Here is a 40500-nt window from a genome sequence, read left to right on the forward strand (position 1 = left end):
GATTTGGCGCTTCACGTTATGGCGAGATACGCCAATTTTGAGCTGGCTAAACAGGTCGCAGATTTTTGCCTGTTAGATTTTAAAGGTCGGATGCAGGCGTACTACCAGAGGTTTATTCCTGATCTTACCCATGGTGATGTTGTAGTGCTCAAAGCGCAGCAGTTTTGTGACGCGAACTTTAGTGAAGATATAGCGGTGGCAGATATTGCACAGCACTGTCACTTGAGCGAGCGAAGCCTGCTACGTCGATTTAAGAGTGCGACGGGCTACACACCAAAGCAATACATCATTCAACTTAGGGTTGAACGCGCCAAACAATTGATAGAACTGGAAAATATTACTATTGAAGCGGCGGGAGCTGCGGTAGGGTATATAGACGTCAGTAATTTTACCAAGCTGTTTAAAAAAACAACGGGCATTACTCCCGCAGAGTTTAAACAGCGCGTAGGTTAGCTTCATGACGGTAAGGAGTAAAAATGAAAGGCTTTGCAACTTTTGCAATAGTCAGCAACACACTAGTGCTCGCGCTCATCGTGATTCTGGAATATTCGACTGGTTTTTTCGGTCTTCAATATTGGACGGACTACGCGTTTTTCAATCTTTTGGTCTTATGGGGAATAGCCATGGTGCTATTCAAGTTTCCTCCGTTGACTAATGATTTCTCTGATGCAGATAACAGACCAGCAGATGCGGCAGGATCTCTTGTAGATACTGAAGTTGCTGATGAGATTGATGAAGAACGTTTTGAAGAGAATGTAGTGCTTTACCAGAAGTTTTTTGTTTCCGGTGTTCCAGCGCTATTGGTGTGTATAGCAAGTCAGTTTATTTGAGGTTAATAATGATAAGAAAATTTACCCAGTCAGATATCGATGCGGTACTGGATATTTGGCTGACAGCTTCCATAGACGCACACAATTTTGTTGAAGCTGATTTTTGGCGAAATCAGATAAGTAATATGCGAGACGTGTACATTCCAGCGTCGGAAGTTTACGTATTTGAACTAAACGGTGACGTCGTCGGCTTTTATGCGTTGTACGAAGACAGCTTAGCGGCGATTTTTGTCTACCCCGACTTTCAGGGGCAAGGGTTAGGGAAAAAACTCATTACGCATGCAAAGTCACGTCGTGATTCCCTGACCTTATCGGTTTATAAAGACAATCAGGCAAGTTACCAGTTCTATCTTTCACAAGGGTTTAAAGTGATCAGTGAACAAACGGACGAGCACACTGGCTATCCAGAGTACACCATGACTAATTAAGGTCAGTCGATTTGCTGTTGTTAAAGTAGACCTAAAACAGTTCTAAGGAATTTAAATGGAATTCATTCCTTTCAAACCTAAACACGCAGAAACCATCACTACATGGTTTAGAACCAGAGATGAATTTTTGGCTTGGGGTGGGCGCGTGTTTCACTGGCCACTAACGGCAGAATCAATTTGCCAACGATCGAAAGAAGAAAATCTTAAATTCTATGTTTTGATTGATGATGAAGCTCCGGTCGGGTTTATCGAAATCAATCGTGTGTCTACAACTGAATCCCGCCTTTGCCGAGTTGCCGTCAATCCGGATATTCGAGGCAAAGGGGTAGGCAGGAAACTGGTTGAATTTTCAATGCAGCAAATCAGGCAAGATCCTGCGGTAGAAGAAGTGTCATTGGCGGTATTTCACAGTAACACGTCAGCAAAACGCTGTTATGATTCGGTGGGTTTTGAGGTCGTGGATAAAGCGCCGTACTTTAAAGTGTTTAATGGAGTCGAGTGGCCCATCTACCAGATGAGTTATAAATTTATAGCCAAGTGACTTCCAGAGACCACTTAGGTATAGATAAAACCGGGCTGTGATTCGCCCGGTTTTCGCTTTTTTAAGTTCTGAATGATTTTGGGTTTAACGTGAATCAGCTGTCACGGGATTCGTACTGATAATCCACATCGACTACCGCACGGTATTGCACTTCTCCACGTTTTTTCGAGAACGCTTCGATATGCATTTCAATGTCTTTCACTTCGACGCTGTTGTAAGAGACAGTGTAGGCGGTTATCGGCAGCTTCTTGGCTAGCTCACTCGACGTCATTTGGTTGATTTCATCCATGAGAGTATATCCGGCGTTCATTGCCTGCTCCTGCGTGGCAAAGCCTTCTGTTGTTATCGAAGTGGCACTGTTGTTCAACTGAGTTGAAGCGAATGCCGTAGAACTTAGTAACAGGGCGGTAGCTAACACGGTTACTTTCTTCATAACAATACTCCTTAAAAGATTCTTGGGGTAAACCAGCCTGATAGCTATCCGAGACTCGCCGAGAGGCTAGTGAGCGATTAGCTCTGTTGCTATCAAGCTGGTAACACTCATATTACTGATTACTTTGTAAAGAGTCCGTCAGGCTAGGTAAAACTCCGTCTAGATGTTTGTAAAGTTTCCATCAGCAAATTGACTTTTAAATCGGCTACTCTTCAAAATCTTTTAAGTAACCTTTTGGAGGAGGAGTCCAGCTTCGCTCAGACACATCGTGTTTGCCGCGTCGGTCACTGTGTAAAGACGCTTTCAGCGTTTCCTCTAACTGCATAAAGAGCTTGAGATAATTGTTATCAAAACGCTGTTCTCCGTCTGACTCTTCTACCCAGGCTTGATACAGAACTTCAGAACCTTCTTTTTCTACATCGACATAGGCGGCTTTTTGCTGTTCCACCTGGAATGGATGCGTGCCCAGGCTTCTCAGAGCTTGTGCTCCAACCTCCAGTGCACTGTGGAATGTTTCCTTTTCGATAAAGTCAGCGCCAGCCTGGCGAAGGGCGTGCTCATGAACTCTGTCGTAAGCGCGTGCAAGGATGGTCACTTTCGGGTAGGTGTGTTTCACGTACTGCACCAGTTCAACCGCACTTTCTCGGGCATCCATCGCCACAACCAAAAGCTTGGATTCTTCAATGCCTGCCGTGTGTAGCAAATCTGGACGAGTGGCGTCACCAAAGTAAGCCTTAGTGTTAATCTTGCGCAGGTTATCTACCTGAGAAGCCTCGCAGTCCAGAACCACGGTAGGGATGTGATTGCTCACCAGCAGTCGGTTGACTATCTGACCAAACCGACCGACACCTGCAATAATGACCTTGCCCGTTTCCTCAATATCGTCCTCGGCACGGCTGTTTTCATTGTCGATGTATTTCGGCACGATCACTTTATCAAACAGAATGAACAGCCCCGGTGTTAGGAACATAGACAGGGCAACAACCATGGATAAAGTTTGCGCCAGTTCGGTTGGCAATACATGGCTTTGCACCGTGAAACTCAGCAGAACAAAACCGAATTCACCTGCCTGAGCCAGACTGAGTGAGAACAGCCAGCGGTCGCTGGCGCGAATCCCGAAGAATAAACTCAGAACCAATAGCACTAAGGCTTTGAGTAACATAACTCCGATGGTCATTCCTATAATGGCAAAGAACTGGTTACCCAGAATATCGAAGTTAATGCCAGCACCAACGGTGATGAAGAAAAGACCTAACAACAGCCCCTTAAACGGATCGATATTGGATTCGAGCTCATGTCGAAACTCACTGTTTGCCAACACCACACCTGCGAGGAATGTACCAAGCGCGGGGGAGAGCCCGACCAAGCTCATTAGCGCGGCAATTCCGACGACCAGCATCAGCGCGGTAGCGGTGAATATTTCACGCAGCCCGGAACTTGCCACAAACCGGAACAGCGGTCGGCTGGCAAAGTGACCGCCGACGACCAAGGCAACAATAGTAACGATGATCACCAGCCCGTAAGCCCAGCCCGGTAAACCCGCCACCAGACTCATTTCTTCGTGATGGTCAGCTGCCGCTTGCGCTGCACTTTGCGCTTTTTCAACCAGTTCCGGCAGCGCTAGTAACGGAATAAACGCCAGCATTGGGATAACGGCGATATCTTGGAAAAGTAATACCGAGAAGGCATTACGTCCGCCTTCGGTTTTAGACAAACCTTTCTCATTGAAAGTTTGCAGAACAATAGCGGTAGAAGAGAGCGCGAAAATGAGGCCGATACTGAGTGCAATAGTCCAAGGTTGATCAAGCCAAAGGGCAATGCCCATAACGGCAGCCGTAGTTAAACCGACTTGCAGACCACCCAATCCGATCAGCCTGTTTTTCATCGACCAGAGCATTTTGGGTTCCAGCTCTAAGCCAACTAAAAACAGCATCATGACAACACCGAACTCTGCAAAATGCTGAATCGTCGTTGTCTCTTCACCAACTAATCCAATAACCGGACCAATGATGACGCCTGCAATAAGGTACCCCAACACGCTGCCTAAGCCGAGCCTTTTGGCGATAGGAACCATGACCACCGCGGCAATCAGGTAGATAAAGGCTTGAAGAAAATAACTGGTCATTGCGCCTTCTCCTTAAGCAGCGGTGATAAGTCGTTGGTAATTTTGGATGCGATCGCCGCTTTATCCATATCAATCTCGTCTTCCACCAGAGCGGTAAGCAGTTCCTGATATCGTTTGGTGTGCCCTTCGATCCTTCCTTCTTCCGCTGCGGTGCGCGAACCAAACAGAACGAACGGAGCTAAGTAGTTCATTCCGGTAAGAGACGACATCTGCTCCAGAGGCTGGAGTAACTCGCCAATGGTGAAGTGGTTGTATCCGTCGGTACAGTAAGCGCTTTCTGTGCCACCAGCAGTGATGGCGCACATAAAGTATTTTCCATGAAGAGCTTTACCTTCAGAGCCGTAGGCAAAGCCGTATTCCAGCACCAGATCCTGCCACTCTTTAAGAATGGCAGGGGTCGAGTACCAATACAGAGGAAACTGAAATATCACAATGTCATGATCTCGAAGCCTTTGTTGTTCCCGGTCGATATTGATGTTGAAGCGAGGGTACTCGTGATAAAGGTCGACCAAAGTGACGCCTTCAACGTGTTGAGCCGCTCGGAACAGCGGGATGTTCACTTCAGATTTTTTATGAGACGGATGTGCAAAAAGCACCAGAACTTTCTTTTGGGGCATAGATCTTCCCTGAAATTTTTTGGTTGTTTACGAATACCATACAGTTTGTATCAGGTGTGTAACAAGGTCATTTATTTGATTATGTTGAGCAGAATTCTTGAGCAACCCCGCGATTTTTTGATTGTGTATGAGCCGCGAATAACTTTTTTCTGAATATGCGCTATCGATTATTTAAAAACAGAGGGCTTAGAGAGCTTTCTAGGTGCCTTAAATTGGCGATTTTGAGGATTTTTAAGTTCTTGTTTTTTAAGGTTTTAAAATGTTTGTTTTTCAAAGGGTTAGAGTGGTAGTTTAGCGACACATTCAGTTTTTGAGAGAGCCCTAATGGAATTTATCGAACAGCATTTCACTGAAGAGTCTTTTGCCCGAAACGAAATGATGGAGTATCGATTTTTCAGGTGCACCTTTGAAAGGTGTGACTTTTCACGTGCCGACTTAACTGACGCACTTTTTGAAGATTGCCAGTTCTTTCAGGCAGGGGCGCATGAAGGGTGTCAGTTTCAGTATGCCAATTTGAAAGACGCCAGTTTTAAAAACTGTCAGCTGGCATTGGCGCAGTTTACAGGTGCCAACTGTCTCGGTACCGAATTTCGTCAATGCGACATGAAAGGCGCGAATTTTCTGAAGGTCAATTTCGCAAACCGTGTGAGTCATCAGGTTTACTTCTGCTCTGTTTACATAACGGGTTGCAACCTCTCTTACGTGAACTTTGAAAATGCCTGTATCGAGAAGTGCGACCTGTTTGAAAATCGCTGGACAGGTGCCAACCTCAATGGGGCTTCTTTTAAAGGTTCGGATCTGTCTCGAGGAGAATTCTCAGAAGATGCGTGGTCGCAATTCCGTTTTGAGCATTGTGATCTCACTCATACGGAGCTTTATGGTCTGGATCCGAGGCGTATTTCCTTAAATGGTGTGAAAATCTGCGAGTGGCAACAAGAACAACTCCTTGAACCTTTGGGTGTGATTGTTCTTCCGTAGTTAGCATCAAAAAAAAGCCCGGCGAAACCGGGCAAACCCTGGGGATGAGCCGCCTGAAACAGGCAAAATAATCGCTAATTGGAAATCAGGAATCCGTTTATCGGTACTCTATCGGGCTTGCCAGCCGCCATCGACAGTGAGTACCGCTCCATTAACATAATCAGAAGCTGAAGAGGCTAAGAAAATAGCGGCACCTTGCATGTCTTCAGGCTCTCCCCATCTTCCCGCTGGAATTCGATTCAGAATCTCGGAATTTCTATTGGAATCTTCTCTTAACGCTTGAGTGTTATCCGTTGCCATGTAGCCCGGCGCAATGGCGTTAACGTTAATGCCATATTTTGCCCATTCACATGCGCCGATTCGGGTTAAGCCCAATACGCCGGTTTTGCTTGCCGTATAGGATGGGACGCGTATCCCTCCCTGAAACGACAACATGGAAGCAATGTTAATGATTTTCCCGGTACGGTTTTGCGCCACCCACTGTTTAACCGCTGCCTGACTCAGGAAGAACAGAGATTTCAGGTTTATGTCCATCACGCTGTCCCAGTCGTCTTCTGAAAAATTAATGCTGTCTTCTCTTCTTATGATTCCGGCATTGTTGACCAAAATATCTGGTGTGGAATCGAGAACGGCGAGCGTCTGAATGATGCTATCAATGGCGTCTCTTCTTCCTAAATCCGTTTCAATGCCGATAAATTTTCTGCCCTGACGCTCAACGCCTGCCTGTGTTTGCTCTGTAGATGAACGGGCAACACCAACGATATCGGCTCCTGCTTTCGCCAGAGCAATACTCATCGCCTGTCCCAAACCTTTAGATGCGCCAGTCACTAACGCCACTTTTCCCTCTAGATTGAATAATTCCATAACGACCTCTTAACGCATTTCCTGTGGAGCGACAAAATCCATGTCATCGAATTCTTGGTTTTCGCCCGCCATTGCCCAGATAAAACTGTATGGAGAAGTACCGACGCCGCTGTGAATTGACCAGCTCGGCGAGATCACCGCTTGCTCATTGGAGATAACGATGTGTCGGGTTTCATCAGGTTTACCCATAAAGTGAAACACCTGCGCGTCTTCCAGTTCTGAAAAATAGAAGTAAGCCTCCATCCGGCGAGCGTGGGTATGACAGGGCATGGTGTTCCAGTTGGAGGTGTTGATGAGTTCCGTCAGCCCCATAACAAGTTGAGAGCTTTCACACACATTGGGATGAATGTACTGGTTGATGATTCTTTCGTTTGAAGCTTTTGGGTCGCCTAGACGAATTTGCTTCGCTTCCGAACGTCTTATCAGGGTGGTGGAATATGAATAATGACTTGGCGAGCTGCACAGATAAAAACGTGCTGGCTGGTCAGGATCAACACTTTCGAAAGTCACGGTATGTGGTCCCTGACCAATATACAAAGCATCTTTGTGACCTAAAGAGAAAGTCTCATTGCCAACTTTTACCCGACCTTCACCACCTAAATTGATGGTAGCCGCTTCACGGCGTTCAAAGAAACTCAGCCCTCCAAGCTCTTTACCTTCGGCAAGCATCAGTGGCGAATGATCTGGGCAAATCCCGGCAATGATGAGCCTGTCATCGTGGCAATAATATTGTTGAACATGTCCGAGTTTAAATACCGATTCAATCAGATACCTGTCTCGCAAAGTTTGTGTGTCGTAGCTTCTGTAATCATCAGAATGCGTTGAGTAATAGCTCTTCATATTATGATTCCGTTAAATTTGAAACGAGCGAACCCAACCCATGGATGCATGATGGGTTCGCGTAGAGTTTTGTTGGTTATCGGTTTACGGGTAAAGCAGGTTAGGTAGCCACATAACCAGACCCGGCATAAAGGTGACGATCAGTAACACGACGACAAGGGGCACCAGAAACGGCATTGTGGCCACGACACAGCGTTCGAAGCTCAGTTTTGAAATACTGGATAAAACGTAAAGCACCACTCCGACTGGGGGAGTCAGCAGGCTGATCATCAGAGTCAGCACCATGATGACACCAAAGTGAACTGGGTCGACTCCAAGCTGAGTAACCGTGGGCAGCATAACCGGGACAAGAATCGTCATGGCGGCAATGGTTTCCATAAAACAACCAATAACCAGCAAAAGGAGCAGAATAATACTGAGGATGACGTACTTATTCTCCGAGAGTGTCATTAGTCCATCAGCCATCGCAGTGGCGATATTGTGGTTGGTGAGTAGCCAGGCAAATATGGAAGCCGCTGCCACAACAAACAGCACCACCGCTGTTGTTTCGATGGATTTGAGTGATACAACCGCCAGACGTTTCAGGTTTAACGTCCTGTAGACACAAGAACCCAAGAACAGCGCCCATGCAACGGCAGCAATCGCGGCTTCTGTGGGTGTCAGGACTCCGGTAGTGATGCCCCCGACAACGATAATGGGAGTCAGCAGAGACAAAAATGCGCCTTTACTGCTTGATGCCACCCTTTTAAAAGAAAATGCACTGTCTACTGGGTAATTTCTGCGTTTTGCATACCAGGCGATCATCAGCATTAGCGCCACAGCCATCATCAGCCCCGGAATGAGCCCTGCGGCGAACAGCTTACCAATGGATGCTGACGCCAGAACGCCGTAAATCACCATAGGTAAGGACGGGGGAATAATAGGTCCGATTGTGGAAGACGCAGCGGTAATACCAACAGAAAACTCGGTGTCGTAACCCGCTTCGCGCATTGCTTTCAGCTCAATAGCTCCAAGCCCGCCAGCGTCTGCAACCGCAGCGCCGGACATGCCCGCAAACACCACGCTTCCGCCGACATTGACATGACCTAAACCACCCGGCAACCAGCCAACAATGGACTTCGCAAAATCAAAGATACGATTGGTTATTCCAGCCGAATTCATCAGGTTTCCAGCAAGAATAAAGAAGGGCACCGCCAACAGCGGGAAGCTATCAACACCACTGACCATACGATGGAGCACCACCATGCTCGGCAGGCTGTCGTCGACCAAAATAAACAGCAAGGATGCGCCTGCCAGTGATACCGCCACAGGCAAACCAATAAAGATAAAGACCGCTGCGGCAATAAAGAGAACGGCAATCATGACTGACCTCCTGGTGAACGATCTTCGTTGCTTTTAAGCCGTTTTAGCGACTGGTAAAGCTCAATGATGAGCATGGCAACGAAAGACAGAGCGACCGCCCGGTAGATAACACTTCTGGATAAATCGATAGCCATCAGCTTCTGGAATTTCATCGCTTCCGCGACCGTTAGACAGAGGTAAACCGCAAAGGCGAAAAACACTGACTGCAATATCGAGCTAATCCAGACCATCTTTTTCTGATGAGAGACAGCAAGCTTGGAAACAAAAAACTGGACACTGATGTGTGCCTGCCTTTTAAGGGCGAGTGCAGAACCAAAGAATGTAAGAATAATCAGAATATTTCTTGCGATTTCCTCCGTCCAGACAGCCGAGTCATTGAGAAAATATCGGGTAAAAAACTGGTAAAACACTACAAACGCCAAGACCCAGAAGGCGAATATACAAAACCACTCCAGTATTCCTATATCTCGCCACGCGAAGTTCTTATCTTCGTCTTCGATAAACCCGCTTTTTTCCTCTGCTTGCTGAATGCCGGGCTGTTGTTCACCTGCTGTAGCTTTTGAACTCATTTCTTCGTTACCTGACCGGTAAGTTTGAGAGGCGACCGCATCCTTTACTTCTAACATTTCACCCTCCTATGGGTTACAGAAAGGTTCGCGTGTAAACTCCACGGGCGAACCAGACTGAAATTGATATTAAAGTTCCTGGAATCGCTTGTAGACATCTTCTGACCATGAAGCATGTTTACCGTTATGAACGGTCATCGCTGCTTTACGGAATGCCTTGCGGTCAATTTCTGTATTGATGTTTACGCCCTGAGCAACAAACCAGGCGACAAGTTCTTTTTCCGATTTCTGGATGTCGTTACTTGCCCCTGCCGCAGCTTCTACAAACACTTCTTTAAACATGGCTCGGTCGCTGTCAGACAGCTTGTTCCAGGTAGGTCCACCAACCACCGTTACCAGGCTGTCGATAATGTGCCCCGTCAGATTGATGTACTTTTGCACCTCATAGAACTTTTTGGCTTTGATGGTTGGGAGTGGGTTTTCCTGTCCGTCAACAACGCCTTGTGACAGCGCCAAGTAAACTTCAGAAAACGCAATAGGCGTGGCATTTGCCTCCACTGAATCCGTAAACATTTGGAAAAGCGGAGCGGGTGGAACGCGCAACTTCATGTCCTTCATGTCTGCGGGTTTATAAACAGGTTTATTGGAAGTCACCATCCGCTGACCGTAATAAGTTAGTGATTGAATGTTGTGACCAGTGACCGACCGATAACCATCACTCAGCTCGGAAAAAAGCGGGCTGCTGGCATAAGCATTGAAGTGATCAAAGTCGCGCAGCATAAATGGAGCGCTGGGGATCGCAAGCGGACCATATGACCGGCCCACAAACGTCGAGCCAGTATAAATAATATCAATGGTGCCCAAGCTCAATGATTCGTTGATCTCATTTTCTTTCCCTAAAGACGCAGCAGGAAAAACCTGAACCTCGTATTTTCCGTTACTTCGTTTCCCGATTTGCTCCGCTGCCCATTCAGCCCATTTGTGATAGGGAGTAGACGTTTCATATACGTGTGCCCATTTGAGCTTTTCGCCTGAAATCGCTACTGGAGAAAACAAACCAGATAGTGCGAAAGATGCAACTGTGAAGCTTACTGCTGCGCGTTTGAGCCAATTCCTTCTGTCCATTGTACGCTCCTTGGATTAGGTGTTTTTTGGTTGCTTTTTGATTTGAATGTATATGCGTTGTCATTCTTTCGGTTAAAAATTAACACATGTATGTCATCATACAAGTTGTTTTTTTAACCAACTTTTGCCATGCTTTATATGAGTAAAGTTGCTTATTTTGGAATGTTTTCGAGAATCAACCTTATGAAAATTATGGTTTTGTGGGGTCGAGATAAATTGATAATCAGGGCATAAAATTCAGAAATTGATTTTTTGTATTGTGCGCAATGTCAATAATTATTATTTTTGAGACATAGAGAGATGGGAAATTTATCTCTTTTAATAGACGAGTACGCTCATATTGGTTTTTAATCGAAGTTGTTTATTTCTATGAAATTGAATTAGGATGATATTGCCAGATGCGTATAAAAAAGATTTAAAAGAGTGTCATACAGCCTTAAATGGAACAATTAATGTCGGTGTAGACGGTTCAGAAATATGTTAGGAAAAAGAAAAACACTAGCGTCTCAACTTATTGAGAAAATAAAGAAAAATATTATTGATGGTGTTCTGTCTCCCGGAGATAAATTGCCATCAGAACAGAGCCTGATTAATCAATATGGTGTCAGTCGAACGGTTGTGCGTGAAGCGATTGCCGGATTAAGAGCCGATGGAATGGTGGTGACACGTCAGGGCATTGGTGCATTCGTTACAGAAAACCCAGTGAGTAAGCTGGAGCTTTTTAATCCTAAGACATTGAAAGACATACTTCATGTGCTTGATCTTCGGTTGTGTCTGGAAACAAAAGCCGCTCAACTTGCTGCCGAGTATCGCACCGAATCTCAGTTAGAAAAAATCGCAGATGCGTTGGATGCGTTTAAAAATGCAGAATACGATTACAGCGAAGTTTCCATTGCTGATTTTCAATTTCACATCGCCATTGCTGAAGCCTCTGGCAACCCTTATTTCCTTAAATTGCTAGAGCATCTGGGACCCCAGATTATTCCTCATTCGAGGATAGATCTTTATCAATTACCTGATGACGAAGCGGACTTTCTTGATCGCGTATATCTGGAACATAAAGCAATGTATGAATGTATTGCACAAAGGGATATAGAAAATGCAGGTAAAACAATGGCTGCCCATTTAGAAAAAGGAATTTCCAGATATAAAAAACTGGATTCTGAATCCAGTCGCTAGTTAAGCAACTTTACTCATTTAATAAAATATTACTCTTCTATCTCGTTTCTCAGACTTATTATTTTTGATGTGATTAATATCTCAAAAAGGATGGTTTTTACACTGGTTTATATTGACAATATGATCATTTAGTAATTTAAAATTGTCCTGCGTTGTTCATTCTTTGTCGACAACTTTAATGCTTTTTTTAGTTGTTTAAGTGGTAATCGACAAAGAAGAATAGTTATTTTTAGCTGCTTTATTGTCGGTTACTTTTCGATATTTCTTTGGTTCAGTTTATTAACTGGATCAATTGATTGAGAGGTAACAACAATGCTCACCTCAACATGGCAAGTAAGCTATACCAGGTTTACAGCAGGCGCGTTATGTTCCGCCTGTCTGGTGTTTGCCAATGCACTTAATGCATCCCCAGTATCAAACGACTACGATTTTGTCGTCACGGAAGACGGCACATACATCTGGTTTATTGATGAACGAGCTCGAATTAACAATGGGGTTCTGTATACGTCCTATGTGAAGATTGATGGCTACACGGGTATGTCCACGCTGGATCTGGAGTCAGGTTCCAGGATCGGTGACGACATCGATCTCAGTAGCTTTCAGCAAGCTGACGACCACAATAATGGCGCCATTCTTCCATTACAAAATGGGAAAATGATGTCGCTTTACACTCTTCATGATGCAAGGCGAACACAATACTATCGGGTTTCTAACACTTCTCTGCCACTGACCCTTGAAGATTGGGGAGACGAGAAAACCTATCCCATTCCGGGTTCTGCAACCTACAACAATGCGTATCAGCTCTCTGCTGAAAACGGCAAAATCTATAACTTCTTTCGAGTAGGTGCGCGCGACCCTTATTACGTCACCTTCGACGCTAATGGTGACAACCCCACTGAAGCGAAACATTTTATTCAGAACGGCAACCAATGGTGGGACAGAGCTTACGCAAAATATGCGTCGAATGGCGTTGATCGCATCGATTTTTTCTTTACGGACGGTCACCCAACCCAAAAACGGACCAGCCTATACCACCTCTACATTAAAAACGGAAAAACCTACAAAACCGATGGCACTCTGATCGGAAATCTGGTCGATGCACCATTTGTGGTGTCTGACGGAACGGTCGTGTATCAGCAAGGTGAAGACGGTACCAACCGCTCTCCGTGGAACCACGAAGTTCGCTACGACGCATCCGGAAATCCGGTACTTCTTTACAGCCATCAGCAAGACAAAAATACCATCGATTACTACATGGCGGTTTGGGACGACACTGCGAATCAGTGGAACAAGATATGGGTGGCAGACGCGGGAGATTCACTAATCCCTCAGGCGATGACTGCGCCAGATGGAACGCGATTTGGCGGTTCTCAGATTGACTATGCCGGGGGCATCACGCTTAACCCATATAATTCTTCTGAACTTTTTATTTCCACCAATGTGAACCCAACAACGGGTTTAGATACAAGCAAGTTTGAAATCTACAAAGGATCGTTCAATGGGTCTGGCTTCACATGGGAAGCACTGACTTCGGATTCTCCAGACAATAACTACCGACCGTTTGTCCCCTTTGGTGCCTCAAATTCCAGCGAACAGGTAGTGATCTGGTTTACCGGAAAGTATGAGTCTTTCGTGAACGGCTATAAGAACCTACAGAGCACGGGCGAACGTTATTATTTCAAAGGCTACGATTCGAAAATTGTCGGTAAATACATTAGCAGACAAGGTTCATACATCGCGGGCACATGCCGTGCGGTAGAAGTAAGCCCGTCGAACTCAAATACAACTTCATATGGTGGCAGTCAGGATCAGGGAAGTGCAACATTCAGCGGTAATGGCATAACCCTAACAGGGAACAGCTGGAAGGCGATTGATATCGACTACCGGGTAACACCAAACACCACAGTTTCCTTTGAATTTAAATCGGATACTCAGGGTGAAGAGCACGCCATTGGGTTTGATAATAACCTGTCGGTCAGCAATCACCTGCGAGCACGTTTATATGGCACACAAAAAGACGCCAATATTGAAGGCAGGTTCGATACCTATCACACCAGTGGAGCGTTTGCCCGTTACATAGCGCCGCTCGGAAAAGCCATCGCCAATCAGCCATTTAATGCCAATTATCTGGTATTAAACGCAGACGACGACGCGAACGCTCAGGGCGATTCTACCTTCCGAAATATCACTCTGTTTGAAGACTACAGCGACATCTATTTCAGTCGCAATCAAGTTGATGTTTACGACCCGAATCAGGGAGATGGTGGAACATTCACGGTTTCTCCTGACGGCAGCACATTGTCAATCAGCGACAACGGCTGGCGGGTAGTTGAACTCCCTTATGACATCACACCAAATACCGTTATCACATTTGAGTTCAAGAGTGCTCAGCAAGGCGAGTTTCATGGCATTGCGATGGACAGAGATTTAGTCCTGAACAATGGTGAAACCCGGTTTTCTCTCTACGGAACTCAAGCCGATCCGAGTTCAAACGAATCCTACAAAAACTACGACGGCAGCGGAGAGTTCCAGCACTTCACGATTCCTGTCGGTCAACATGCTTCGGCTGAAAACACCAAGTACTTAGTTCTGATTGCTGACCATGACAATGGTGAAAAGAACGGCGAGTCGGTTTTCCGCAATGTACGTGTGTTTGACGATGCAAACGGAAACCAGATTGATGACCGATGCGACCCGGCACTATAGGTCAAAGCGTAAGGTTTAATCATCATCCTTTTTAACTAAGGACAGTTAAAATGAACAAGTTATCAATGATAAAGTTGTCGCTATTAGGCGCAATGTTAGCGAGCGCAACTGCTTCCGGGGCTTACAAATTTACCCCAAACGACATGCTAAATACCTCAAAACTGGTACACGATTACTGGGTAGATAATGGCTTCTACAACAGCCAGTACACTCCAGACACAAACTGGATTTATGGGGCATACCACATCGGTGAGTTTGAATATTTCAAACTGGTTGGAAACGGAAAAGCGTGGGACAACACACTAAGTTGGGCGAGAGATTTTTCTTATGAACCACACGGTTCATGTTCAACAACTCATGCGGATCATCAGGCGGCAGGGCAGGTTTTCTTTGAACTGGCACCACTGGCGAATGAACCTGACACCATTCTGGATTGCTTAAAAGAAAGTGTCATGGGGGTGGTGAATTCTTCTTACCCCCGTTACTGGTCATGGGCAGATGCCCTATATATGGCACCAGCAGTCTGGCCGCTGATGGCTGATACTCTCTCTGATGAATCAGAAAAAGAAACGGTTTATCAGTCGCTGTATACCCAATATAGATCCACTTACGATCAGCTCTGGAATGAAGAGTACGATCTCTGGGCACGAGATTCACGGTACGTTTATCCCAGAAACCCTAGCCCAGACGGTAGCCCGATGTTCTGGTCTCGGGGGAATGGTTGGGTGTTCGCTGGCATCGCTAGGCTATTGGATCGTTTACCGGCCGATGCTCCCCACTATGATGAATACGTGACTAACTTTGTCAAAGTGGCGGCAGCACTCAAAAATGCTCAGCAGGACGATGGATTCTGGGGAGCCGATCTGATTGAACCTCATCATATCAATGCCCCTGAATCGAGTGGCACGACCTTCTTTGTTTATGGCATGGCAATTGGTGTGCGACTGGGATTATTAGATGCAGACACTTATATGCCAGTGATCGAGAAAGGGTGGCTGGCGCTGGCGAACACTGCGCTGCAGGATTCTGGCCGATTAGGTTGGGCACAAGGTGTGGCTCATGAACCCTACATGGCATACGCCAGAGCGGGTTCCAGTCAGCCTTATACCGTAGGTTCTTATCTGGCGGCATCGGGTGAGATATACCACCTTCTGGCTGACTCAAACATCGCAAAAAATAAATCAGTGACATGTTCAAAAGAACCTCAGCCCTCGGTTGCGCCGTGCAGTCAGGCGGTCGACGGAAACTTGGCAGGACATAAGCGCTGGTCTGCGGATGAGTTTCCTGCCTGGATCGAAATCGATCTCGGTGAGATTAGCGAGCTTTCGGCATTCAGAGGCAACTTCTATTTTGACCGCGACTACCAATATAAAGTTGAGGTGAAAGTCGATGCTGGGAGCCAATATGAGACGGTTATTGATCAGTCGGATAACACCGACGGTCGGGCAAGCCTGATTGGTTTCCCTGACAATACGTTTGGGCGATATGTCCGGGTGATGGTGGAAGGTGCCGCAACTTACAACGGTCCATGGGTCAGCGTAAGAGAGATAGAGGTGTTTGGAAAACCTTCGACTCTGGAAAGTATCGCGCTGAACAAATCGGTCAGTTGTAGCGATGAACCTCAGCCACAATACAGCTGTGACCAAATCGTCGATGGCAAAACAGGATCAGCGGATCGCTGGTCAGCTATGACTTTCCCTCAATCGGTGACAGTTGATCTTGGTGACTTGCACACCTTAAATGGGTTTGCGTTGAGTGCACTCTACAACCGAAACTACGATTACAAAATTGAAGTGAAAGCCACACAAGAGGCAGACTACCAGACCATTGCTCAGATAAATGGTGGTGATGGTTCTGGGCAGTATCAATCGCTCCCTCAGGTTGTCGCCCGATTCGCGAAACTGACCGTAACAGGGATTGCAAACAACACGTCTAATTGGGTAAGTCTGCGAGAGTGGGATTTATATGGGAGAGAGTACACGCCAGAATTGATTCAACCGGCGTCTTATACCTGTAATAAGGAACCACAAGCGCAATATGGGTGCGAAAACCTGTTTGATGGCAGTACTTCTTCAGGTGATCGCTGGTCTACAGACGGATACGGCATCGTTGATATTGACTTTGGCAGCCAGAAGGCTCTACGAGCCTACAGTTTGAGTACGTATCAGGATAGAAAATACGGGTACAAACTGGAGGCACTGGCAGCCAGTGGTAACTATGAAGTGATTGATGAACGTGATTCCGCTTCAGCACAACCCGGTGTTCAGCACATATTGGCTAACCCTGTTAACACGTCAAAACTTAGGTTAACGGTAACGGAATTTCCTCCAGGTATTATTCCCTGGACCAGCTTGACGGAACTTTCGATGTACGAATAGTTAAGTCAGTAAAAGCGCTCTAAACAGAGCGCTTTTTTTATGTTTGATTCAGAGGCAGTCAGGTAAAAAATTCTTATTACAACGAGATGTGAGAAGTCAATTCCATAACCGTGATGGTTAAAAATCTTGCGATAAAGCGCAGAAATCCGCCAGTTTCTTGATGGTTTTGTAATCTGGTGCACACCAGATCAATAAGTTATATGTTAACTTTTATTTCCTCTTGGTCTTGAGCCGTAAAATATACCTAAAATTATAAAGGTTAATGGCTCACAAAATGCCAGATATGAACAAGTAGGTTACGTTGAAATAGGATGTTTTGATGTTTAAAAAAGTGGACGTTCCTAGTATGACTTCCGCAGGGTTGAAAGTCGGTGACTCTGTGATTGATATAGAAAAGATTGAAGAGCTTTATGTTAAGGATTACACCACCTCGGACAAAATGAAACGCGCGTTGCTGATTGCGTTTGTTTTCAGTTTTGTTGGTCTTCTTGTCCACCCTCTGTACGCAGGTTTGCCTATATTCTTATTGGTTTTCTGGTACACCTACGTTAAGTCACCCGTGTATGAATTACGCGCTATTGTGAAATCTGGTAACCCAGAAACACAGGATCTGGATACAGGGCTTCACAAAACCATTTGCCGCGAAGATTACATTCTCGTGATAGAAAAGTTCCACGCTATCAAAGCGTATAACGAAATGACGGCACATTAGGTCAGGGCTTTATTGTGACTTGGTCATTTGCGCTGCTGGCGGCAGTCATTCATTTATTTACTCTTTCCAAAGCCCGTAGCTGGGCTTTTTATCTGAGCAAACCGCTTCCTGTTATTTGTTTTCTGGTGCTCGCTGCAACGCATTCAGAAACTTACCCATTTGCCTGGCTTATTGCTTTTGGACTCGCGTTCTCTGCTATTGGTGACGTGTTTTTAATGCAACCGAAAGACAGGTTTATCGCCGGGCTGGTGTCTTTCTTTATTGCCCATGTCGCCTATGGATGTGCCTTTTGGAGTCTGATAGAGGGCAGTATGACTGCCTGGTTGCCAGCCGTGCTATTTTCGGCAGGCATCATGGTGTATCTGCTTTTGCTCCCTTCACTTGGAAAGCTTAAGCTGCCTGTTGCGTTTTACATTTTGGTGATTGTTCAGATGACCTGGGCGGCAGGAGCCTGGTGGTTACAGGATCATTCTCTCGCAGCCAAAGCGGCGTTTGTGGGTGCCATTGTCTTTATGGTTTCGGATCTTGTGTTAGCAATGGATCGGTTTAGAAGTGCAGGGCGCTATGCTCAGCAAATGTTGATGACCAGCTACTACGGAGCGCAGGCGCTGATCACCTATTCTCTTGTTGTCTATTAGGCTAAGAGTATATTTGCCCTAGAGCCCATCAGCCCATAAAAGTGACGCGCTTAATCAGTCCATCTACCACTTCATAAGCGGCGATAACTTTCACGCTGTTTTCCACTTCGCAAGAAGGCAGGCTGGAAGATTCTGCCAGTTCATGATCCACCAGAAAACGGTCGTGAACAATACGTTTGAGTGAGCTGGCATTCAGGTAATTCAGGCTGGCGAACTTCTTTCCATAGCGCTCAATCAGCGTATCTTTTCCCGTGTACATTAAGCCTTGAGAGAAAGAGTGTATTTCCACATCATCGTGATAGGTCGCAGCAAAAGCTTCGATATCACGAGCGTTGTAGGCGTCGAGTTGTTGATCGACGATGGCAATGGTGGCAAGTTCCGTTTCAGTATGCATCTGGTATCCCTATTTTTTGTTTGGCGAAGAGGGTATACACAATTAAGCAAAAGGTATAGTCAAATGGCTTCAAGATGCAGTGTTCGCCAAGTATAAAGCCATTCAAGATTAGGTGACCCATGGTTCATTTAGGACTAGAGGGTGTTTCAAAGTTTATCGCTTTAAAGTAGTCCACAAGATATTGCGAGACGATACGGACGCGCTCTGATTTACGTAAGTCTGGATGCGTAAGTATCCATAGATCACTGGTTTTCCCAGGTTCAAATTCGGCGACTTCTAACAGTCCTTCCCGCCGCTGGTCAACGGGCAAAAAGGCAATGCCGTGTCCGCTTTGAGCGTAATAAGACATTGCGGTTAACTCATCACACCGCATCACAATAGAACGAGAAAAGTGGGCTTCTAACCAAGAAAAAGCAGGCAGGTTAAGCATGTTCCCCATGCCACCAATTAAAGGGAAGTCGGCTAGTGTTTCTAAAGTAGGTAAGGCTGAATAGGAATTCTCAAACTGCTTTGAAACAAACATTCCCCAAGGAATAGTTGCTGCTTTTCGCCCTATTAAGTGTTCAGGCGGAGAGCTGGTGGCTCTGATCGCAATATCGGCGACTCGGGAGTTAAGGTTGTATAAATCATTACTAGACAGAACTTCGTATCGGATATCGGGATAGTCACGAGTAATGGAAGCTAAGACCGGAGGCAAATAATGGTTGGTAATATTAAACGGAGCCGTAATTTTCACGATCCCCATAGGTAAAAACTCCTTTCCGACGATATGACGCTCAATTTTCTCTGCGCTCTCCTGCATTGAAAATGCCAGCGCCAGTACTTCTTCTGCCAGCGGAGTTGGTTTGTATCCTTTCGAGCCACGCTCAAAAAGCTTGCCACCAACCTCTTTTTCCAGAGACTCGATTCTTCTCAACACCGTGGTGTAGTTAACCCCTAAAGCCTTAGCGGCTGAGGTGATTGAGCCGTTTTGGGATACGTAGGTCAGCGTCTTGAGTGAGTTCCAGTCCATGGTTGCAATTTTGCAGTTGTTTAATGCAAAAATTACAACTACCAACGCATTAATGCAACTTGTAAGCTTTGATTGTGTATCAAACAGGAAGCCTTCATGAATATTTCACCAAGGTAACGCTCGCTGAACCTATCCACTGCCTGACATTCGCAGTGGCCAATACGCTATTACCAAGGAGGTAAACCATGCAAACTGAAAGCTTAGAACTCATTAGTTATAAACTGTGCCCTTATGTGCAAAGATCTGTGATTACATTGCTGGAAAAAGGCATACCTTTTACGCGTACAGATATAGACCTTTCCTCTAAACCCGACTGGTTTAACGCACTTTCACCCAATGGCAAAGTCCCTCTATTGCGACTAGATAATGAGCATATTGTTTTTGAATCGGCGGTCATTTGTGAGTTTCTCAATGACAGTTCAGGTGGCACCTTGTTGCCTGACACACCACTGGCACGAGCAAAACACCGCTCATGGATAGAGTTTGCTTCACAGACCTTAAATGCGATAGGGCAGTACTATTCAGCCAAAGACAGAGCAACTTTCAACCACGCCAGGCAACAATTGCGCAGCCGCTTTGAAACACTTGAAAAGGTGATATCTGGTCCTTATTTTTCAGGAACAGCATTCATGCTTGTTGATGCGGCTTATGCTCCCGTTTTTCGCTACTTTGATGTTTTTGAACAGCGCATGAGCAGCGACTTGTTTGATGGGCTTGAGAAAGTAGGGCAATGGCGAGAGATACTGGCTTCAAGATCGTCCGTTAAAGAGGCAGTAGCCAAAGATTTTGATTCGGCGCTTATTGCTTTTGCCATGAAGAAGCAAAGTTATCTCTCGGGGTTACTAAACAGTGGTGATTTGGAAGGAACATAATTGCTGAAGGTGACTGAGTAACTGCATTAAACACTCATGCTGATCAATATTGAAAAGCGACATACCTTGTCTAATTTTTGCGCATTGCTTTTTTTATTTTCAAGGTATATAACTAGATAGTTACAATTTAAATTATTCGTTTTTGATCATTTACTAATGCAAAGGAGTGCAAAATGAAAAATGCAGTAATTACAGGTGCCTGCTCAGGAATGGGGCTCAGTGCGACCAAGCTTTTTCTGGAAAGAGGCTGGGGCGTCGTGATGGTAGACATTAGTGAGGATGCGGGTGCTGAGCACGTCAGACAGCTCAAAGAAACAGGTTATGAAAACGTCTGGTTTTACTGCTGTAATATCGGCAAGCGTGACGATGTAGAAAAGCTCGCCAGCTTTACCATGGAAAACGCCAAGCACGTAGATTGTGTTATCAATAACGCTGGGATCTGGCGTGGTGGCGAACTGCACGAAACGTCTGAAGAGGACTGGGATGCGATTTTTGATGTGGACGTTAAATCTGTTTTTCTGACGACTCGAAGCTTTGTACCGCATATGATTGAAAATGGGGGAGGCACCATAGTGAACACCGCGTCGGTGTCTGGACTTTACGGTGATTACAGCATGGCGGCTTACAACGCAGCAAAAGGCGCAGTGGTGAACCTGACCCGAGCCATGGCTCTGGACTATGGAAAGTACAATATTCGAGTGAATAGCGTCTGCCCTTCTGCCTGCGCGACCCCGATGTTTTTAGCGAATCCAGATGATGTGATTGATCTGTTCAACAAGAAAAACCCGCTTGGCAGAATCTGTACTCCTGATGAAGTCGCTGAAGCCATGTACTTCCTCGCAACTGAAGCCTCCCGTTCATGCAACGGGGTGAACCTGCCTATTTCAGGTGGAATGGATGGACATACTGGGCAACCCGTTCAGTAGGTCGGCATACCCTGAAAACAAACCCCCACCTCAAAATATTTTGAGGTGGAGGAGACGTTACCAATTCAACACATTGAACGGCTTAGAGAGTTTGCCACTGACCAAGTCACTGTATATGGCTTGAGGATCGTCCATTTTCAGATCTTGAATAAGATCATTCAGGGGAATCACTCCATCCAAAGACAACCACTTAAGCGCACGTTTGAACCCATCGAAGGTACTGTAAGGTGCGTTATTGTAACCTTCGTAAAGCTCTTCCCAGACAAAGTCCCTTGAAAGCAAAGGCACTTCCCATTCCCAGCCAGAACGAAGGTTGATGTAGTTGAAAAACACCTCATTCAAAATCGCATGAGCCAGCATGTCGGTGTTGGCTTTCCAGGGTACGCCTACCAAGACGACTTCGCCGTTTTTGCGTACTATTCGACAGGCATCGAGTATGGCGGCTTCGTGACCGGAGCAGTCTATCACCAGCGCGACTTTTTTCGCGTAATCGGGATCCTCTATAGGGAAAGAAGCCAGAGCAGTAAGCCCGCTTTTTATCGCTTCTTCACGGCGTTGCGGATTGGGATCTATCACTGCAACGTCGTAGCCCGCCAGTTTACATTGATGAGCAGCGAGATAACCAACGGGGCCCGCGCCAGACACAATTACTTTGTCGCCCGGCCTGGCTTTTGTGGTCATCAAGGTGGTCATGGAAACGCCCATCAACCGAGCTATCACGCCCGTAGATGCTGACATTCCTTCGGGCAAAGGCACCACATACTTTTCATCAAACTGTTGTACAGAGCGATGTCCGCCCATACACAAAACGAGCTGTCCCGGTTTGATGCTACTAACCTTGCTGCCTAACTCCTGAGCTTCAAAAACTGCGGCGTACCCCGGTTTCAACGGATATTCCCCCTGGGTAAACCACGCGGTTTCTGTGCCGGGGCTAATCAGAGAACATACCGTTCTACCCCGGACTTCTGTCTCTCCTAAAGGTGGGAATTCAAACTCCCACAATTCAGCCGTATTGGGGGCGGTGAATACGATTTCTTTGTTCATGCTGCGCTCCGTTTTGCTGATGAAGAACCGCCATTTGGCAGAAGGTTTTCCTGAGTTGCTTTGTCAAAAATACTGACCTGAGACATATCGAAGCTGACGAACAGGCTCTGCCCCTCAGAAAAAGACGTGGTACTGGAAACCAGCGCACACATGTCGACATCCCCAACCGTCAGGTTAATCAGTTTCTCCTGACCCAAATACTCAATCAGAGTCACTTTCGCTTCCAGTGACGGTACATCTTTAAATGCCTGATGAGAGAGAAGAAGGTGATCAGGGCGAACCCCAAGAACAATGTTGGAATCGGTGGGCGCTTTCGCCAGCTTGATAGCACTGAGTGGAAAGCTGGCACCATTAAACAGAACCTGATTTTCTGCCCCGTTTTGTTGGAGCTGCGCATCCAGCAGGTTCATTTCCGGGCTACCGATAAAGGTTGCTACAAAGGTATTTGCAGGGTGGCGGTAGATGGATTCTGGTGAGCCGATTTGCTCTATCAGCCCGTCCCGCATCACCACGATTTTATCCGCCAGCGTCATGGCTTCGATTTGGTCGTGGGTAACGTAAACAACCGTCGATTTTAACGTCTGGTGGAGCTTGGCGATTTCAAAACGCACTTTACTTCTTAGCTTGGCATCCAAGTTGGATAAAGGTTCGTCAAACAGAAACACATTGGGTGTGCGCACCATGGCTCTGCCCATGGCAACCCTTTGTCTTTGACCGCCCGAAAGCTGGCTGGGCTTTCTTTCTAACAAGGTGTCCAGCCCCAGCGTTTCAGAGACGTTTTTGATGCGCTCCTCCACTTCCGACTGCGAAAGCTTCTGAGGTTTCAGGGCAAACGCCATATTTCCCCGAACCGTCATATGCGGATAAAGAGCGTAATTCTGAAACACCATGGCAATGCCACGATCTTTAGGAGGCACATCGTTAACCCGCGAATCACCGATGCGCAAATCTCCCGAGGTGACGTCTTCCAGCCCTGCAATCATACGAAGGGTTGTGGTTTTACCGCACCCAGATGGACCAAGCAGGACAACGAATTCGCCCGGCTCAATGTTCAAATCAATACCATGGACGATTTCGGTCTCTCCATAGCTTTTCGTGATATTTGTTAATGTCACTGATGTCATGAATTTTTCCTCTTAACCTTTAACCGAACCCATGGTGAGCCCTTTCACCAGCCAGCGCTGGCAAGTGAGAACGAAAATAACCCCCGGAATCAAAATGATGAATGAGCCCGCCATAATTCGACCCCACTGCACCGCATCGCTCGACCAGAACGACATGACCGCTACGGTGACTGTCTGAGCGTTAGACCCAGTGAGCATCAGCGCGAACAGGAACTCGTTCCACGAAAAGATAAAGCAGAACACGGCAGACACCGCGAGCCCTGGAGCGGTCAGCGGCAAAGTGACCCGGAAGAACACTGAAAGCAGCCCGTGTCCGTCTACTTGTGCGGCTTCTTCCAGTGCCATTGGGATCTCATCGAAGAACCCTTTCATTAACCAAACCGTCAGCGGAATGTTAAACGTGGAGTAAACAATGATGAGTGCCAGCGGGGAATCCAACAGATTGACCGATTTAAAGATGATGTAGTAAGGCACTACCACTGCAATCGGCGGGAACATTCTGAGAGAAAGGATCCAGAACGCGACATCGCCTACCCATTTCCCCTGAATCCGAGACAGAGCATAGGCTGCCGATGCGCCCACAATAAGGCTGAATGCGGTTGATCCAAGCGCAACAATCAGGCTGTTGAGGATCTGCAGATGAAACGGCCTCATGGTGAACAGATCGTAATAGTGTTGCAGTGTTGGCTCGAAGAAGAATGCTGGTGGCTGAGAAAACATGTACGCAGACGGTTTTAACGACGACATCAGAATCAGATAGATGGGCGTCATAAACAGCACAAGCGCAATGGCGACAAAGAAATAAGTGAGTAATTTCTGTTTCATGCGATACGCTCCTTAGCCATTTGTCTGTGGGTTCTTCTGCAACGAGCGGAAGAACAGCGTGATCAGCACAACGATGATGATCAGTGAAACGAACGACGCGGCAGCACCGACTCCCATACGCCAGAAAGTAAAGCTTTGGCGATAAATGAACAGCGAAAGCACTTCGGTTGAATCGCCCGGTCCGCCTTTGGTCAGCACGAAAATGATGTCGTAAATTTTGAAGGCATCAATGGCTCGCAAAAACAGCAGGCTGATCAACACAGGCTTGAGCTGTGGCAGAGTGATATGGAAGAACACATCCCAGTTGGAATTGCCATCGATCTTTGCCGCTTCTAGCGGTTCCGGCGGCATGCTCTGAATCGATGCGGCGATACCCATCATAAAGAAAGGCGTCCACTGCCAGATGTCGGCAATGGCTATGGCGGTAAGCGCCCAGTTGGTGCTGGTGATCCAGCCTACAGAATCAATGCCGACCAGCCCCAGAAAATAGTTGAGATAACCCAATTCCGGGAAGTAGAGGAACAGCCACACCAGCCCGACAATCACAGGGGCGATCATCATAGGGATCAAAAGCAGCGTTCTTACTACAGCCATTCCGGGAATTGGACGCGTAACGAGATACGCCAGCCCCAACCCCAGAATTAATTGCACCGATAAAGTGGCCCCCATCAGTTTGAAGGTGGTGACCAGTGAATGAAAAAAGGGTGAAGAAGTCAGAATTTCTTGGTAATTCGCAATCCCAACGAACACTCTGGGAATAAATGGCTTCGCAAGGTCATAACTGCGAAAGCTTAGCCAAAGTGCATACAGCATTGGGTAAATAGTGACGGAAAACAGAACAACAACCGCGGGCAACAGAAACGTTGTGGCGAGTGCTCGGTTTCTCTGTTTGATAAAACTCATAGACGAAATCCGTGTCAGCACATTCTGTGCGAAGAAGACTGAGCGCCTGCCCAGCCTTTGTCCGTAATACAAAGGTCAACAAAACCCTAAGGTTCGCAAGCCCTAAGGTCTGCAAACCCTAAGTTATTGAAGAACCTCGACAGGCACGTCGTTGATCCAACGTAAGCGCATGTCTGTTGGGAAGATCTTCAGGCGAGAGTTGATTTGCGTACAGGCTTTCTCCAACGCTTCTTCAGCGGTTGCGGTTTCTCCTGCGACAAACTTGTTCAACTCAATACCAAACGACTCTTCAACATCGGCGTAAAACGGGTGGAAGATACGGCGTTTGGCGTTGTCCTGTGTTTCCAGAAGCACCTTGTAGTAAGGGTATTTTTTCTGAAGTTCAGGATCGGCAAGAATTGATTTATGGAACTGACTTACGCCAGAACCTTCATTAGCAAAGCGGCGCATCAGATCGCGACTGGTACTCCATTTGATGAATTCCCAAGCCGCATCTTTTTGCTTGGTGGAAGATTTGCTGTTAATAGCAAAAGACAGAGCACCGGTGTAAGTCGGTTGCGGTTTACCTTCTCCCGTTGGGCTTGGTGCATACCCTGCCTCACCAATAGTAGGCAGTACCGCTTCTTCAGGGTTGGTCAGACGGACGGTTCTGACCGACCAGTAACCGGATGTCGCGGTTTCGCCACGCTCCATGTAGCCTGTGCGGATGTCCCACATCAAACCCAGGTAATCAGGCGGGTTGAACTTCACCAGCTCCTTCATCACGTTTGCAGCTTTCACATGCGGTTCGCCCGTCATGGCGCAAAGACCTGTTTTCGGATCCCAGTAATCACCACCGAAACTTCTCATGATGGGGAAGTAATCGTGCGTGATTGCACCCGCTACCCGGCTAAATGCCTGCGCGTTACCGTAGAAGTCCTTGGTTAACGTTTTACCTGCTAAGGTGTCACCTTTCTTACGCGTAAAGAATTCTGCGATATCAATGTACTGTTTCCAGGATTTAGCAGGGGCTAGGTCGTAGCCATATTTCGCTTTAAAAGCGGCTTTCTCGTCGGCATTTTCATACAGATCTTTACGGTAGTTCACCGACCAAATCATGCCAGACGCCGGGAAGGCGAGCAGTTTGCCCTGCCAAGAATTTTCTTGTAGCTGAATTGGGATGATGTCATCCAGGTGAACTTCATCGGCATCGCGCTTCACGCGAGAGGTAAGATCTTCGAGCGCGCCGGATTCACCCAGAACCCCCACCCATGGGCTGTCTACCCAAAGTAGTTGATAAGTCGGGCTATTTGCGCTCGATTCAATAATGATTTTGTCGATAAGACCCGGGTAAGGGAACTGATCAATTTGAACGTCGATCCCTGTTTTTTCTTTAAACTCTCCAATGATGGGTGCGACTCGGGTTACCGAGGTATCCCCAATGGCGAGCATTTTCAGTTTGGTTCCTGCGAAAGGTTTGTCCTGTGCGTGTCCGGGCATTGCCAGCAGCGCAGACAGACTGATCAAGCAAGCCGATATCATCCTTTTCATGGCTATGGTTCCTTGTGCTGTTCGTAGTTTGGTTAAATTCGCGCATTACGTCCTGGCGCGATGTTGTCTTTCTTAGGGTTTTGGCGACCACATTTTAGGACCGCCGTCCTTTTCGTAGCCCATTGGACCTTCGGTGCTGACGATTTCCATGTACTGACCCCAGGGAGTACGGAAATACAGCCAGTTCAGCCCTTCCATTGGACCTGCATCAATCAGAGTGGGACCTTCAAGTAAGTCGACACCCATGGCTTTCATTTTTTCGGCGCTTTCGTAAACGTTGTCGACTTCAAGCGCGATATGAAAACCGCCAATCTCACTGTTCATTTTCAGTGGTGAAGCGTCTTCACCGCTGTATTCGAATATTTCCAGTGCGCCGCCTTTACCACACTGCAAAACGCGCATGTCTTTGATTCTTCTGCCCGCGTTTACACCGAGTCTTCTGTCCATGAACTCATCATCGACGTCCACATACCCCACATTCATGATGGTTTCTGCTCCGAATACTTCGGTAAAAAACTCGACGGCTTGCTCGATGTCTGGAACGGTGAAGCCAATGTGGTTAATTCCATGTACTTTGATCATATTCATATGCCTATAAGTAACTAGTTAGTTAGTTATTGTTAGGGTAAAATACCCCCCATCCTTTATTGGGGGGCAAAAATCAATCGTTAGGTGTTGGGGCGTCTTCTCGGATCAATTGTTGTTTTTTCAGCGTTTCCCAGAATTCGGTCGGAATTGCCTGATTGATCCAGTCAAGATTCTGCTGAAGCTGTGAAACGTCCCGGGTTCCCGGAATTATGGAAGGTACACAAGGGTGCGCGAGCACAAATTGCAGCGCAGCCGCTGGGAGGGCGACGTTAAACTCTTCACAAACGGCTTCTATCTTCGCGACTTTCTGTTTGATCTCAGCAGGAGCGGGGGCGTAGTTGTATTTGGCTTTTTCGGTGGCACCTGTAGCAAGAATACCGCTGTTGAAACCCCCACCAATAATGATGGACGCGCCGCGACTTTCACACAGTGGCAGAAATTCGTCCAGTGCTTCCTGTTCTAACAAGGTGTAGCGACCAGCCAGCAAAAAGCTGTCGAAGTCCCTTTCAATCAAGGCTTGATGGCAAACCTGCCATTCGTTTACACCCACACCAATCGATTTAACAACCCCTTCGTCACGAAGTTGGCTCAACGCTTTGTATGCGCCATCCATGGCCTCGCGAAAACGAGCAGGCTGCGCATCTTTCCCGTGAGTAAAGTTATCGATGTCGTGTATGAAGGCGACATCAATTCGCTCCAGCCCCATACGCTGAATCGAATCTTCAATGCTGCGCATGGTGCCGTCGTAGCTGTAATCAAATTGCATTTCGAAAGGGAGGGCGTTCACCCAAGGCGTAAAATCGATTTTTTCGCGAGCCTGAGGTTTTAGAATTCGACCCACTTTTGTGGATAAGGTGAACTCGTTGCGGGGTTTCCAGCGCAGGGCATGACCGACACGTACTTCTGACAGACCATGACCGTACATAGGCGCAGTATCGAAGTAACGGATGCCTGCATTCCAGGACTTTTCAATCATGGCTTCGGAGGTGGATTCATCAATAGGGCGGAAGATATTTCCTATCGGCGCGGCACCGAACCCCATGGCGGTTACCTCAACGCCACTTCGACTGAACGTATTGATTTTATTTGCTTTCATAACCATTCCTCTGGTCAACAGAATCTACAATTTGAAGTGTCTTCTCTTGAAGCCTACCGGCTCCATACTGCATGAGAATGAAAAAGCAATGTTGTAATTATGTAAACAGTTAGTTACTTATTTTGCAAGTGTCAATTCTAAGAAAGGTGATGGAGACGTTTTCCTGTGACGTCACCATATGGAGTTGTGGGCACATGGAATAGAGTATATAAGAGAGAAGTTTGGCTGATTTCGTGGAGGCGACGCTCGTGCTGACCGACGAGCGCCGAACTCCTTGTTTGATGAATTTAGGAAACTTTTACCTGAACTTTCAATACGTCTGGTCGGCTTTGGTTAGCAACCTGCTCAAAGGCATTCTGGATATCCTCAAGCGGGAAAGTACAGCTGTTAAAAGCATCCGTTTTGAACCGGTAGTGAAGAAGCAGCGTCATCGCATCGTGCATGTCCTGACCCATTCCGGCAACAGATCCCTTGATGGAGGTTTCTCTCAACACCATATCCAACAGCTTTAGTGAAAGGGCACCGTGTTCATCTGTAATACCAAACGCACCGACGTGTCCTCCCGGTCTGATCAGCTCAAACGCTTTTTCGTAAAGTTGCGGAATGCCAACACTCTCGATAACAATGTCCGCTCCTCTGCCTTCGGTATGGTTCCTGACTACTTGCTGAAGCTGATCCATATTCGTTACCGCAATATCAGCACCGACATCCAGTGCCATTTGCGTTCTTTCTTCTGAAAGATCAGCAATGATAATGGGCGCTGCGCCAATCAACCGCATCATTTGAACGTGTAAATTGCCAATGGGTCCAGCTCCCAGAATAACGACACTTTGACCGAAACTGACCTGTGCTTTGCGCGCTGCCCGAACCACACAAGCAACCGGTTCAACAAGGGAAAGTAATTCTAACGATGTTCCCTCAGGTGCAACCAGCACCAATCTGGCTGGGACGGCAATGTACTCGGCAAAAGCGCCGTTTTCATGAATGCCTATTTGCGAAATATCCGGGCAATTCATGATCTCATTCTGGCGGCAGTAGTAGCAGTGACCGCAGCCTTTATTGATGTCCACGGTGACAGACTGACCAATTGAAAGGTGGTTCACGCTCTTGCCTAATTCCGTTATCACCCCTGAAAACTCATGCCCTAACACCATGGGCAGTTTGTCGGCGGAGTAATGACCGTTGAAGATGTGCATATCGGTTCCGCAAATGTTGCAGTTAGATACCTTAATTATTACCTCATCGTCTTTTGGGGTGGGTTTTGCTACTGTTCTCAGCTCGAATTTCCCTGGCTTGGTCAGGTATGCGGCTTGCATTTCACTCATATAAACCTCCTTGTTGCCGTTCAAGGCGAACGTATTTTAGTGAGAGATGGATGTGATAGTATGTAAATAGTTAGTTACATATTTGCAAGTAATAGCTCTAAGAAAAGTGACGAAGGCGTAGTTTGAAATGGTCGAACAGAGAAAGATGGAATAGAGCGTGAGGAATGAAAAGAAGAGGCTGGAGGTGTGCCCGCACGGCTTGGCGAGCACAGCTTACAATCAGGCTTTAACCATTCGCAAAATGGTTTCCACATTAAATGCGAGACGCTCTTTTAGTGCATCCTCAGCCATCAGATCGCGGTTAAATAAAATTGAGCCAGTGTAACGGTTGGTGAAATAGTAGTAGCTCACCGCAGCCATGGTGATGATCAGCTGAACAGGATTGACGTCTTCACGGAAAACCCCAGATTTTACTCCGCGCTTAAGAATCTCCTGAATCATCGAAACGAACGGGTCACGTAAAGATTCGATGACTTCCGATGATTTCAAATGCTCAGCTTTATGAAGGTTCTCACTGTTAACCAGTGTGAGGAATTCAGGGTTATCCAAATAGTATTGCCAGGTAAACTCGACCAGTACGGTCAGTGCTCTCTCAGGCTCCATTTCTTCAAGGTGAAGCGCTCGTTCGGCTTTTCGAATGTCGAAGTAGGCTTGCTCCAGAACCGCTTTAAACAGCTTCTGTTTACCACCAAAGTAGTGATAGATCATGCGTTTGTTGGTTTCAGACCGTTCGGATATTTCGTCGACCCTTGCTCCTGCGTATCCATTTTGCGCAAATTCGTATTTGGCTGCCTGAAGAATACGTTCTTTAGTGGCTTCGCTGTCCCTTTGATGAATCGGTTTTTTCGCTTTCTGATTCGCCACAATTGTTTCCTGTTGAGTATGTTTACCGTTATGCACAAGAGTTGTGCGGAATATTGGGTATCATAAAGTAACTATATATTTACTAGCCTGCAACTGCTAATCGGTACAGTGCGATCTTTCTATAAGTTTTCTATGTCTAAACTCCATTTGTGATACGGGGTGAATCTTTTCATCTGCTCGGGAGGTCACATAAATAACAGTTGAAAATTTAATCGTTCAATTATATAACTAAATAGTTACTTGGTGTTAATTCATACAAAATAACCATTACAAAACGCCAAAAAGTGAAACAAAGGAATGTGCTAAGGCACTAACATTTAAGGATAAAAGATGTACGACTATCTCATCATTGGTGGGGGTTCGGCTGGTTGCGTATTGGCTTCCCGACTCACTGAAAATCCCAACAATCGTGTTCTGCTGCTGGAAGCGGGACCTGTCGACAAAGACATGTATATCCATATGCCCATTGGCTTCTTTAAGACCACCAAAGGTCCTTTGGTTTGGGATTACTTTACAAAACCAACGGAGCATCTTTCTAACCGTTCCATTGTTTACCCACAGGGAAAAGTGATTGGGGGCGGCAGCTCGGTTAACGCACAGGTATTTACTCGTGGCTGCCCAGAAGATTACGACCGCTGGGCGAATGAAGATGGCTGCGCTGGCTGGTCATATGAAGACGTAAAACCTTACTTTGTACGCTCAGAATCCAACCAGACGTTTGCCAACGAACATCATGGCACCGAAGGTCCACTGTCGGTTTCCAATCTTATTTATAAAGATCCACTCTCTCACCGATTTATCCGCAGTGCTCAACAGGCGGGGTTACCTTACAACCCAGATTTTAACGATGGGAAGCAAGCGGGTGTGGGTTTTTATCAGGTAACTCAAAAAGATGGTAAACGCTGCAGTGCCGCAGCTGGTTATTTAGCCCCAGCGCTCAAGCGACCAAACTTAACAGTGATCACTGGTTGTATGGTTCATAAGCTGCTGTTTGAAGGCAAGTCTGCCATTGGGGTGGAATGTGAACATGGCGGCGAGAAGCATACTTACAAGGCAAATCAGGAAGTGATTCTCGCTGCTGGGGCGATAGCATCACCAAAAATCCTTATGCTAAGTGGTGTTGGCGATTCAGAATGGTTGGAAGAACATGGTATCGATGTGGTTCAGGAGTTGCCGGGTGTTGGTAAGAACCTACAAGACCATTATGACATCGATACGATTCACGAGCTGAACGGACCTTACAGCATGGAGCGCTACAACAAGCCGCTCAGCAAGCTGATGGTTGCGCTGCAATATCTGATTTTTAAAACGGGTCCTGTGACTTCCAACATCGCTGAAGCGGGGGCGTTTTGGTGGGGAGACAAGGAGCAAAAAACGCCAGACATTCAGTTCCACTTCCTGCCTGGCGCTGGCGTTGAAGCGGGTATTCCAGAAGTGCCTTCTGGTTACGGCGTGACGTTAAATTTCTACCAACTGCGACCACGTAGCCGTGGCACAGTGGAACTTGCCAGCACTAATCCTGCTGATAATCCGATAGTGAATACCAATCACATGTCTGACCCTTACGACGTTCAGGTCGCGATTGAAGGGGTTAAGTTATGCCGAAATATGATCAATCAGCATGCTTTCAATGGCTTGATTGAGCGTGAGCATTTCCCTGGGACGCAGGTGGAATCTGATGAACAGATCATCCAGTTCTGCCGCGATCATGGTCGTACCGCTTACCATCCAGTCGGGACGTGCAAGATGGGTGCAGAGGACGATGCTATGGCGGTGGTCGATACCGATCTGCGGGTGAAAGGCATCAAAAACCTTCGTGTGATTGACGCATCGGTGATTCCAACTATTGTCAGCTCAAACACCAATGCTGCAGCCATTATGGTGGCAGAGAAAGGTGCAGATTTAGTGCTAGGAAAAAGCGCCTGATAGCGCGCTTTTTATTTGAATTTAAGTTAACTAACTAGTTGGTTATATATTGAGGTGTTCATGGAGCACGTAGGAAAATCAAAACAATTGCAGGTGGGTGAGGTCGCGCCGTTGATATTTGACGGGGCAACCATCGCGTTGTGTGGTTCTGGAGGTGGTTTGCTGGAAGCCGATGCTCTGTTCAAGGAATTGGAACAAAGCTTTCTGACAACAGGGCACCCTAAAGATCTCACTTTGGTCCATGTTTTAGGCATCGGCGACGCTCAGGAAAAAGGGTTACAGCGCTTTGCTCACAAAGGCATGGTGAAAAGGGTGATTGGGGCACACTGGAGCTGGGCACCCAACATGCAGGCACTGTGTCGTAATAACCACATTGAAGCTTATACGTTTCCTGCCGGGGTGATCTCAGGGGTACTGCGCGAGACTGGCGCTGGTCGCCCCGGCTTTTTTACCAAGGTTGGGTTGGGTACGTTTGTTGACCCGGACCACGGTGGCGGAAAAAGCAACGACGTCACCAAGCAGGATTTAGTTGAAAAGCTGAACGTGGATGGTGAAGACATATTGCACTTCAAACCCATAAAAGTGGATTTCAGTTTTATTCGCGGCAGTGTGGTCGACAATAATGGCAATCTTTCCACTCGTCATGAACCGGTTGATCTGGATGCGTACACCATGGCATTAGCCGCCCACAACTGCGGTGGTAAGGTGATTGCGCAGGTCAAAAGCTTGACCGATTCGCCCATTTTGCCTGCCCGAGCCGTCACTGTGCCCGGTATTATTCTCGATCATGTGTTTGTCGAACCCAGCCAGGAGCAGTGCCGGATATCGGAGTACGACCCATCCATCAGTGGTGAACAGTGGAGCCACGATGAAGGCAGCAATCCTGAACTGAATGAACTTCCTTCTGGTGTGCGCCTGTATATCTGCGAACGCGCAGCCAATGAAATCAACGGTGCTCGCTCAGCCAACTTTGGTTTTGGTATTTCGGGGGGTATCCCGGCGGTACTCGCTAAGCGAGGTGTACGTTACTGGGGAACTGTAGAGCAGGGCATTCACAACGGCGACATGTTGGATGGTGAAATGTTTGGCGCGGCGAGAAACCCACAGGTCATCATCAGCTCACCGGAGCAATTCGACTTCTTTACTGGTGGCGGTATTGATATCACCTTCCTTGGGATGGGAGAAGTCGACCTAGAGGGCAATGTGAATGTCTCTAAAATTGGTGACAACCTTGTTGGTCCAGGTGGTTTTATCGACATCACTTCCGGTGCTCAAAAAGTCGTATTCTGCGGCACCTTCGAAGCCAAGGGGTTAAAGGTTCACAAAGATGCGAAAAACAGCTTGATTATTGACCAATATGGCAGCGTTCCAAAAGTGGTTGAACAAGTCGGGCACATTACCTTCAGCGGAAAGCAGGCGTTTAAAAACGGACAACAGGTTATCTACGTGACCGAACGTGCGGTGTTCAAACTGACCGAACAGGGTTTAACACTGATAGAGATAGCCAAGGGAGTCGACCTTCAGAAAGATGTGCTCGACAGGCTTCCTTTTAAACCTGTGATCGCACTGGATAGCGCCAATGCGTGATTTTTCATCCAGCACGCAGGCGTTAGCACTGAACACAGCAACATTGGGGCACAACGTTCCGGGTAAAGGATTTGGCTGGAGCACAGAAGCGCTTATCGATAACTGTGCAGAACTTGGCTTTTCAGGCATCACGTTCTGGCGTCAGGAGTTCAGCCAGCATCAGAATTTAGATTCAGTAGGTAGAGCCGTTAGGGGGGCAGGCATGTCGGTGTCGGGACTATGCCGCTCCCCATTTTTTTGTGGACCCTTTGCACCCGATGTGCAGCAGGTGAAGGATGATTTTAAACTCGCCATCGATCAGACTGCCGAACTTCAGGCAGAATGTCTGGTGATTCTGACCGGGGGTGTACCTATTGGGATGAAAGGCATAACTGCGGGCTGGGGTTTGATTGAATCCATTCTTGCAGAAGCTGCGGAATATGCCGCCCAAAGTGGAGTCAAACTGGCGTTAGAGCCTTTACACCCAATGTACGGCGGCGATCGTTCCTGCATTGTGACCGTAAAAGATGCACTGACCATCTGCGAAAACGTAGGTGCGCAAAATCTGGGTATTGCCGTTGATGTGTACCACGTGTGGTGGGATTCCCAATTAGAAGCTTCCCTTAAAGGCACAGATAAAGTGTTCTCCTTCCATCTGTGTGACTGGCTGGCTGAAACCAAAGACCTGCTTCTGGACCGAGGCATGATGGGTGATGGTGTCGCCGACATCCCAGAAATACGCCGAATCGTCGAGGACGTCGCTGGCTATCAGGGACTGTGCGAAATCGAAATATTCTCTGAATACTGGTGGAGCCAGCACCCCCGAAAAGTACTGGAGATGTGTGTAGAGCGGTTTAAGAGCTGTTGACTTCAAACCGAAAACTCAACCACTTCTGTTTGGCTGCGCTCGCAGCCTTTTTCCTGAAAGATACAATTGCCTGGCTTAGCGAGATGAGTTCGTTATTTGCCATAAAACGTGATGAATTTTCGCTTTGTTAAAGTCTTTCTTAATCGCGAAAATGTGTTGTTGATTTTTAGTGAGATGACGCTCATTTCTTTGTCCTCTTTTCCTCCTGCTTATCTATTTCTGTTCATAACATTTCCCATGCCTTTATCTTTTGTTTAAATATCAGGATATTGAATGTTATTTTTGTTTATTAATTACTATTTATAAAAAGGTATAGCTATGAAAAAGTTCTTATTAGCCTCTTTGTGCTTGTTTTCCGTTTCCACGTTTGGTCAAGAATGCACAACGTGGGGGTGTACTTCAGTTATAAGTGATCTGTATACAAATGCTGATGGGGCAATTTATGTGGGTACATATGGCGATGAGAAAAAAGCAAATTGTACTGCGGTATCAGGCGTTTACTTCACATTGGATTCATCTTCAAGTAACGCTAAAGAAGTCTACTCTAGCATGCTCGCGGCTTTTATGTCTGGAAAGAAAATTCAACTACGTATTAAAGAAGGTCATGCAAAATGTGAATTGGCATATGTAAGGTTATCTACCTCGCACTAGCACTAATTCGTTTTGTCATTAGATTAAAAGCCAATGTCACTTTTTTGCGATATTCAAATAAGGTGACATTAGATTTTTATCTATACCATTGCTCTACTTGTTATGTGTAGAGAAGCCAGTAAGCATAGTGTCTATAAAGATAAGTAAGATGTAGATTTTCAAGTTGCTGAAAAAAATACACGATTTCGGAAAGTTTGATCATATAGTCATCACTAGAATTAATCAGCTAATTTAGAAACGAATATTCATACTCTCTTATATTTGTCAATCCTTAGAGAACTAATCTAATTTACGATTTTTTAATCTATAAAAACTCCATGCAGTTTAATTTTTCGAATATGATGATTATAAATATAGACATCTACATTTATATTTAACGGGTTATGAGAACTCACTTGGTTAATATCTAATTAACCCCAAATATAGTGGTATTCCACTTTCAATCATTTCTAATTACCTGCTCTATCAAGTTGATGAGTTTGAGAACATTCATGAACCTGAAAGCAATATTCTGATATACATGCTTTAGCGAGTAACTCACAAAGAGATGCTATAGGGTTGTTAAAGTGATTATCGTCGCAATTTTCGTCTGCAGTTCATCCCCATTTCTATACGTATAAGTGTAAAATTTGGCATTTCATCAAACGGTTATAGCAGGAAAATATTCATTGAAATTGACTTTAGCTTCAGAGCTAAGAACATGAGGCGAGACGCGAATTTTAGCTAAATCGATCTCTTTGAACCTAGTGTAATTGGAGATGGATCCTCTGGCGTATTTGGATGAAAAATCTGTGCGTTAAAATCCCTAATTAGGAAGTTCAATTTATTGGCAATATTTGAGAAGGAGAAATACATGATCAAACAAATAAAAATTCTAGTGGGCTTGATCTGCCTTGTAACATCTTTTAGTGCTATCTCAGCAGCAGGCTGGTCGGGCACATCGAAAATAAATGGCATTTATGTGCTAAACGAAACTACAGCTTTAATTAAATTACAAAGCTTTAGTAATCCTCATAACTGTAATATTGACTCAAATGGCGATGTAATACTCAATCCAGTAACACAAAAAACATGGTTTACAGTATTCCTTTCAGCATACATGGCAGGAAAACCTGTTAATGTTTACGTTGTTCCAAGTTGTGGTAAAACTCACTGGGTGGGACCTTCATATGGAAATATTGGACACGTAAGAATGTAGAGAAATAAAAAGGCACGCAATAGAAAAGGCTAAATAAAGAACTCTTTAGCCTTTTTTGTTTTTCATTGGTGTTAATTCGGATTGCAATTTAGTGCTTCCATAATTTTTGGTCTTACAGAGACATCCATATCAGCAACACTTATGGATTCTAAATGCGTAAGCAATGAGTTTTCGGCTTCCAAATAGAATTCGTTAATATAGCTTCCTAGTATGTTCGATATCGGTTCTGTACCAGCAGGGTGCCGTGCGAACAGTTCAATGTTCTGAGATGCTGCTTCATAGACTTCTCTCAAATTGATGTTTGAAGCAGGGCGCGCAAGTCGGCTTCCACCATTCGCACCTCTCTTTGTGTCGACTAATCCAGATTGGTTTAATCGAACCAATACTCTTCTAAGGACGACAGGGCTAGTGCCAAAACTTGCGGCTAACACGTTGGATGAAACTAGCTCACCGTCGTTAGAGGTAAGAAAGCCCACAATGTGAAGCCCTATAGCAAAATCAATATTCATATTTTAATTGTAACTACATAGGTTGCATTATTGATATCTTAATTGTAACCTTTTTAGTGTCTTTTTAAAAAGGAGCAAGTTATGAAAACATCGATGTTGTTAAAAATATCCGCCGTTCTGTGGGTCATTTGGGGGCTGGTTCATATCTTAGCTGGCGTTACAGTTATGGGTAATGAGACTCCAGCAGCCGTTCAGGCTGTTGCAGATGGCGTTAGCATAGGCTTGCTTGATGCGACATATCCCGATGCGGCTGGTGCCATTATCAACCAGCACGGTTGGAACTTGGCTTGGTTTGGCGTAGCAACAGTTGTTGGAGCTGTGTTTATTTGGCGCAATAATGCCACCGCTATTTTTGTTTCGGCACTTGTAGGTGGTATGGCTGATCTGGGATATTTCATCTTCCTAGATTTAGGTGGTTACGTAAATTTTGTTCCAGGAACAATTATGACTGTTGTCTCTGCATTAGCGATAGTTTTAAGCTTTACCGCCTACTTCAAAAAAGAGAGCGAGCCACGCTAATGGACTTCTCCTCTTTTTGATAGAAAGCTTTATTGTTGTGGTAGTCTGACAACTACTTATGAGGGTGTTGTATGGCTATTAAGAAAGATGAAACAGTCCATTGTCGGTTACCATAAAGATGAGTTTGATGATTGGGTGGCCGAATTACAGTGCGGTCATTTTCAACATGTCCGGAATAAACCTCCCTTTATAAACAGACCTTGGGTTGAAACGGAGACAGGTCGTGACTCTATGTTGGGCTACGAACTGAATTGCAAAAAATGCGATTTAGGTGAACCGAAAGATCAGATTTAGCCAGCTAGACCTATGTATTCAATGATATTCTTACTTTGATGGTATCCAAGAGGAAGAATTTAGGAGAAAGGATGAGTGATGCAAAAGCAGGTGCTTGTTTGTACATATTGACGGGACTGTTACAGCGCTTGGAAAAGGGAAATTCAGGATTGATAAAAGATATGATTGAAGGAGTCAAAGCCGATCAATTGTCCATTTCAAATAGCCTGCCGGATCTGCCAGAAAGAGAAAAAATTGATGACGTGTTTAAAGAAACACTAGTCACTCTAGAGAGAGCAGACCAACTAATGGCTAATAGTAAAGATTCATAGTAGGTTGATATAAAAGGATAGTCAGAAATGAAGAACCCAGTTGGCTATTTTGAAATTCCTGTGCGTGACATTGACAGAGCCATAAAATTTTATGAGGTCGTGTTTGGTCATCAGTTTGAACGAGCCGTAATTGATGGCAATGAAATGGCAATATTTTCATCCAACGATCAGTGGGAAGGGATCTCCGGAGCTTTGGTTAAGGGAGAAAGTTATGTCCCTTCAAAAGACGGTTCTCGACTCTATTTCAATACAGAAAATATAGAAGAAACATTGGCTAAAGTGTTGTCTCAAGGAGGTAGAGTGCTTTACCCCAAAACATCGATTGGAGAGTTAGGCTGGGTTGCCGAATTTGAAGATATTGAAGGCAACTGTATAGCACTCCACTCATCTTGAATTAGCAAGTAAAGGTTTAATCAGGCTTCGGCTCAGATAGCCGAAACCTGAGTTCTTTAAGCTATATTTTCCTGCCGATGGATTTTAGAAGTTCTCCAATGATCCCTACTTCTTCACTTCCTAACCTTGAAGAGTTGTTTCCATGTAAGTCGTGATCTTTGCTCAAGAATGCTTCAACAATTTTATCCTTAGAAGAATTATCATCAGATGAACCTTTATAAGCGACATAGAACTTTCTAATAAACATATCTTGCTCTTCTGTTTTAATAAGTTCTGCGTAATGGCTTTTATATAAGTTAGAAAGATATCTTAAAATTGCAATGAAAAATGTTGCAACAATTAATGATATTGAAAGCCGCTTAATCAAGTCATCTCTTAAAAACTCAGGTTTGTGTATTTCTTCGATAATTTCTGAAGATGCTTCTTTTGCTAATTCTAGCGCTCTTTCGATTTCAAACTTACTATCAATTCTTGAATCGCTATAAGAGTTTATTATATTAATTACTGCTAATGGTGAGAATTTTTTAACATTTTTTTCTTTCATATCATAATTGTTTTTTTTCGGCAAATTCCTCAAAAAATATTTTAGTTCTATTATGTCCTGGCTTTTAATTAATTTATCTATTTCCTCTATAGCTCTTGACAGTTTTTCACCTTCTAGATCTATAGAAATATTATCTTTTTTAATCCCCTCATCTGCGAGGAATTCTTCTAGTGATTTGTTTTTCTTTGTAATGTTAATAGATATGTTTTTTATCTCATCATTTAAGCTAGATGTGTATTTATAAACACCTGAACTTGAAGTGTTGATTATGATGTATCCAAAAAATGAAATTGTGAATACAAAAACTAGTCCCATTGATATTAGAGAAATTAAAAATCTATTTGTTGATTTTTGATAAGAAATACGTTTTTCATCTAATCTATGTAGTAAAAAAGGGATAAAATCCAAGCCATTTTTATTATCATTTTCTCCTCTCGGTAAGGATGTTCTTAGAGCTGTCGCAAAGTCTTTTGAATCTAAAGTCTCACATACAATATCTTCTATATATTTTCTTTTATCTCCTTTGTTTATTTCTTTACCCTTATCATAAAAAATCCCCCAAAATAATACTACAGCAATAAATATATGCAATATGTATTCTATATTATAAGAGATAATAATATAAATTTCTATTAATACATTTTGTGCATCTAAGTTATTTCTTATGTAGTAACTTAATGATTCAATAAATACAATGGCTAGAAAATAGAATGTTAAATGTTTTTTGATTTCTGTTCCTATATTTTTTGGGGATTTCAAATATATACTCTTTATCCATGAATAAATCCTCCATATGATAGTTATCAAAAATATAATTATTGCAATTAGCATAACTAATGCTTCATAGTTTACTCTCATATATACGATTCCTTTCGTCTTTGTGTCAGAATAAGAAT

The 40500-nt window shown here is 45.4% G+C and carries 42 protein-coding genes; 21 read left to right on the top strand and 21 right to left on the bottom strand.

Annotated elements, in window-relative coordinates:
- The 4 genes from RH89_RS14890 to RH89_RS14905 all read left to right on the top strand — a co-directional run.
- Window positions 1-453, top strand: a 453-nt coding sequence (locus RH89_RS14890) for a GlxA family transcriptional regulator (protein WP_004403582.1), incomplete at its 5' end; no start/stop codon positions are given.
- Between the two features lie 23 nt (window positions 454-476).
- Window positions 477-830, top strand: a complete 354-nt coding sequence (locus tag RH89_RS14895) for a hypothetical protein (RefSeq protein ID WP_004403583.1) — start codon at window positions 477-479, stop codon at window positions 828-830.
- An 8-nt stretch (window positions 831-838) separates the two neighbouring features.
- The gene (locus RH89_RS14900) at window positions 839-1258 is read left to right on the top strand and encodes an N-acetyltransferase (RefSeq protein ID WP_004403585.1); all 420 of its coding nucleotides are present in this window, start codon (window positions 839-841) and stop codon (window positions 1256-1258) included.
- A 55-nt stretch (window positions 1259-1313) separates the two neighbouring features.
- Window positions 1314-1799 (top strand): GNAT family N-acetyltransferase, encoded by a 486-nt coding sequence (locus RH89_RS14905; RefSeq protein WP_004403587.1) that lies wholly within the window; start codon window positions 1314-1316, stop codon window positions 1797-1799.
- A gap of 94 nt (window positions 1800-1893) precedes the next feature.
- On the opposite strand, the gene RH89_RS14910 is transcribed toward RH89_RS14905, so the two are convergent.
- The 3 genes from RH89_RS14910 to RH89_RS14920 form a co-directional block, all read right to left on the bottom strand.
- Complete coding sequence (locus RH89_RS14910; protein WP_004403588.1) at window positions 1894-2232, bottom strand: DUF3316 domain-containing protein; 339 nt, start codon at window positions 2230-2232, stop codon at window positions 1894-1896.
- 205 nt (window positions 2233-2437) lie between these two features.
- Complete coding sequence (locus RH89_RS14915; RefSeq protein WP_004403597.1) at window positions 2438-4357, bottom strand: monovalent cation:proton antiporter-2 (CPA2) family protein; 1920 nt, start codon at window positions 4355-4357, stop codon at window positions 2438-2440.
- Window positions 4354-4974 carry an NAD(P)H-dependent oxidoreductase gene (locus RH89_RS14920; RefSeq protein ID WP_004403599.1) on the bottom strand — a complete coding sequence of 207 codons (621 nt, stop codon included), beginning with the start codon at window positions 4972-4974 and terminating at the stop codon, window positions 4354-4356. The genes RH89_RS14915 and RH89_RS14920 overlap by 4 nt, the downstream gene beginning before the upstream one ends.
- 324 nt (window positions 4975-5298) lie before the next feature.
- On the opposite strand from RH89_RS14920, the gene RH89_RS14925 reads away from it, so the two are divergent.
- On the top strand, window positions 5299-5952 hold the full coding sequence (locus RH89_RS14925; RefSeq protein ID WP_004403601.1) for a Qnr family pentapeptide repeat protein: 654 nt from the start codon (window positions 5299-5301) through the stop codon (window positions 5950-5952).
- A gap of 108 nt (window positions 5953-6060) precedes the next feature.
- Here the strand turns inward: RH89_RS14925 and kduD are convergent, their stop codons facing one another.
- The 5 genes from kduD to RH89_RS14950 all read right to left on the bottom strand — a co-directional run bounded on the left by kduD (window position 6061) and on the right by RH89_RS14950 (window position 10709).
- Window positions 6061-6816 carry a 2-dehydro-3-deoxy-D-gluconate 5-dehydrogenase KduD gene (kduD, locus tag RH89_RS14930; protein ID WP_004403603.1) on the bottom strand — a complete coding sequence of 252 codons (756 nt, stop codon included), beginning with the start codon at window positions 6814-6816 and terminating at the stop codon, window positions 6061-6063.
- A 9-nt stretch (window positions 6817-6825) separates the two neighbouring features.
- On the bottom strand, window positions 6826-7656 hold the full coding sequence (gene kduI, locus RH89_RS14935; RefSeq protein ID WP_004403609.1) for a 5-dehydro-4-deoxy-D-glucuronate isomerase: 831 nt from the start codon (window positions 7654-7656) through the stop codon (window positions 6826-6828).
- Between the two features lie 84 nt (window positions 7657-7740).
- Window positions 7741-9018, bottom strand: a complete 1278-nt coding sequence (locus RH89_RS14940; protein WP_004403611.1) for a TRAP transporter large permease — start codon at window positions 9016-9018, stop codon at window positions 7741-7743.
- A complete protein-coding gene (locus tag RH89_RS28750; protein ID WP_004403613.1) occupies window positions 9015-9644 on the bottom strand; it encodes a TRAP transporter small permease in 630 nt (209 codons plus the stop codon). Before RH89_RS28750 ends, RH89_RS14940 begins: the two co-directional genes overlap by 4 nt.
- A 69-nt stretch (window positions 9645-9713) precedes the next feature.
- Complete coding sequence (locus RH89_RS14950; protein WP_004403616.1) at window positions 9714-10709, bottom strand: sialic acid TRAP transporter substrate-binding protein SiaP; 996 nt, start codon at window positions 10707-10709, stop codon at window positions 9714-9716.
- A gap of 477 nt (window positions 10710-11186) precedes the next feature.
- On the opposite strand from RH89_RS14950, the gene RH89_RS14955 reads away from it, so the two are divergent.
- From RH89_RS14955 to RH89_RS14975, 5 genes are all read left to right on the top strand, one after another.
- Window positions 11187-11888: a FadR/GntR family transcriptional regulator gene (locus tag RH89_RS14955; protein WP_004403617.1), complete on the top strand. Its 702-nt coding sequence runs from the start codon at window positions 11187-11189 to the stop codon at window positions 11886-11888.
- A gap of 312 nt (window positions 11889-12200) precedes the next feature.
- Complete coding sequence (locus RH89_RS14960; protein ID WP_004403618.1) at window positions 12201-14594, top strand: BNR repeat-containing protein; 2394 nt, start codon at window positions 12201-12203, stop codon at window positions 14592-14594.
- Between the two features lie 50 nt (window positions 14595-14644).
- Complete coding sequence (locus RH89_RS28755; RefSeq protein ID WP_004403620.1) at window positions 14645-16972, top strand: glycoside hydrolase family 88 protein; 2328 nt, start codon at window positions 14645-14647, stop codon at window positions 16970-16972.
- Window positions 16973-17291: 319 nt separating this feature from the next.
- Window positions 17292-17684: a hypothetical protein gene (locus RH89_RS14970; RefSeq protein WP_004403621.1), complete on the top strand. Its 393-nt coding sequence runs from the start codon at window positions 17292-17294 to the stop codon at window positions 17682-17684.
- Between the two features lie 14 nt (window positions 17685-17698).
- A complete protein-coding gene (locus RH89_RS14975) occupies window positions 17699-18322 on the top strand; it encodes a lysoplasmalogenase (RefSeq protein WP_004403622.1) in 624 nt (207 codons plus the stop codon).
- Between the two features lie 28 nt (window positions 18323-18350).
- On the opposite strand, the gene RH89_RS14980 is transcribed toward RH89_RS14975, so the two are convergent.
- Together RH89_RS14980 and RH89_RS14985 are read right to left on the bottom strand one after the other, a co-directional pair.
- Window positions 18351-18716, bottom strand: a complete 366-nt coding sequence (locus tag RH89_RS14980) for a nuclear transport factor 2 family protein (RefSeq protein ID WP_004403623.1) — start codon at window positions 18714-18716, stop codon at window positions 18351-18353.
- 124 nt (window positions 18717-18840) lie between these two features.
- On the bottom strand, window positions 18841-19728 hold the full coding sequence (locus tag RH89_RS14985; protein ID WP_050811542.1) for a LysR family transcriptional regulator: 888 nt from the start codon (window positions 19726-19728) through the stop codon (window positions 18841-18843).
- A 185-nt stretch (window positions 19729-19913) separates the two neighbouring features.
- On the opposite strand from RH89_RS14985, the gene RH89_RS14990 reads away from it, so the two are divergent.
- Window positions 19914-20600, top strand: coding sequence for a glutathione S-transferase family protein (locus RH89_RS14990; RefSeq protein WP_004403625.1), 687 nt, complete (start codon window positions 19914-19916; stop codon window positions 20598-20600).
- Window positions 20601-20773: 173 nt separating this feature from the next.
- A complete protein-coding gene (locus tag RH89_RS14995) occupies window positions 20774-21526 on the top strand; it encodes an SDR family NAD(P)-dependent oxidoreductase (protein WP_004403628.1) in 753 nt (250 codons plus the stop codon).
- Window positions 21527-21583: 57 nt separating this feature from the next.
- Here RH89_RS14995 and RH89_RS15000 read toward each other — a convergent pair whose 3' ends face one another.
- The 9 genes from RH89_RS15000 to RH89_RS15040 form a co-directional block, all read right to left on the bottom strand.
- On the bottom strand, window positions 21584-22570 hold the full coding sequence (locus tag RH89_RS15000; protein WP_004403630.1) for a zinc-dependent alcohol dehydrogenase: 987 nt from the start codon (window positions 22568-22570) through the stop codon (window positions 21584-21586).
- The gene (locus RH89_RS15005; protein ID WP_004403631.1) at window positions 22567-23694 is read right to left on the bottom strand and encodes an ABC transporter ATP-binding protein; all 1128 of its coding nucleotides are present in this window, start codon (window positions 23692-23694) and stop codon (window positions 22567-22569) included. Before RH89_RS15005 ends, RH89_RS15000 begins: the two co-directional genes overlap by 4 nt.
- A gap of 12 nt (window positions 23695-23706) precedes the next feature.
- Window positions 23707-24519, bottom strand: a complete 813-nt coding sequence (locus RH89_RS15010; RefSeq protein ID WP_004403632.1) for a carbohydrate ABC transporter permease — start codon at window positions 24517-24519, stop codon at window positions 23707-23709.
- A 12-nt stretch (window positions 24520-24531) separates the two neighbouring features.
- Window positions 24532-25422, bottom strand: coding sequence for a carbohydrate ABC transporter permease (locus RH89_RS15015; protein ID WP_004403633.1), 891 nt, complete (start codon window positions 25420-25422; stop codon window positions 24532-24534).
- Between the two features lie 123 nt (window positions 25423-25545).
- Window positions 25546-26952 (bottom strand): extracellular solute-binding protein, encoded by a 1407-nt coding sequence (locus RH89_RS15020; protein ID WP_004403639.1) that lies wholly within the window; start codon window positions 26950-26952, stop codon window positions 25546-25548.
- Window positions 26953-27024: 72 nt separating this feature from the next.
- Complete coding sequence (locus tag RH89_RS15025) at window positions 27025-27534, bottom strand: VOC family protein (RefSeq protein ID WP_004403646.1); 510 nt, start codon at window positions 27532-27534, stop codon at window positions 27025-27027.
- A gap of 79 nt (window positions 27535-27613) precedes the next feature.
- A complete protein-coding gene (locus RH89_RS15030) occupies window positions 27614-28636 on the bottom strand; it encodes an aldo/keto reductase (RefSeq protein WP_004403647.1) in 1023 nt (340 codons plus the stop codon).
- Between the two features lie 287 nt (window positions 28637-28923).
- On the bottom strand, window positions 28924-29961 hold the full coding sequence (locus RH89_RS15035) for a zinc-dependent alcohol dehydrogenase (RefSeq protein WP_004403648.1): 1038 nt from the start codon (window positions 29959-29961) through the stop codon (window positions 28924-28926).
- Between the two features lie 219 nt (window positions 29962-30180).
- A complete protein-coding gene (locus tag RH89_RS15040) occupies window positions 30181-30825 on the bottom strand; it encodes a TetR/AcrR family transcriptional regulator (RefSeq protein WP_004403649.1) in 645 nt (214 codons plus the stop codon).
- Window positions 30826-31155: 330 nt separating this feature from the next.
- Between RH89_RS15040 and RH89_RS15045 the strand changes: the two genes are divergently transcribed.
- The 5 genes from RH89_RS15045 to RH89_RS15065 all read left to right on the top strand — a co-directional run bounded on the left by RH89_RS15045 (window position 31156) and on the right by RH89_RS15065 (window position 37034).
- Window positions 31156-32751: a GMC family oxidoreductase gene (locus RH89_RS15045; protein WP_004403650.1), complete on the top strand. Its 1596-nt coding sequence runs from the start codon at window positions 31156-31158 to the stop codon at window positions 32749-32751.
- Between the two features lie 60 nt (window positions 32752-32811).
- The gene (locus RH89_RS15050; RefSeq protein WP_004403651.1) at window positions 32812-34338 is read left to right on the top strand and encodes an acyl CoA:acetate/3-ketoacid CoA transferase; all 1527 of its coding nucleotides are present in this window, start codon (window positions 32812-32814) and stop codon (window positions 34336-34338) included.
- Entirely contained in the window at window positions 34331-35185 is an 855-nt protein-coding gene (locus tag RH89_RS15055; RefSeq protein ID WP_004403652.1) for a sugar phosphate isomerase/epimerase family protein, read from the top strand. The genes RH89_RS15050 and RH89_RS15055 overlap by 8 nt, the downstream gene beginning before the upstream one ends.
- Before the next feature lie 318 nt (window positions 35186-35503).
- Complete coding sequence (locus RH89_RS15060; RefSeq protein WP_004403653.1) at window positions 35504-35836, top strand: hypothetical protein; 333 nt, start codon at window positions 35504-35506, stop codon at window positions 35834-35836.
- Between the two features lie 853 nt (window positions 35837-36689).
- Window positions 36690-37034 (top strand): hypothetical protein, encoded by a 345-nt coding sequence (locus tag RH89_RS15065; protein ID WP_004403654.1) that lies wholly within the window; start codon window positions 36690-36692, stop codon window positions 37032-37034.
- 71 nt (window positions 37035-37105) lie between these two features.
- Here RH89_RS15065 and RH89_RS28760 read toward each other — a convergent pair whose 3' ends face one another.
- Window positions 37106-37543: an Rrf2 family transcriptional regulator gene (locus tag RH89_RS28760; RefSeq protein WP_004403655.1), complete on the bottom strand. Its 438-nt coding sequence runs from the start codon at window positions 37541-37543 to the stop codon at window positions 37106-37108.
- An 81-nt stretch (window positions 37544-37624) separates the two neighbouring features.
- Between RH89_RS28760 and RH89_RS15075 the strand changes: the two genes are divergently transcribed.
- The 4 genes from RH89_RS15075 to RH89_RS15090 all read left to right on the top strand — a co-directional run bounded on the left by RH89_RS15075 (window position 37625) and on the right by RH89_RS15090 (window position 39060).
- Window positions 37625-38062, top strand: coding sequence for a hypothetical protein (locus RH89_RS15075; protein ID WP_004403657.1), 438 nt, complete (start codon window positions 37625-37627; stop codon window positions 38060-38062).
- 87 nt (window positions 38063-38149) lie between these two features.
- Window positions 38150-38356: a DUF3565 domain-containing protein gene (locus tag RH89_RS30605; RefSeq protein ID WP_004403659.1), complete on the top strand. Its 207-nt coding sequence runs from the start codon at window positions 38150-38152 to the stop codon at window positions 38354-38356.
- Between the two features lie 71 nt (window positions 38357-38427).
- Window positions 38428-38667, top strand: coding sequence for a hypothetical protein (locus RH89_RS15085; RefSeq protein WP_004403661.1), 240 nt, complete (start codon window positions 38428-38430; stop codon window positions 38665-38667).
- A gap of 27 nt (window positions 38668-38694) precedes the next feature.
- Window positions 38695-39060, top strand: a complete 366-nt coding sequence (locus RH89_RS15090; protein ID WP_004403663.1) for a VOC family protein — start codon at window positions 38695-38697, stop codon at window positions 39058-39060.
- 61 nt (window positions 39061-39121) lie between these two features.
- Here RH89_RS15090 and RH89_RS15095 read toward each other — a convergent pair.
- A partial coding sequence (locus RH89_RS15095; protein WP_206536137.1) for a hypothetical protein occupies window positions 39122-40500 on the bottom strand: 1379 nt, incomplete at its 5' end.

The sequence above is a fragment of the Vibrio nigripulchritudo ATCC 27043 genome (assembly GCF_000222685.1).
GTDB classification, from domain to species: Bacteria; Pseudomonadota; Gammaproteobacteria; order Enterobacterales; family Vibrionaceae; genus Vibrio; species Vibrio nigripulchritudo.

What these genes read in the sequence shown, in the direction of transcription:
- RH89_RS14905 (WP_004403587.1), top strand. Translation starts at nt 1,314, where the DNA reads ATGGAATTCATTCCTTTCAAACCTAAACACGCAGAAACCATCACTACA.
- kduI (WP_004403609.1), bottom strand. Translation starts at nt 7,656, where the DNA reads ATGAAGAGCTATTACTCAACGCATTCTGATGATTACAGAAGCTACGAC.
- RH89_RS15030 (WP_004403647.1), bottom strand. Translation starts at nt 28,636, where the DNA reads ATGAAAGCAAATAAAATCAATACGTTCAGTCGAAGTGGCGTTGAGGTA.
- RH89_RS14980 (WP_004403623.1), bottom strand. Translation starts at nt 18,716, where the DNA reads ATGCATACTGAAACGGAACTTGCCACCATTGCCATCGTCGATCAACAA.
- RH89_RS14915 (WP_004403597.1), bottom strand. Translation starts at nt 4,357, where the DNA reads ATGACCAGTTATTTTCTTCAAGCCTTTATCTACCTGATTGCCGCGGTG.
- RH89_RS14995 (WP_004403628.1), top strand. Translation starts at nt 20,774, where the DNA reads ATGAAAAATGCAGTAATTACAGGTGCCTGCTCAGGAATGGGGCTCAGT.
- RH89_RS15060 (WP_004403653.1), top strand. Translation starts at nt 35,504, where the DNA reads ATGAAAAAGTTCTTATTAGCCTCTTTGTGCTTGTTTTCCGTTTCCACG.
- RH89_RS14910 (WP_004403588.1), bottom strand. Translation starts at nt 2,232, where the DNA reads ATGAAGAAAGTAACCGTGTTAGCTACCGCCCTGTTACTAAGTTCTACG.
- RH89_RS15010 (WP_004403632.1), bottom strand. Translation starts at nt 24,519, where the DNA reads ATGAAACAGAAATTACTCACTTATTTCTTTGTCGCCATTGCGCTTGTG.
- RH89_RS14920 (WP_004403599.1), bottom strand. Translation starts at nt 4,974, where the DNA reads ATGCCCCAAAAGAAAGTTCTGGTGCTTTTTGCACATCCGTCTCATAAA.
- RH89_RS30605 (WP_004403659.1), top strand. Translation starts at nt 38,150, where the DNA reads ATGAAACAGTCCATTGTCGGTTACCATAAAGATGAGTTTGATGATTGG.
- RH89_RS14990 (WP_004403625.1), top strand. Translation starts at nt 19,914, where the DNA reads ATGCAAACTGAAAGCTTAGAACTCATTAGTTATAAACTGTGCCCTTAT.
- RH89_RS15085 (WP_004403661.1), top strand. Translation starts at nt 38,428, where the DNA reads ATGAGTGATGCAAAAGCAGGTGCTTGTTTGTACATATTGACGGGACTG.
- RH89_RS28760 (WP_004403655.1), bottom strand. Translation starts at nt 37,543, where the DNA reads ATGAATATTGATTTTGCTATAGGGCTTCACATTGTGGGCTTTCTTACC.
- RH89_RS14925 (WP_004403601.1), top strand. Translation starts at nt 5,299, where the DNA reads ATGGAATTTATCGAACAGCATTTCACTGAAGAGTCTTTTGCCCGAAAC.
- RH89_RS14985 (WP_050811542.1), bottom strand. Translation starts at nt 19,728, where the DNA reads ATGGACTGGAACTCACTCAAGACGCTGACCTACGTATCCCAAAACGGC.
- RH89_RS15090 (WP_004403663.1), top strand. Translation starts at nt 38,695, where the DNA reads ATGAAGAACCCAGTTGGCTATTTTGAAATTCCTGTGCGTGACATTGAC.
- RH89_RS14960 (WP_004403618.1), top strand. Translation starts at nt 12,201, where the DNA reads ATGCTCACCTCAACATGGCAAGTAAGCTATACCAGGTTTACAGCAGGC.
- RH89_RS14970 (WP_004403621.1), top strand. Translation starts at nt 17,292, where the DNA reads ATGTTTAAAAAAGTGGACGTTCCTAGTATGACTTCCGCAGGGTTGAAA.
- RH89_RS15020 (WP_004403639.1), bottom strand. Translation starts at nt 26,952, where the DNA reads ATGAAAAGGATGATATCGGCTTGCTTGATCAGTCTGTCTGCGCTGCTG.
- RH89_RS15075 (WP_004403657.1), top strand. Translation starts at nt 37,625, where the DNA reads ATGAAAACATCGATGTTGTTAAAAATATCCGCCGTTCTGTGGGTCATT.
- RH89_RS15045 (WP_004403650.1), top strand. Translation starts at nt 31,156, where the DNA reads ATGTACGACTATCTCATCATTGGTGGGGGTTCGGCTGGTTGCGTATTG.
- RH89_RS28750 (WP_004403613.1), bottom strand. Translation starts at nt 9,644, where the DNA reads ATGTTAGAAGTAAAGGATGCGGTCGCCTCTCAAACTTACCGGTCAGGT.
- RH89_RS15055 (WP_004403652.1), top strand. Translation starts at nt 34,331, where the DNA reads ATGCGTGATTTTTCATCCAGCACGCAGGCGTTAGCACTGAACACAGCA.
- RH89_RS15035 (WP_004403648.1), bottom strand. Translation starts at nt 29,961, where the DNA reads ATGAGTGAAATGCAAGCCGCATACCTGACCAAGCCAGGGAAATTCGAG.
- RH89_RS15025 (WP_004403646.1), bottom strand. Translation starts at nt 27,534, where the DNA reads ATGATCAAAGTACATGGAATTAACCACATTGGCTTCACCGTTCCAGAC.
- RH89_RS14895 (WP_004403583.1), top strand. Translation starts at nt 477, where the DNA reads ATGAAAGGCTTTGCAACTTTTGCAATAGTCAGCAACACACTAGTGCTC.
- RH89_RS28755 (WP_004403620.1), top strand. Translation starts at nt 14,645, where the DNA reads ATGAACAAGTTATCAATGATAAAGTTGTCGCTATTAGGCGCAATGTTA.
- RH89_RS15000 (WP_004403630.1), bottom strand. Translation starts at nt 22,570, where the DNA reads ATGAACAAAGAAATCGTATTCACCGCCCCCAATACGGCTGAATTGTGG.
- kduD (WP_004403603.1), bottom strand. Translation starts at nt 6,816, where the DNA reads ATGGAATTATTCAATCTAGAGGGAAAAGTGGCGTTAGTGACTGGCGCA.
- RH89_RS14900 (WP_004403585.1), top strand. Translation starts at nt 839, where the DNA reads ATGATAAGAAAATTTACCCAGTCAGATATCGATGCGGTACTGGATATT.
- RH89_RS15005 (WP_004403631.1), bottom strand. Translation starts at nt 23,694, where the DNA reads ATGACATCAGTGACATTAACAAATATCACGAAAAGCTATGGAGAGACC.
- RH89_RS14950 (WP_004403616.1), bottom strand. Translation starts at nt 10,709, where the DNA reads ATGGACAGAAGGAATTGGCTCAAACGCGCAGCAGTAAGCTTCACAGTT.
- RH89_RS14940 (WP_004403611.1), bottom strand. Translation starts at nt 9,018, where the DNA reads ATGATTGCCGTTCTCTTTATTGCCGCAGCGGTCTTTATCTTTATTGGT.
- RH89_RS15015 (WP_004403633.1), bottom strand. Translation starts at nt 25,422, where the DNA reads ATGAGTTTTATCAAACAGAGAAACCGAGCACTCGCCACAACGTTTCTG.
- RH89_RS14955 (WP_004403617.1), top strand. Translation starts at nt 11,187, where the DNA reads ATGTTAGGAAAAAGAAAAACACTAGCGTCTCAACTTATTGAGAAAATA.
- RH89_RS15065 (WP_004403654.1), top strand. Translation starts at nt 36,690, where the DNA reads ATGATCAAACAAATAAAAATTCTAGTGGGCTTGATCTGCCTTGTAACA.
- RH89_RS15050 (WP_004403651.1), top strand. Translation starts at nt 32,812, where the DNA reads ATGGAGCACGTAGGAAAATCAAAACAATTGCAGGTGGGTGAGGTCGCG.